A 54,611-nucleotide genomic window follows, 5' to 3' on the forward strand; every position below is an offset into this window, starting at 1 on the left:
CCGTCTCGGTCGCGCGCGCCGCCTCGGCGACCGCCACCGAGGCGATCTGGGCGGACTCGCTGGTGTTGCGGGAGATCTCGCGGATCGCCAGGCCCATCTGCTCCGAGCCGGCGGCCACCGACTGCACGTTGCGCGAGATCTCCTCGGCCTCGGCGGAGGCCGCCGCGGACTGCCGGTCGGTGTTCGCGGCCGCCTCGGCGATGCGCTGCGCGACGACGGAGAGCTGCCCCGCGGCCGCGGCGAGCGCGTCGGCGTCGCGGCCGATCTTCTCCATCGACGTCCGCATCGAGTCGAGCGCGCCGTCCAGCCCGGCGGCCATGCGGCCGAGCTCGTCGCGGCTGGTGATGCCGCTGCGGCCGGTGAGGTCGCCGCGGGCGAGCGCCTCGATCACCGTGCCGAGCGTGCGCACCGGCACCAGGATCGAGCGGGCCAGCGGGATCGCGAGCGCCACCAGCAGGACCAGCCCGGCGATCGCGACCACGATCGAGAGGGTGCGGATCCGGTTGACGGTCGCGCTCATGTCCGCCTGCTCGGCGTCGACAGCGGCGGTCACCCGGTCGACCAGCGCGCCGAGCTCGTCGTCGGTCTTGTTGTTGCGCTCGGCGATCTCGTCGAGCCGTGACCGCACCGAGGCGGGGTCGGCCGTGGCCGCGGTCACGAAGTCGGAGATGAAGGCGCTGAAGTCGACGAAGTCCGGCCGGTTCTCGGCGAAGGTGGCCGCCATGTCGGTGGGCAGCCCGGCCGCCACCACGGCGTCGGCCGCCTCGGTGGACGACTGCACGTCGTCGACGACGTCCTGCGTGACGTCCTGGCCCAGGGCGGAGCGGTACGCGTCCACCTTGAGCTCGCTCTGCCGGGTGTCGAGGTGGTTGAGCGCCGCCTGCCCGGCCTGGAGGCGCGACACGAGCGCCGCCTGATCGGCGAGCTTGTTCTGGCCGATCAACGAGATCGAGGCCAGGGCGGCCAGCATCACGGCGCCGACCACGACGATCAGCGCCAGCCGCTTGGCGATACCCAGCTGGGCGAGTCGCGACATCGCATCCCCCTCGGCAACTTCTTCGCAACCGCCCGGATGCGCCGTTGGCAACTCGCGCACCGCACACTGTTCTCATCAGCGCACGGTGAACGCCCCGTCGCCGGCGCGACGGGGCGTACGCCACGCTCAGGCCGGTGTGTCCGGCGACTGCAGCAGTTTCGAGACCGCCTGGACCTCGTCCTCGGTGGGCGAGGCGGCCGCCTGGTTGGCAGCCCGCAGCTCCCGGTACACCTCTTCGCGATGCACCTGCACGTCACGCGGAGCCTGGATGCCCAGCCGGATCACGTCGCCGCGCGCCTCGAGAACCGTGATGATGACGTCGTCGCCGATCATCACGCTCTCCCCGGCGCGCCGGGTCAGTACGAGCATCGTCGGTGCCCTCCTCCATCCGTGGACGGACAGCATCGCGAGTCGGCGCGGCCGCGGGCACCGCGGCCGCGCCGCTGACGGTTCAGTAGGCCCGGTTCATGATCGCGCGGACCGGGAGACCGGAGCCGCTGAGCACGACCTGCATGGCACGCATGCTGTCGCGGTCGACCACGATCGGCGCCAGCAGGTTGGCCGTGGTCTCGTTCTGGCCGGCCGTGATGACGACCAGCAGCAGGAGGCGGTCCGGGTCCTTCGTGTTCAGGGCCGCGAAGACCTCCTTCTCGATCTCCGGCGCGTAGTCCGGGAAGAAGGGCTCCGGCGGCGCGACGAGGAAGCGCAGCTCCGGGTCCTCGATGGACGTGAACGCGTAGAGCAGTCCATCGTCGTTCAGCCGCACCAGGACGAACTCCCGGTGGGCCGGGAAGCCCGGCATGGGCACCGCCATGGTGATGGTCGGCAGGCCCATGGACGCGTCGGTCATGGAGGCCTCAATCGGTCGGTACGCGGTGCGAGTACTCATGGTCACCTCAGGAAATCGATGAGCGAGGGCTGGATCACCTTGGCCGAGGCGGCCAGGGCTGCCTGATAAGAGGTCTGCTGGATCTGCAATTCCATGATCGCCTTGGGCAGGTCGACATCCTCGATGTCGGACAGCTGCGACGTCACGGAGAGCAGGTGGTCGTCAGCGGACTGCTTCATCTGCGTAATCCGATTATATCGGGCGCCAACGTCCGAAAGGGTGGACTTTAGTAAATCGTGGGCCGAATCGAGTCGACCCAACGCATCGTCCAGATCCTTGTGGTTGTTGGCGTCCAACGCCTCGGAAATGTCAGTCAGGACCTTGAAGAGCTGGGTGTCGCTCTCGTTGGCGCCGAACGCGTCAACGCCGTTGGCCTCGATGCGGACCTTGGCGTTCGGGCCGACCGTGCGGGTCGTCTCGGCGGTGTTGCCGATGAACTCGCCGTCGGCGTTGAAGGCCGTGTCGCCCGCCGTGGTGCCGCCGAAGACCGGCCGGCCCATGTATTTCGTGTTGGCCTCGCTGATCAGCGACTGCCGGATGTTGTCGATCTCGGACTTCAGCGCGGCCCGGCTCCCCTCGTCGCCGGACGCCGCGTTGAGGCCCTGCACCGCCAGGTCACGCACCCGGATGATCTGGGAGGATGCGGCGCCCAGCTTGTCCTGGATGGTGCCCAGCCAGCCCAGCCCGTCGTCGGCGTTGCGCGAGTACTGCTGGGTGGCCCGCACCTCACCGCGCAGCTGGAGCGAGGTGACCGTGCCGGTCGGCGAGTCGGACGGCTTGCTGAGCAGCTTGCCGCTGGAGATCTGCGTCTGCAGCTTCTGCCCGCGGGCCATGTTGCGCTGGAGGTCACCGAGCATCCGGTGGGTCATGCTGGTGTCGGTGACCCTGCTGGGAATCGTCATGCTGCCCTCCTCTCGGACATCGGATGCGCCTGCGGCTCACCGTCAGCGGCCGACCAGGCCGGTGCGGTTGATCAGCTGGTCGAGCATCGAGTCGATGGTGGTGAGCACCCGGGAGGCGGCCTCGTAACCCCGCTGGAAGGTCAGCAGGTTGGTCATCTCCTCGTCGAGGTTGACGCCCGACTCGGCCTGGCGCGCGGTGTCGACCTGGTCGGTGACCGCGTCCTGGATGTCGCTGCGCCGCGCGGACGCCTGCGAGGCCACACCCAGCTGGCCGATCATGGTCTGGTAGAGCGCGTCGGGACCGTCCGACGAGACACCCGTCTCCGAGAGCTGGTCGGCGATTCCCTGGTCCACGGCGGCCAGCAGGGGATCGGGATTCTTGCGGCTCTCCACCGAGAACGGCACCTTGTCCGCCTCGGTGATCGCCACCGAGATGCTGCCGGCCGTGATGACGCCGTTCTCGTCGCCCTCGAAGAAGGGCGTGCCCTCATCGCCGTTGAAGTCGTAGCCGGCGGTGACCGCCGAATTGACCTTGTTCGCGAGCGTCCGCGCCACCTCGTCCAGCTGGCTCGAGATGCCCGGGATGATGGTGTTCATCGTGTCGAGCATCGCGCCCATCTGGCCGCCGGTCGTCACGGGCATGTCGGTGTCGGTCCACTTGAGAGCGATCGGGGTGTCCTCGGTCCACGCCGCGAGCGTCGGCGGCCCGGTCAGCTCGACCTCGCGGGTGACGAAGTCGCTCACCAGCGGGGCGGTGCCGAGGTAGACGTTGACCGAGCCGTTCGTCTTGCTCTGAGTGGTCGCGCCGGTCAGCTCGGACAGCTGCATGACCGCCACGTCGCGCTGGTCCAGCAGCTCGTTGGCCTCGAGGCCGGACGCGTTCGCCACGACGATCTGCTGGTTCATGTCGGCGATCCGGCCGGCGAGGTTGTTCACCTGGCTGACGAACGCCTCGGCCTGCGTGCGGTTGGCGGAGAACTGACTGGCCAGCGACTCGTGGGTGTCGTTCAGGGTGACCGCCACGGTCTGGCTGCGCTCGATCAGGGCCGAGCGGGTGGAGGGGTCCTGCCAGTTGTTCGAGACGTCGTTCCAGGCGTCCCACATGTCGTGCAGGCGAGCCTGGAGCGCGGTGTCGCTCGGCTCGGCCATGACGCTTTCGATCTGCTCGTACGACGCCTTCTGGGTCGCGAGGTACGAGGAGTTGGCGTGCTCGGTGCGCCCGCGCTCCTCCAGGTACTCGTTGCGGCCGCGCTCCACCGACGAGACCGTGACACCGCTGCCGACCTGGGTGGTCGTCGCGTAGACGCCCGGGTTCAGGCTGCCGGTCTGTGACTGCATGCGGACCTTCTGCCGCGTGTAGCCCTCGGTGTTCGCGTTCGCGATGTTCTGGCCCGTGATGTCCAGGCCGCGGCGCTGCGCGTAGAGCGACGTGAGCGCCGTGTTCAAACCGCCGAAGGAACTAGCCATCAGATCGCCTCATCCACCAGGCTGGAGCGTCGCACGCTGCCGGATACGGTCTGGCCCTGCGGTCCGTACGTTTCCACAGTTTCGGCGAACGCGAGCATGGTTTCGCGCGCCGCGCGCTGGCCGGCGGTGAGCAGGTCACGGTTGACGTCGGCGAGCGCGCTGATCTCGGAGGTCAGCAGCAGGAACGCCTTGCGGTGCTGGTGCAGCAGGTCGCCCCAGGGCTCCGGGGCGGCGTCGGCGAGCTCGCCGAGCGACGCCTCGGCCGGCAGCCCCAGCTCGACGGCGCAGTCCTGCGCGTAGGCGGCGCGGATGACCTCGGTCTGCCGGATCTGGTCCAGCACCACCTCGACCTCGCGGGTGGCGTGGCTCAGCCAGCGCGAGCGATTGGTGGCGAGGAGCAGCTGCTCCTCCTCCAGCTTGAACAACAGCATCTCGAGCAGCTCACGTGACCGCCACAGGACGCTGGCCAGGTCGGTAAGACTCACCCCTGGTCCTCCGTCTCGCCTCGGGTCGGGCACGCCCCCGGCGACGAGCCCGCTCATTCGGACAGGTCGGCACGTCCGCCACGCCGCTGAGGGATTTCCCCCGATCGGGCCATTTCCGGGGCGACTACGAGTTCGCCCGGCTTTCTCCGGGTTCGCCGGAAAAGAGCGAGGAAATCTCGCAGACTGCCTATGAACCGTCGGCGCAGCGCCGAACGGACTGGCGTACGCCACGGCTCCAAGGACGGGCCGGCATAGAGACCCCTCAGGGAGGAACTACCAATGGGTCTTCGCATCAACCAGAACATCGCCGCGCAGAACGCCTACCGGAACCTGTCGGTCACCGACAGCCAGATGTCGAAGTCGCTGGAGAAGCTGTCCAGCGGTTTCCGGATCAACCGGGCGGCCGACGACGCGGCCGGTCTCTCGATCTCCGAGGGCCTGCGCTCGCAGATCGGCGGTCTCAAGGTCGCCGTCCGCAACACCCAGGACGGCGTGAGCGTCGCGCAGACCGCTGAGGGCGCGCTGAACGAGGTCACCTCGATCCTCCAGCGCATGCGTGACCTCGCCGTGCAGACGTCGAACTCGGGTGCCACCGACTCCGAGGCCGCCAAGGCGTCGAACAAGGAGCTCCAGCAGCTGAACGCCGAGCTCGACCGGATCGGCGACACCACCGCGTTCGGCAAGTCGAAGCTGCTCGGCGGCGCCTTCGGCGCCACCAAGCAGACCGACATCGCGGGCGCGACCGCACAGAGCGCCGACGACATCACGACCGCGATCGCCGCCGTCACCAGCGGTACCGACATCACCTTCGAGATCAGCGAGGTCGCCGGCAAGACGCTCGACGGCACCGGCACCAACCCGGCTCCGATCTCGGTGACCGTCACGGCGGACGACCTCAAGAACGCCACGACCGGCCAGGACGTCGCGTCCGCGTTCAACGAGAAGATCGCGAGCGCGCTGAAGTCGGCCGGCTTCCAGGGCACCGAGGTCTCGATGTCGGCGCGGACCAAGATGGCCGACGACGGCAGCGGTACCGGCACCACCGCGCCGATGACGACCTTCCAGCTGAGCGGTTCCGGCGAGTTCGCGACGGACCTGACCGCCTTCGGCATCTCCGCCGACTACGAGGACGTCGAGGGCGGCAACAGCGGCAAGTTCCAGGTCGGCGCCAACCGCACCGAGAACATCAGCATCAACATCGGCGCCGTCGACTCGGAGACGCTGGGCACCGCCACGCTCGACCTCACCACGGACCCCGAGGTGGCGATCGACGTGCTGGACAAGGCGATCCAGTCGGTCTCCGACAGCCGCGCCTCGCTCGGTGCGTTCCAGAACCGCTTCGAGCACACCATCAACAACCTCAACGTGGCCGTCGAGAACCTGTCCGCGTCGGAGTCGCGCATCCGTGACACCGACATGGCGCAGGAGATGGTGTCCTTCACCCGGGCCCAGATCCTCACCCAGGCCGGCACCTCGATGCTGTCGCAGGCGAACCAGTCGGCGCAGAACGTTCTCTCGCTGCTGCGCTAACCGAATTGCCACCCGCGGGAGCTGAATCTCTCGCTCGCACGACCGAATAGGTGGGGGAAGCCGGCGAACAGGCCGGCTCCCCCACTCTCGTTTTGCAGCAGCTCTTCCGCACCGAAAGGCAGGCGCCCGTGTCCACTTCGGTTGACGGTCTCGTCAGTGGCCTCAGCACGTCGTCCCTCATCACCCAGCTCATGCAGGTCGAGGCGGCGCCGCAGACCCGGCTCAAGACCAAGGTCTCCACCGCCGAGACCGCGGTCTCCTCCTACCAATCGGTCAACTCCAAGCTCAAGGCCATCAAGACCGCGGCCGAGGACATCGGCAAGCTCGCCACCTGGCGCGCGGTCTCGCCCAAGTCCAGCTCGGCCACGGTGACGGCCACCTCGACGGGCGGCACGAACACGGCGTCCGGCACCACGATCTTCAACGTGGGCAGCCTCGCCAGCAACCAGATCAGCACGGCCAAGGTCGCCAAGGACGGCGACATCACCAGCGCGAGCACCGTCGAGCTCACCGTCGGCGGCGTGGCGAAGACGGTCACCCTCGGCGAGGACAAGACGGCCCAGGGCGTCGCCGACTCGATAAACGCGGCCGGCATCGGCGTCAAGGCCGTGCTCGTCACCACCGGCGGCAACGAGAACATCCTCCAGCTCAGCGGCACCAAGACCGGTGCCGAGGCGAGCTTCAGCGTGGACAGCGGACTGGAGAGCCTCAACCTCGTCGAGGTGGCGCAGGCCAAGGACGCCCGGCTGGACATCGGCGGCGGCGACGGCGTCGACGGCGGGTACAGCGTCCGGAGCAGCACCAACACGTTCACCACGCTGATGCCCGGCGTCTCGATCACCGTCTCGAAGATGGAGAACGACGTCACCGTCACCGCCGACTCCGACGTCAGCGGCATGGCGGCGAAGATGCAGGCGCTGGTCGACGCGGTCAACGGCACCCTCACCGAGGTCGCCTCCCAGACCAAGTACGACGCCACGACCAAGAAGGGCTCGCCGCTGACCGGCGACTTCATGGTCCGCAACATGTCGCAGGCGTTCCTCAGCAAGATCAGCCTCGGCCTGACCTACGACAACCCGGTCTACGACGAGACCACCAACCCCGGCGTCGACAAGACGCTCAGCACCACGCTGGCGAAGCTCGGCGTCGAGCTGGACCGCAGCGGCCAGCTCACCTTCAACTCCAACACCTTCAAGGCCAAGTACAACGAGGACCCCACGCAGTTCCAGGCGGCGGCGATCGCCTTCGGCGACCAGATGCGCGCGCTCGCCGACGACCAGTCCCGCAACGTCACCTCGGTGATCACGGGACGCAACAACGAGATCGACAGTCTCAACCTCCAGATCGAGAACTGGGACATCCGCCTCGCCGCACGCAAGAGCTCGCTGCAGAAGCAGTACTCCGACCTCGAGGTCTCCCTGGGCAAGCTGAAGGAGCAGTCGAACTGGCTGGCCGGACAGCTCGCCGGCCTCGGCTGACCCGCCAGCCCCGTCCAGCCCGTCCCGCACTGACCGAGGAGAACCATGCCCGCACCGAACCTGCGTGACCGCTACCTCCAGGACTCGATCAACACCGCCTCTCCCGCCAAGCTGCTGCTCATGCTCTACGACCGGCTGATCCTCGACCTGATGCAGGGCGAGGAGGCCGTCCGCGCCGGCGAGCGCGAGGTCGCGCACGAGAAGCTGACCCACGCCCAGGAGATCGTCATCGAGCTGCAGGCGAGCCTCGACGTCGAGGCCTGGTCGGGCGCGCCGGGGCTGGCCAACCTGTACGGCTACGTGCTGACCGAGCTGATCGGCGCGAACATCGCCAAGGACGCCGACCGGGTCGCGGCCTGCCGCGGCTTCCTCGAGCCGCTGCGCGACGCGTGGCGAGAGGCGGCAGCCTCCGCGGTCGCCGGGTGACCCTGATGACCGGCGGGAAAGCGGGCGAGGACTGGCGGGGCGCCTGGAGCGCGGCCCTCGACGAGTTGGAGCTCGACGTGGCCACGATCGAGGCGATGCTCGCCGACGAGCACCGTCACGCCGAGACCCCGCCGGCCAGCCTGTGGAAGCCGCCGACCGAGCTCGGCGCGCTGCCGCTGGAGCTCAAGCCGCGGGCCGACGAGATCCTGACCCGGCAGCTGAAGGCCGCGCAGGAGATCGCCCGGCGGCTGACCGCCAACCGGCAGCAGATCGCCGTGACGGCCCGGATCGAGACCGGCGAGGCGGTCAAACGGCCCGTCTACGTCGACCGGGCCATGTAACCGAAGAACGCGCGAACAGAGAACGTCCCGGGACCCCCTATGCGGGGTCTCCGGGACGTTTTTGCGTGCAACCAGTCAGCAACCGTTTGACGCTCAGCGGATCGGCGGTCGCGCCGAACTGCATGGTACGAGCACGGATTGCTCACCGGAACGCCACGGATCGGCACCTTGACGCAGACACGCAAGGAGCTGCTGTGTTCGACGACATCTCCTCGAACTCCTTGAAGGTCGCGGTCGCCGGCCTCGCCGCGCGCCAGAGCGCCATCGCCAACAACATCGCGAACATCGAGACCCCCGGCTACCGGGCCCGTAAGGTCGAATTCGAAGAGGCGCTGCGCAGCGCCGTCGCCAAGGGCATGTCTCCGCTGGGTGTCGCGCCGAGCACGCAGAGCTCGCTCGAGCCGACCCGGCTCAACGGCAGCAACGTCAACCTCGATCAGGAGACCCTCTCCCACATCGACACGACGATGCGCTACCAGCTGACCATGCGGGCGCTGGACCACAAGTACTCGATGCTGCGCGAAGCCATCAAGGGAGCCTGACGATGAGCACCTTCAACGCCCTCGGTGTCGCCGGCACCGGTGTCACCGTCTACCGCAAGTGGCTGGACGCGGTCTCCGACAACATCGCCAACATGAACAACGTCAGCCGGACCTCGGAGTCGGCGTTCCAGGCCCGCTACGTCGTCGCCCAGGAGGCGCAGGACGGCAACGGCGCCGAGGTCGGCGGCGTCGCGTTCGGCAGTGCCGAGGGCATCCTCGTGCACGAGCCGGACCACCCGCTCGCCGACGCGCAGGGCTACGTCCGCAAGCCGGACATCGACCTGGGCTCGCAGATGGCCCAGATGATGATGGCCCAGCGCGCCTACCAGGCCAACCTCGCGGTGGTGGACCGCGCTCGCGACTCCTACACCGCGGCGATCAACCTCGGGAAGTGAGGTAGGACATGACCTCTCCGATCAGCCCGATCGGCGGATTTTCCAGTGTGGCCGGCCTCGACGCGGTCAACGGCATCAGCGGCGCCGAGACGACGGCCATCGGCGGCACCCGAGCCGAAGAGGCGCAGGGACCCAACGAGAGCTTCGCCAGCATGCTGTCCCGCGGACTGGAGAGCGTGCAGGCGAGCCAGGCCAACGCCGAGGACCTGGCGACCAAGGTCGCCACCGGCGAGCTCCAGGACCCCGCGCAGTACACCATGGCCGCCAACGAGGCGGCCCTCGGAATGCAGCTCACGCTCGCGGTCCGCAACAAGGCCGTGGAAGCGTTCCAGGAAATCATGAGGATGCAGGCCTGACATGACCGACCGCCTTCCCGCTCCGGTTCGCCGCGTCACGGACACGTTCCGGTCCTTCACTCCGGGACAGAAGGCCGTCACGATCGCGGCAGTAGTCGCCCTCATCGTCGGTGCCTACTTCTTCGCCACGTGGGCGTCGAAGCCGACGTACTCGATCCTCTTCAACAACCTGTCGAACAAGGACGCCAGCGCGATCGTCGAGTCGCTGCAGAAGTCCGGCACCAGCTACGAGCTGGCCAACGACGGGCAGACCGTGCTGGTGCCGCAGGACCAGGTGAACGAGCTGCGCCTCTCGCTGAGCAGCGAAGGGCTGCCCGGCGACGAGGGCACCGGCTATTCGCTGCTGGACCAGCAGGGCATCACCACCAGCGACTTCATGCAGAAGACCAACTATCAGCGGGCGCTGGAGGGCGAGCTCGCCAACACCATCAAGTCGATCGAGGGCGTCGAGGCGGCGACCGTGCACCTCGTCATCCCCCAGAAGGACGTCTTCGCCGACAACCAGGACACGCCGACCGCCTCCGTGCTGGTCGCGTCGAGCTCGACCCGGCCGCTGAGCAGCGACCAGGTGCAGTCGATCGTGCACCTCGTCGCGTCCAGCGTCGAGGGTCTCGACCCGACCCAGGTCACCGTGGCCGGCTCGGACGGCAAGATCCTCTCGACCGGTGGTGGTGCGGCCATCGGCACGGGTGGGGACAGCGGCGCCGAGGCGCAGACCGTCGCCTTCCAGAACCGCATGAACAGCTCGCTCCAGAAGCTCGTGGAGAGCCTGGTCGGCCCCGGCCACGCCGTCGTGACGACCAACGCCGTGCTCGACTTCGACCAGACGTCGACGCAGACCAAGACCTACAACGCCGACCCGTCGGTGCCGGCGCTCTCGGAGAGCAACAGCCGCGAGGCGTACAACGGCGCCCAGAACTGCGCCGGCGGGGTGCTCGGCCCGGACAACATCGCCGGCCCCGGCTGCACCACCGGCAGCACCGGGGAGCAGGGGCAGTACGAGAACAGCACGAGCGTCAAGAACAACGCCATAAACGAGACCCAGGAGACCCGCAAGAGCGCTCCCGGCAAGATCAGCAAGCTCACCGTCGCGGTCCTGCTGGACAGCAGCGTCGCCGGCACCGTCGACCCCGCCCAGGTGCAGCAGCTGGTCAGCGCGGCGGCCGGCATCGACGCCACCCGTGGCGACACCATCGCGGTCAGCGCCATGCCGTTCGACACCAGCGCCGCCCAGGCGGCCCAGAGCGCGCTGAGCGCCTCGACGGCGGCCGCGCAGCAGGCCAAGCAGATGTCCTTGATCAAGACGGGCGCGCTCGGCGCGATCGTGCTGGCGCTGCTCTTCCTCGCCTGGCGGTTCAGCCGCCGCGGCAAGAAGCGCCGCGGGCTCACCCCCGAGGAGCGCAAGCACCTCGAGGACATGCAGGCGGCGCTCGAGGCCCAGCGCCTCGCCGAGCTCAACCAGGCGATCCCCGCCCAGATGCTGGAGGCGGGAACCGCCATGGACGACACGAACGTGCAGGCTCGCGAGGAACGCCAGCGCGAGATCGAGCAGATGGTCAAGGATCAACCTGACGAGATGGCGGTGCTCCTGCGCGGCTGGCTGTCCGCGGACGCGACGCGCTGACGCACCAACGGCGGCCGGTCATCGCCGGCCGCCGTCACCGCCTTTCTGCTGACGGGTCCGAGGGAGTACGCGTTGACCACACCCACACCGGCGCTCACCACCATGTCGATGACGGGCGTGCGCAAGGCCGCCATAATGCTGGTCCAGTTCGGCAAGGAACAGTCCGCCCAGGTCCTGGCCCAGATGTCCGAGAAAGAGGTCGAGATGATCTCGGCCGAGATCGCTCGGCTGGGCAAGCTCGACCCCACCCAGGTCGACGACGTCATGGACGAGTTCTACGCCATGGCGACCACCCGGTACGCCGGCTCCGGCGGCATGGACTACGCCCGCGAGCTGCTCGAGGCCTCGCTCGGCAAGGAACGCGCGGCGTTGATACTGGACCGCCTCGAAGCCTCGATGAACGACATCCCCTTCAACTTCCTCAGCCACGCCGACCCCCGGCAGCTGCTCTCGTATGTGCAGTACGAGCACCCGCAGACGATCGCGCTGGTGCTCGCGCACATCCCCTCGGCGCTCGCCTCCTCGATCCTCGCCGGCCTCTCGCTCGAGGTGCAGACCGAGGTCGCGCACCGGATCGCGGTGATGGACCGCACCTCCCCGGACGTCATCCGCCAGGTCGAGCAGGCGTTGCAGCGCAAGCTCTCGACGGTGCTCCAGCCCGACGAGCTCTCCACGGTCGGCGGCCTCCAGCCGCTGGTCGACATCATCAACCGCGCCGACCGTACGACCGAGCGCCTGATCCTCGAAGCCCTGGACGCCCGCAGCCCCGAGCTGGCCGAGGAGATCCGGCGCCGGATGTTCATGTTCGAGGACATCGTCAACCTCGAGGACCGCGCCGTGCAGCTCGTGCTGCGCCAGGTGGAGCCGGCCGACCTCGCCACCGCCCTCAAGGGCGTGCCCGAGACGGTCCGCGACAAGGTCACCAAGAACCTCTCCGAGCGCGGCCGCGAGAACCTCCTGGAGGAGATCGACCTGCTCGGCCCGGTCAAGGTCAAGATGGTCGAGGAGGCCCAGGCCAAGATCGTGTCCGTCATCCGGTCGCTCGAGGACTCCGGCCAGATCGAGGTGCAGCGCGGCGGCGAGGCCGATGAGCTCATCGCCTGAGAACAGCCCCGTCCTGCGGGGCTCGGTGGCCGACTCGGCCTCGGCCGCGCGCTTCTCGGTCGACCTGCGGACCGGCATGCCGGCCGACGGCGAGGCGATCGAGCGCGCCAAACAGCAGGCCCGCACCGCGGGCTACGCCGAGGGCTGGGCCCAGGGCCAGCGCGAGGCGGCCGTCGAGGCGGAGGCCCTGGCGGCGCGTGCCCAGGCCAGCGCCCAGGCGTTCGAGCAGCGGCGCGCGGCCGCCCTGGCGCAGGCCGTCAACGCGCTCGGCCGGGCCGTCACCGAGCTCGAGAACCAGCTCATGCCGACGTTCGCGGAGCTCCAGGAGGTGCTGCTCGCGCACGCCTTCGAGCTGGCCGAGGCGATCGTCGGGCGGGTCGTGGACGATCCGCAGGGCCGCGGCATGGACGCGCTGCGCCGGGCGATGGCCGCCGCGCCCGAGTCCGGCCGCCTGGTGGTCAGCCTGCACCCGGACGACTTCCACACCCTGGTCGGCGAGGACGGCACCGCCGACTTCGAATACGAGGGGCGCGGCGTGAGCCTGCGCCCCGACAGCGCGCTGCGCCCCGGGGACGCGGTGGCCGAGACCGGCATGGGAACGGTCGACGCCACGATCGCGGCCGCGGTGGCCCGCGCGCGGGAGGCCCTGCGGCTCTAGGAGGCACCATGACCGACGTCTTCCGGCACCGCATGAGCGCGGCGCTAGAGGCGGCCCGGCCGCTCACCCGCGGCAAGGTGGTCGGCGCGGTCGGCCTGCGGGTCACGGTGGCCGGCGTCGACGCGCGGGTCGGCGACCTGCTCCAGATGGGCGAGGGGCCGGAGGCCGTCTACGCCGAGGTCGCCGCGCTCGACGGCGAGAAGCTGTCCTGCCTGCCGCTCGGGCCGATCGCCGGGCTCGGCGCCGGCACCCCGGTGCTCAGCACGGGCGGGCCGCTGCGGGTGGCGGTCGGCCCCGACCTCCAGGGCCGCATCCTCGACGGGCTCGGCCGCCCGATGGACGGCGGCCCGCCGCTGCGCGGGCAGCTCGTGAGCATCGACGCGGCGCCGCCCTCGGCCATGGAGCGCCAGCTCGTGGACGCGCCCATGCCGCTGGGCGTGCGGGTGCTGGACACGCTGGTGCCGTGCGGCAGGGGCCAGCGCATCGGCATCTTCGCCGGCTCCGGCGTCGGCAAGTCCACCCTCATGAGCATGATCACCCGAGGCACGTCCGCCCAGCTCAACGTGGTCGCGCTGGTCGGTGAGCGGGGCCGCGAGGTGCGCGAGTTCATCGAGCACGACCTGGGCGAGGAGGGCCTGGCCCGCTCCGTGGTGGTGATCGCGACGTCGGACACCCCGCCCCTGGTGCGCCTGCGGGCGGGCGCCGTGGCGACCCGCATCGCCGAGTACTACCGCGACGAGGGCGCCGACGTGCTGCTGATGATGGACAGCGTGACCCGTGCGGCCATGGCGCAGCGCGAGGTCGGCCTGTCGGTGGGCGAGCCCCCGGCGACCAGGGGCTATCCCCCGTCCGTCTTCGCCATGCTCGCCTCCCTGCTCGAACGGGCCGGCCCCGGCGCGCGGGGCAGCATCACCGGCCTCTACACCGTGCTGGTCGAGGGCGACGACCACAACGAGCCGATCGCCGACGCCGCCCGCTCGATCCTCGACGGCCACATCGTGCTCGACCGCAAGCTCGCCACGGCCGGCCACTTCCCGAGCATCCAGGCGCTCGACTCGATCTCCCGGGTGGCCAACAAGATCACCACGCCTCAGCAGAAGGCCGACGCGACCGAGCTGCGCCGCCTGATGGCCGCCCACCGGGACATCCGCGAGCTGGTGGAGATCGGCGCCTACGTGCCCGGGACCAACCCGGACGCCGACCGCGCCACCGCCATCTGGCCGCAGATCAACGCCTTCCTCCGGCAGGGCCTCGACGAGCGGGTGACCGCCGAGCAGGCGTGGGCACAGCTGCACGCCCTGATCCAGGCCGCGGGCACCTGAGCCCGGGAAACGTCCGGGCTTTCGCCGGTGAACGGTTGCGAGTCGGGTGCAGGGGCTCAGCGAAATCGTTGACGGGCCGACCGGTTCAGGTGAGGGCGTAGGGCGCCCGCGTCAGGAGGCGATCTTGAACCGATTCTTCCGGCTCTCGCCGGTGCTGCGTGCCCGCAAGGCTCAGGAGGACGCGGCGCGCGGCGCGGTGAACCAGTCGCGTGCCGAGATCCGGGATGCTCAGGCCCTGGTGCGGCGGCGGCATCTCGATCTGGTCGGTGCCGAGGCGCCCACCGAGGGCACCGCCCGCGCCATGGTCGCCTCGATCGTCGCCCGGCAGTCGCTCGCCGCCTCGCTCATGGGGGCTCAGCGCATGGTCGCCGAGGCCGAGGAGCTGGAGCGCGAGCGCATGGCCGTGCTCGCGGACGCGGCCAAGCGCCGCCGTGCCGTCGAGCTGATGGCCGAGCGGCACGCCGAGATGGTGCGGGCGCACGACCTGCGCAAGGACCAGGCCGCCCTGGACGAGGTGGCGATGACGAGCAAGGCGCGCGAGGCCGCCCGGGGCGGAGGGAGCGAGGCGTGAGGGGCGTCACCGGGGTGCTCAACCGCATCCAGGAGCTTCAGGGCCAGCTCGGCCTGACACCCGTCAACCAGGCGCCCGGCACCACGGGCACCGCCGCGAACGGCACAGTGACCTCGCCCGGCGGCACCACCTTCGCCTCGGCGCTCGCGAACGCCACCGGTGCGCCCAGCATGCGCCTCAACAGCGCGGCGACCGGGCAGTCGGTGGTCGACGCCGCCAAGAAGTACCTCGGCACGCCGTACGTCTTCGGCAGCACCGACCCGGACAAGGGCCTGGACTGCTCGGCCCTCGTCCAGCGGGCCTTCGCCGACCTCGGCATCAAGGTGCCCCGGCTCTCCCACCAGCAGGCCAAGGTCGGTGAGGCGGTGCCCACCCTGGCGCAGGCCAAGCCCGGCGACATCCTCGCGTTCGACTCGCCCGTCGACCACGTCGCGATCTACGTCGGCGACAACAAGATGATCGCGGCGCCCAAGCCGGGGGACCAAGTCAAGATCCAGACTGTGTACGAGAAGCCGACGCACATCCGCCGCGTCGTCTCGGACGCCGACACCGGGTCGGTAGCCGCGCAGAACGCCGCCGCCGCGATCCGCCCCGCCAGCCTCCAGGGCGGCGGCGCGCTCTCCGGTGTGCCGTACGCGGACCTGTTCGTGCAGGCCGGGAACCGGTACGGCGTCTCGCCGAAGCTGCTCGCCGCGGTTGCCAAGGTCGAGTCCGGGTACAACCCGAATGCGGTGAGCAAGGCCGGGGCGCAGGGCCTGATGCAGATCATGCCGTCGACCGCGCGCGGCCTCGGCGTGAAGAACTCGTTCGACCCGGAGCAGGCCATCAACGGCGCGGCCAAGCTGCTCGCCCGCAACCTGCGGGAGTTCAAGTCCCTGCCGCTGGCCCTGGCCGCCTACAACGCGGGCGGCGGAGCGGTGCACAAGTACGGCGGCATCCCGCCGTTCTCGGAGACCCAGGCGTACGTCCCGAAGGTCCAGAAGGCCCTGAAGGCCCTGGGCGGCTGAAACGCTAGGAGAGCCGGATGAAGAGCCCGAATTCCGTGACCGGCGCCGACCGTGCCTCCGTGGCCGACATCGGCCGCCGGCCGGGTGGCAAGCGCGGCGAGGGCGGGGAGGAGTTCGGTGACGCGCTGTCGGCCGAGCTGACCCGGCCGGGCCAGGACGGTGACCGCAAGGCCGGCGAGGGCCGGGCCGACGAGCAGCGCGCAGGCGACAGAGCTGCGGATCGGGCCGCGGACCGGGCGGCCGACCAGCGTGCGCTCGACAGGCGGGCGATCGATCAGCGGGCCGCCGACCGGGCCGCCGCCGAGCGGCAGACGCTGCGGCGCGAGGCCGCCGACCGGGCCCGCTTCACCCGGCCCGGCGCCGACCGCGCCACGGCGGACCGGCGCGATGCCGACCGGACCGTGACCGACCGGACCGTGACCGACCGGACCGTGACCGACCGGGCCGCGACCGACCGGCGTGATGCCGACCGGACCGTGACCGACCGGCGCGACGACGACCGGCCGGCGGCGGACGACCGCGGGCCCTCCCCGGAGCGGACCGACCGCGCCGGCGACCGTGGCCCGGCCGGCCACGACGACGCCGTCGGCCGCGAGACCGCCGACGGCCGCACGACCGCCGACCGCCGCACGACCGCCGACGGCGAGGACGCCGAGAGCACGCCCGTGGACGCGCAGGCCGAGGGCGGGGACTCCGCCGAGACGGCGCTCGGCGACGGTGTGCCCCAGCTCGGCACGCAGACCGGTGCGGCACCGGCCGAACCCGCTGCGATCACGCCCGACGCCGCCACCGCTCCCCCGGCGGCCGGTGCTGCCGCCGTCGCCGGCGTGCCGGTCGCCGCCACCCAGGTCACCACCCCGCAGCAGGCCCCGGCCGACCAGCCCGGGACCGCCGCCCGGCCGAGCGCCGCTCCGGCCGTCGGCGGCGTCGCGCTCGCCGCCGGCACCGCCGCCCCGGCCGGCACCGCCGTGGCCCAGCCCGGCGGCGGCCTGCCCGCGACGGGCGCGCATCTCAGCCTGGAGGCTCAGGCCGCGGCCGCGCAGGCCGCCACGGGCCGCTCCGCGCTCGGCCTCGGCACCGGCACCGGCACCGGCACGCCAGCCGGCGTCGCGGCCCAGCCCGGCGGCCCGATCCCGGCCGAGTTCGCCACCCAGCTCGCGCAGAGCGGCATCGCCGTGATGACGCCGGCCACCGCGCCCGGCGGCGCGGGACAGCTCGGCGTCCAGGACCCGGCCGCGGCCGTGGCCGGCGCGACCCTCACCGCCCCGGCCGAGGCCGGCGCGACCCCCACCGCCCCGGCCGAGGCCGGCGCAACCCCCGCTGGCGTGGGCCAGGCTCCCGCCGCCGTGCCGGAGGGGACGGCACCGGCCGCGGCACCCACCGCGGAGACCCCGGCGCAGCCGGCGCAGGCGGAGACCGCCGCCGCCGGTCCCACCGCCAACCCGGTCAACCCGGCGGCCGCGCCCGGCGTGGCACCCGACGGCGCCGCCAACCCCGGTGCGCTCGGCCAGGCGGGCCTGGCGGGTGTCTCCGGACCGCAGCCCACCGCGCCCGCCGCACCGGCCGCGCCCGCCGCGCCGCCGGCACCGGCCGGCCAGCTGCCGAACCCGCCCGCCGCCCAGCTGGCCATGCGGATCGTGCCGCTCAAGCTGGACGCCGACGGCGTGCACCGGCTCACCGTCCACCTGCATCCGGCCGACCTCGGCCCGGTCCAGGTGGTGGCCGAGATCCGCAACGGCGACATCACCGTGCAGCTGTCCGGCAGCACCGACGCCGGCAACGAGGCGCTGCGCAACGCGATGGACGACCTGCGGCGCGAGCTGAACGACGCCGGCTTCCGCAACACCACTCTCGACCTGCGGCAGGGCAACCCGCAGCAGGAGCAGGCGCGCCAGCAGTTCGCCGCGAGCTTCCCCGGCGCGGCCCGGGGCGAGCGGGCGGAGACGCCGCTGCCGACCGAGCCGGCCCCGGCGATCCGGCGGGCCGTCCCCGGCGACAGCCGCCTCGACATCCACGCCTGACGCGAGCACGAAGGAAAAGGACCGGCGAGCGCCGGTCCTTTTCCTTCGTCGCGTGCCGTCAGGCCGGCTTCTCGGCCTCGTGGGCCTCCATCGGCGTCGGCGTCACCGGCGTGCCCGGCTCCTCCTCCTCGCGCCGGCCGTAGCCGGCGGTGACGAACCGCAGCGCGGCCAGGAGCAGGGCCGCGACCGGCACGGCGATGAGGAACCGGATCAGCACCTGGGTGATGTCGACCTGGTCGAGCACGTAGCGGTACAGCGCCGGCGCGCTCATCAGGAGCGCGAACAGCAGGACCGACGGGCGAATCACTGCTGGCGTACCGAACGGGTGACCCGGCGGGGCGCGGCCACGACCGGCGCCACGTCGGAGGCGATCCGCGCGCAGAGCATGGCGGCCCACGCGTGCGGGGTGGCCGGCTTGCCGTCGAGCGAGTGGATCGGCAGGTCGAGGCCGAGCACCGAGCCCGGGTCGGCGGTGAGCTCGACGCCGTGCACGACCAGGGACTCGACCTCACCGAGCGTGCGCAGGTGGCGGGCCGTGTCGGCGGTCTTGCGGGTGGCGTCGACGACCGCCCAGAGCGCGGTGGCGCCGATCGCGTCGCACATCTCGTTGACCCAGAGCGGGTCGGTGCCGCCGACCGGGGCGTCCAGCACGACGACCCAGGACTGCTCGGCCTGGTGCAGCTTCTCGGCGCGGGTCTCGGCCGCCTCCGGCGTGGAGATCAGGCGGGACGAGTGCAGCCCGGTGCCGGCCGTCGACGGCGCGGCGAGCAGCAGGTGGTTCTCCGGCACGTCGATCTGCTCGAGGAGCTGCCGGGCGATCGGCACGGCGATGTTGATGTCGCCGGCCACCACCAGGATCTCGCCGGGGCCGTCCGGGATGCACGGCGCCGCGGGACGGGCCGCCAGGACGCTCAGCACACCGGCGTACGTGTCGCTGCCGGTGATCTGGCGGGCCATCGGCTCGGGCATGCCGACCGAGACGAGGTTGCGGACCACCTGCTCGGAGGCGGAGACCGGCTCCGGGGCGGGCACGGCCGAGACCGGGGTGACCTGGCGGAAGCCGTACGTCTCCGGCTCCGGCTCGGGCACCGGCGTCTCGTCGACCTCGACCTCGCTGGCCGCGAGGCCGCCGATGTGCTCGGCCAGGGTCCGGGCATGCGCCGGCGAGGTCGGCGCCACGGCCGGCGGCTCCACGGGCGGCGGGGGCGGGGCCTCGGCGACCGGTGCCGCCGCGACCGGTGCCGCCGGGGCGTGCGCCGGCGAGGCGGGCGCCGCGGCCGGCGACTGCGGCTGGACGTTCTGCACCGGCTGCGGCTGGAAGGGCTTCGGCGTGTTCACCGCCGACTCGGTCGCCGCGGCGGGCCGGAACGGCCGTACGGTCGGGGTCTCCTCCCGCGGCGGCGGCGTGGGCCGCGAGCGCTCGGTGGCCGTGCCGCCGGCCGCGTCGAGCCCGGCCATCAGCTCGGCGAACGCCGCGCCGGTGTCGCCGATGGCGGCGTGCCGGCCCTCGTCGGCGCCGAAGTCGTTGCCGGCCGCCGGCGGCTTCGGGCGGGCCGTGGCGAAGCTCGCCGGGCTCACCGACCGGGGCGTGGCCGTGCCGAACGCGGGACGCGCCGGCTCGTCGATCCGATCCTGCGACTCGGCTCGCTCGAGGAGCCGCTCCAGGCTGTGCTGGCCGTTGTCGGCCGTCTTGGCGCGCTGTGGCATGTCGTTCCCGTCCTCGTTCGCGTCCGGCACTTCCACGGAAAGCTCGTAATGCTGCTTCGCGAAGAAGCCGCCGACACCGCCACTGCGGACCTTGTCGGCTGAGATGATCCGGACACGGGAGCCGTACTCATCGCGGACCTGAGCCAGCAGTGGCTCGATGGCCGGTCCCTCAAGCAGCACCCGCGTAGGCACCGTTCACCACCCCTATCGTCTCGATCTGTGCTGTGGAACCAGAGATTTCGCCGTACGACAGCACCTGCACCCGGCGCGATCCGGCGCGCAGAAGTCGCATCAGTGGCAGCCGCAGCTGTGGCGAGCAGGCCAGCACCGGGGCCAGGCCCTGCTGTTCCGCGGTCTCGGCGAGCCGGGCGGCCTCGGTGACGATCGCCTCGGCACGCATGCCGTCGATCGCCATGAAGGCGCCGGTCTCGCTGGGCCGCAGCGATTCGAGCAGTTGCTGCTCGAGCATGGGGTCGAGCGTGATCACCGTGAGCCGGCCGCCGGTCGCGTACTGGGCGGCGATCGCCGGGCCCAGCGCCGCACGGGCGGCCTCGACCAGGCTGTCGGGGTCGACGGTGACCTTCGCTCGCAGGGAGAGAGCTTCGAAGATGCGGACCAGGTCGCGGATCGGCACGCCCTCGTCGAGCAGCGCCTGGAGCACCTTCTGGATCTGGCCGAGGCTCAGGATCGCCGGGGTCAGTTCCTCCACCACGACCGGGTGGGTCCGCTTGACCATCTCGGTCAGCGCGCGCACGTCCTCGCGGCCGAGCAGGCGGCTCGCGTTGCTCCGGACCACCTCGGCGAGATGCGTGATGATCACGCTGGCCCGGTCGACGACAGTGGCGCCGGAGAGCTCGGCCTGGTAGTGCAGCTCGGACGGGACCCACTTGCCGGGCAGGCCGAAGACCGGCTCGACGCCGGCGCGCCCGGGCAGGCCCTGGAGGCCGTCGCCGATCGCCAGCACGGTGCCGGGCGGCGCCTCGCCGGTGCCGGCGTCGACGCCGGAGATGCGGATCGCGTAGGAGGAGAGCGGCAGGTCGAGGTCGTCGCGCGTGCGGACCGGCGGCATGATCACGCCGAGCTCCATGGCCATCTTGCGGCGCAGGGCGCGCACCCGGTCGAGCAGGTCCCCGCTGCTCGCGTCGACGAGGTCGACCAGGTCGGGCGAGAGGGCCAGCTCGAGCGGGTCGACCCGCATCTCGCCGAGCAGCTGCTCCGGCGAGTCGGCCGGTGGCATCTCGACCGCCTCGGCGGCGGCCACCTCGGCCTCCGGCACCGGGTCCTTGATCCGCTGGGCGATCACCAGGACCGCGACGCCGACCATCAGGAACGGCAGCTTGGGCAGGCCGGGGATGACGCAGAGGGCGAGCGCGGCGGCACCGCCGATGCGCAGCGCCAGCTTGTTCTGGCTGAGCTGGGCGGTGACGCTGGAGCCCATGTCGCCGGAGGTGGCCGAGCGGGTCACGATCAGACCGGTGGCCACCGAGAGCAGCAGCGCCGGGATCTGCGAGACCAGGCCGTCGCCGATGCTCAGCAGGCTGTAGTGGTTCATCGCGTCGCTCGCCGACATGCCCTGCTGGGCGACGCCGATCGCGAAGCCGCCGACCAGGTTGATGAGCGTGATGATGATGGCGGCGATGGCGTCGCCCTTGACGAACTTGGAGCCGCCGTCCATCGCGCCGTAGAACTCGGCTTCCTCGGCGACCTCGGCGCGGCGCTTCTTGGCCTGGTCCTCGTCGATGAGCCCGGCGTTGAGGTCGGCGTCGATCGCCATCTGCTTGCCGGGCATCGCGTCGAGGGTGAACCGGGCGCCGACCTCGGCGACCCGCTCGGCGCCCTTGGTGACCACGACCATCTGGACGATCACCAGGATCAGGAAGATCACGAGGCCGATGACGAGGTTGCCACCGACCACGAAGCTGCCGAACGCGTGGATGACCTTGCCGGCGTCGCCGTCGCGGAGCACCAGGCGGGTGGCGCTGATGTTGAGCGCGAGCCGGAACAGCGTGGCGACCAGCAACAACGCGGGGAAGACCGAGAAGTCCAGGGGCTTCTGCACGAACATGCTGGTCAGCAGGATCAGCAGGGCGGCGGTGATGTTGACCGCGAGCAGGGTGTCCAGCAGGAAGGTCGGCATGGGCACGACCATCATGAGGATGATGCCGATGACCCCGATGGGCACGGCAAGCCTGCTGAGGTTGCGGTTCTTCACGGCACCTTCCAGGAGTGGTCGCCGTCCTGGCGCATGTTCCGTTCGGCGTTCCGTCGCCTTCACTGAGCAGGGTGTGACTCACCCACGAGCCGATCTTCTCGCGTCCACGGGACCGATGTGAGGAAATCTCCGTATTTTTCGTTATGCGGCTGCTGTTGCGGAGTTGGGGCTGCGGTGCAGGCCTGCCGCCGACCCCTTCGACTTCAGGCTCATCACGAACGCCAGCACCTTGGCCACCGAGCCGTAGAACTCGGCGGAGATCTCGGCGCCCACCTCGGTGCTGCCGTAGAGGGCGCGCGCCAGCGGCACGTCCTCGACCATGGGCACCCGGTGCTCGGCCGCCAGCTCGCGGATCTTGAGGGCGAGCGGCCCCTGGCCCTTCGCCACCACCCGGGGCGCACCCTTCTGCGGCTCGTAGCGCAGCGCCACCGCCACGTGGGTCGGGTTGACCAGCACCACGTCGGCGGTCGGCACGTCGGCCATCTGCCGGTTGCGGGCCATCGCCATCTGCCGCGCGCGGATCTGCGCCTTGATGAGCGGATCGCCCTCGGTGTTCTTGTACTCCTGCTTGACCTCCTCCTTCGTCATCCGCAGCTGCTTGTTGGTGCGGCGGCGGACCACGAAGTAGTCGGCGGCGGCCATCACGATGCCGGCGACCGAGGCGGCCCGGATCAGGCCGAGGATGGCATCGGTGACCACGCCGAGCAGGGAGGTGAGCGGCAGCTGCCCGGCGGTCATCAGCACCGGGACGACGTCCTTGGTGGTGATGTAGAGGACGCCCGCGAGCACCAGGGTCTTGATCAGTGCCTTGGTGCCCTCCCACAGGGCCTGCGGGCCGAACATGCGCTTGATGCCGGGCAGCGGGTTGAGCCGGCTGAACTTCGGGATGAAGAGCTTGGTCGCGACCCGGATGCCGCCCTGCGCGCCGGCCGCCGCCACGCCGACCGCCATCATCGTCATGGCGAGCGGCAGCACGGCCCAGGCCGCGCCCATCATCGCCTCCTTGAGGATGGCGAGGGCCTGGGACGTCTCCGGATCCGCGATCACGTCCGGGAGCTGCACCATGATCTCCTCGGCGTGCTTCATCGCCGATTCCATCGTGCGGGGCAGCAGGATGCTCGCGGCCAACATGCCGAACCAGGCGCCGATGTCCTGGGTGCGGCCGATCTGGCCTTCCCGCTTCGCCTTCTTGAGTTTCTGCGGTGTCGGCTGTTCGGTCTTCTCACCGGCCATGGCTCACCCCCCTCAGCCGCCGGTGAGCTGGAGCACCGCGCTGACCGCGCGCTCCACCAGCTTGCCGACCACCCCCGGCAGGGCGGTGATCGCGAGACCGGACAGCAGCAGGACCAGGAAGATCTTGGCGGGGAAGCCGAGCTGGAACGCGTTCAGCGCGGGGGCGACCCGGTTGAGCAGGCCGAACGCCACGTCGGTGAGGAACAGGACGGCCACCAGCGGACCGGCGATCTGGATCGCGGCCACGAACATGTCGCCGATCCCCTTGAGCAACACCTCGCTGAACGTGTTGAGCGCGAAGGTGGCGTCCAGCGGCACTGTCTTGAACGACTCGAGGAAGCCGCGCAGCACCATCTGGTGCCCCTCGGTGACGAAGAGCAGCGTGACCGCGACCAGGTTGTAGAACTTGCCGAAGACCGAGCTCTGATTTTGCGACAGCGGGTCGTAGCCCATGGCCAGGGTGAAGCCGCCGAAGAGGTCGAGCAGGTCGCCCGCCGCCTGGAGGGCCGCGAAGAGCAGGGCGGTGATGAAGCCCAGGGAGGCGCCGACGAAGACCTGCAGGGCCGCGCTGAAGATGATGTCGGAGGTCTCCAGCGACGGGAGGGTCCCCCGCAGGTACGGCGCGAGCGGCAGCGTCAGCCCCACCGAGAGCAGGGCCTTGACCGTGCTGGGGATGAGCCGCGAGTTGAACGGCGGGCAGATCATCAGCCAGGCGCCGGTGCGTGCCGCGCCGAGCATGATGGCCAGCAGGTCGGCGATGGGGACGTCGAGATTCATCGGTACGGCGCATTCACCGGTACGACGACACGAGCGCGGTGAGGATCAGCCCCCACCCGTTGACCAGCACGAACAGCAAAAGCTTGAAGGGTAAAGAAATAGTGACCGGTGGCAGCATCATCATGCCCAGCGACATCAGGGACGCCGAGACGACCATGTCGATGAGCAGGAACGGGATGAAGATGACGAAGCCGATGATGAAGGCGGCCCGCAGCTCGGAGAGGATGAAGGCGGGGATCAGCGTGGTCAGCTCGACGTCGTCGCGGTTGCGCGGCCGGTCCTCGCCGGAGAGCTTGACCAGCAGCGCGACCTCCTCCTCGCGGGTGGTCCGCCACATGAAGTCCCGCAGCGGCTTCACGCCGTCGTCGAAGGCCTGCGACTGGGTCTTGTCGCCCTTGAGGTAGGGCTGCACGCCCTGCTCGTTCATCGCCGAGACGGTCGGGCCCATGATGAAGAGGCTGATGAACAGGGCCAGGCCGGCCAGCACCTGGTTGGGCGGCATCGAGGTGAGGCCCAGCGCGTTGCGGGTGATGCCGAGGACCATGAAGATCTTGGTGAAGCACGTGCAGAGCAGCAGCAGCGCCGGCGCGACCGACAGGACCGTCAGGCCCAGCATGATCACCAGCGAGGCCGCGGGCCGGCTGCCGTCGGGGTTGGTGCCGTTGACGTTGAGGTTGATGCTCGGCTGGTTCGGGCGGCCCGGCGGGGTGGGCGGCGCCGGCGCCCGGTCGGGCAGGGCGACCACCACCGCGGCGGCGCGCTCCGGCGCGCTCGGCCGGGCCCCGGCGCCCGGCTGAGCCGGCGCCGGTCCGGGCAGCAGGACCAGCGCGAGCCCGAGGCCCGCGAGGATCGTCAGCAGAGCGCGCCGCATCATCGGCGGGTCGTCCGATCGCGCAGGAAGCCCACGGTCTGCGACCAGGTCTTGGGTGACAGGAGCGAGCCGTCGAGCCGGCCGGGCGCGCCGGCGGGATGCCGTGCCGGCAGCTCCTCGGCGGTCAGGTCGGGCCCGAGCGCGAGGTGGTCGCGGTGCTCGTGCGGATGCTTCTCGAAGTCCTCGACGTCCGCCTCGCCGAGCAGGCTCACGTTCTGGTCGGTGACGCCGAGGATCATGGCCCGGTCGGCCACCCGGACCACGGCCACCGCCGCGCCCCGGCTCAGCTGCTGGCGGTTGAGGATCACGAGCGGACCGTGCCCACGACCGAGCGGCCGGCGGATCAGGCGCGCCAGCAGCCACATCATGCCCAGGATGACGAAGAGCGAGAATCCGATCCGCAGGGCCAGCTCGAACAAGGCCTTACCCCTCGGCGCCCGGTGCGACGATCTCGGTGATCCGGATGCCGAAGTTCTCGTCCACGACGACCACCTCGCCGCGCGCGATCAGGCGACCGTTGACCAGCAGGTCGGCGGGGCTGCCGGCGGCCCGGTCGAGCTCGACGATCGCGCCGGGGGTGAGCGAGAGCAGCTCGCGCACGCTCATCCGGGTGCGGCCCAGCTCGGCGGAGACCTCCATCTCCACGTCGTGGAGCATGTCCAGCCCGCCGCGCATCGGCATCGGCGCCGATTCGGCCCGGCGGGCCACCCCACCGGCCGCGGCGGCGGGATCCTCCACCGGCCAGGGGCTCAGCGCGAGGGCCAGGACGGCGCGGATCTCCTCGCCCTCGACCAGCGGCACCGCGACCGCGTCGTCCTTGGCAGCGAGCGCACTGAGCGCCACGCCCGGCTCCATCACCGTGCCGGGGTCGAGGACCACCGGGCCGAAGACGCGGGCCGCGGCCTCGAGCGCCGGGCGCACCGCGGCGGTCAGGTCGAGCTCGCCGATCGGGCTCTCCTTGAGCGCGTCCGCCAGGTCCTGCCCGACCACCACGACCACCTCGCCGGTGGCCGCGCCGCTGAACCTCGCGGTCACCGCCTGTCCCTCGGCCAGGACGTCCGCGGTCGCGGTGATCGGGTCGGCGACGGCCAGCGGGCGGCTGGTGGGCAGGACGGCGAGCGCGGCGTCGGCGGCCGTCCGGGCGAGCGCCAGCTGCGGCGCGGTGATGGTGGGCGCGGTCATGAGCGGCCAGACTCCTTGGGCGAGGACTCCTTGGGGGACGGCACCACGAGGCATGCGAGCCGGGCCCCCTGATTACCGGGAACTGCATGGGCGAAAACGGTCTCGTTGACTGTCACCTCGAGCGGCCGGCTGGTCGGGTGGCCCAGCGGTACGACGTCGCCGGGCCGTAGGTCCACGATGTCATCGGTACGCATGCGAATGGGCTGGAATCGGATCGCAACATCGAGCGGAGCCGCGGAAAGCCCGGCGGTGATGTTGCGCAGCGCCGTGTCCTTGGTGGCTCGCTCGGCGTCGCTGAGCACGATCGCCTCGGTGCGCGACAGCACCGGAAGGATCGTGTTGAACGGCAGGCAGATGCTGGCCAGGCACTCCTCGGCACCGATCTTCATGTCGAAGGTGGCGACCACGCAGGCGTCGCCCGGCTGGTGCGCGCGCAGGAACTGCGCGTTGTACTCGATGTCCTTGAGCTTGGGGTGGATGTCGACCAGGCTCTCGAACCCGTACCGCAGCTCGCCGAGCATCCGCTCCAGCAGGCCGCGCAGCAGCGGCATCTCGACCTCGGTCAGCGGCCGTTCCGGCTGGGGACCGCCGGGACCGCCGAGCATGTGATCAATCGCGGTCATCGCCGAGCCGGTCGACATCTCCATGAGCACCGAGCCGGGCAGCGGGTCGAGCACCACCACGGCGATCACCGTGGGGTTGTTCAGGGAGGCGACGTACTCGTCGTAGTTCAGCTGCTCGATCGAGACCAGGCTGACGCTGCTCACGGCGCGCAGCCGGGTGGTCAGCAGGGTGCCGCAGCTCCGGGCGTACGTCTCGAAGGACATCTGCAGCGTGCGGACGTGCTCACGGGAGAGCTTGATCGGTTTTCGGAAGTCGTACGGGGCCGGCCCTTGACCCTGCCCACGACGCGACATCCTGCCCGGGGAACGTGCGGCTGTGGTCACGTCGTCCCCATCGGCTCGTTTCCGGATCGGCTGAGCCGGAGCGCCGTTTTCGCCCTGGAAAGGCGATTCGGGCGGGTCCACCGAGGTGAACCCGCCCGAAGGGTGAGTGTCTTACTGGGTCACGAACTGCGTGTAGTAGATGCCCATGACCTCCTGGACACCGTCCTTCGTCGTGTAGGCCTTCTCGATCTTCGCCAGCAGGTCCTCCTTGATGGCGGTCCGGCCCTTCTCGGTCTCGAGCTCGGCCACCTTGCGGCCGGTGTACTCGTCGATCGCCAGCTCGATCGCCTCGCTGGTGTCGACGGCCTCGGCGGCGTCGGCGGTCTGCTGGAGCGAGAACGCCAGCTTCAGGTAGTGGCCGTCGGCCAGGTTGATCGTCAGCGCCTCGTCGATCGCGGTCACCACGCCCTTCTCGGGCTCGGCGGCCTCGGCGCTGTCGCCCTTGAGCATGAAGAACGCTCCGGCGCCACCACCCAGCAGCACGACTGCGGCGATCACGATGATCATCAGCATCTTCTTGGACTTCTTCGGCGCCTCTGCCTGGGCGTCAGTGCTCATATCGGTGCTCCCCCTCAGTTGTGCGAGCTGGTCGTGGTGGTGGACTCAGTGGTGCTTTCGGTCGTGCTGGTGGATTGCTGAGCGGCCTTCTCGGCCGCCGCGGCCTGCGCCGAGGTCTGGCCGGTGTGCAGCTTGCTGTCCGAGCCGGCGGCGGCCGGCAGCAGCGCGGCCTGGTCGGCGGTGAGCGTGGTCAGGACGACGATGTCCACGCGGCGGTTCATGGTGATCGACCGCGGGTCGGACGGGTCGATCAGCGGCTTGGTGTCGGAGAAGCCGACGGCCGTCATGCGGTTCTTGGCGAGGCCCTTGCCGATCAGGTAGCGCACCGTGGTCGACGCGCGGGCCGCCGAGAGCTCCCAGCCGCTCGGGTAGTAGGACGTCTGCACCTTGAGCTGGTTGGTGTTGCCGTCGACCTCGATGTTGTTCGGCAGCTTCTTCAGCGTCGGCGCGATCGCGTCGAGGATCTTGCGGCCGCCCTGCTTGAGCTCCGCCCGGTTGCCGGCGAACACCACGTCGTTGGTGATGACCGTGACCACCAGGCCGCGCTTGTCGATGGTGAACTTGACCGAGCCGAGCAGCTTCTGCGCGGCGAGGACGTCGGAGATCTGGTTCTCGATCTTCTTGAGGTTCTCGGCCTCCTTGGTCGCCGCCTGGGCGTCCTGCGAAGCCGCCTTGCGGTCCTCCGCGGCCATCGCCGCCTTGACCGCCTCCTGCTGCTTGGCAGTCAGGTTGGACGAGCCTTCCTTGCCGTCACCCGGGTTGGCGCCCGGGTCGATCTGGACGATCTCGGCGCTGTTGCCGGAGCCGTCCAGGGTTGAGGTCTGACCGGAGAACGCGACACTCTGCGCGCCGAAGCCGGCGGACAGACCCGCCGCCAGCTCGGCGAACTTCTTGCTGTCGACGCTGCTCATCGAGTAGAGCACGACGAACAGAACGAACAGGAGGGTGAGCATGTCGGCGTACGACACGAGCCAGCGCTCGTGGTTGACGTGCTCCTCGTGCTCCTCGTGCTGCTTCTTGCGCTTGGCGCCCCCGCCGCCTGAGCTCATGTGCTACGCCGCCTTCTTGGTGTTCGCGGCCGCCTCGGCCTTCTTGGCCTCGTCCGGCGGGAGGAGGCTGCGGAGCTTCTGCGCCACGAGGCGCGGGTTGGAGCCGGCCTGAATGGCCAGGACACCGTCGACGACCAGCTCCATCTCCTCGGCCTCGATGCCGCTGAGGCGGTCGAGACGAGCGGCGAGCGGGAGCCAGATCACGTTGGCGCTGAGCACACCCCAGAGGGTCGCGACGAACGCGGCGGCGATCGAGTGGCCGAGCGTCTCGGGCTGGTCGAGGTTCTCGAGCACGTGCACGAGGCCCATGACCGTACCGATGATGCCGATCGTGGGGGCGTAACCGCCCATGTTCTCGAAGAGCTTCTTGCCGGCCTTGTCGGCCTTCTTCTTGGCCGCGATCTCGGCGTGCAGGACGTCGTGCAGCTCCTCCGGGTCGGTGCCGTCGATGGCAAGCTGCAGACCGCGCTTGAGGAACGGGTGCTCGACCGTCTTGACCGCGTCCTCGAGGGCCAGCAGGCCCTCGCGGCGGGCGCGCTCGGCCAGCTTGACGATGTTGTCGACCAGCTGGGTCGGCGGCGTGACCTTGGCGAGGAACGCCTTCTTGAGGTTCGCGCCGATGCCCGTCGTGTCCTTGAGGACACCGCCGGCCATACCGGCCATGAGCGCTCCACCGAACACCAGGAGCATCGACGGGATCAGGATGATGGAGGCCGGCGAGCCGCCCTCCAGGATCTGCACCGTGAAAACGATGATGAGTGCAACAACTACACCGACGATCGTTGAGATGTCCATGTTCAGCGGTCCTTCCGGTGCAGCGTGAGCACCTGGGCGTCGTGGTCGTCGTCAGACGGGATGGCGGCGGCCGCGGGCTGGGCCTCGAGGCGGGAAGCTTGGGAGATCAGCGAGGCGCGGTAGAGGCGCACTGAATCGATGAACTCGGGCACGGACTCGGCAATGACGTACTTGGTGCCGTCGACCAGCGTGATGACCGTGTCGGGCGTGCACTCGGCGCGCTCGATCAGGTCGGGGTTCAGGGCGAACACGGCACCGTTGATGCGGGTTACGAGGATCACTTACATCCGTCCTTGGGTGGTGGTGTGGTCCTGGGCTGGTGGGCCGTCCGTGGCCCTTCACCGTGTAGTTCGGCGACCTGACGGTTGCTGATGAGATCCGTCCGGTCGCGCTTCGGGTGCAGCCGATCGGCCAAAAGACAACGGCCGGGACGGGCACGGATGTGCCTGTCCCGGCCGCCGGCCGGTCGGAGAGAGCTACTGCTAGCGCTTCATGCTGACGAGCTCCTGGAGCAGCTCGTCGGAGGTGGTGATGACCCGGGAGTTGGCCTGGAAGCCGCGCTGGGCGATGACCAGGTTGGTGAACTCCTGGGCGAGGTCGACGTTCGACATCTCGACGGCGCCACTGATCACCTGGCCGAGGCCGGAGCTGGTGGGCGTGCCGACCTGGGCCAGGCCGGAGTTGACCGTCGAGCGGTACATGGAGTCACCGGTCTTCTCGAGACCGTTCACGTTCTTGAAGGTGGCCAGGGCGACCTGGCCGAGGATCTTCTTCTGGCCGTTGCTGAACGCACCGATGATCTGGCCCGTGTCCGACACGGTGTACGACAGCGACGCCAGCGTGCCGGCCGCGTTGCCGTTCGAGTCGGAGACCCGTGCCTCGGTGAGGCCGTGATACATGGTCAGGTCGGCGCCGTCGATGTCGAGGGTGTCGCTGAGGTTGGCGTCGATTCCCGTGAGGCCCGTGAACGAGAGCTTGGTCGCCGAGGGCTTGCCGTCGACGAAGGTCAGCTCGCCGGCCGGGTCCGTCATGTCCACGGCGTTGTCGATGTCACCGGACTTGCCCACCTTGACGGTCCAGACCCCCTCGGCGTCGTCCGCCGTCGAGGTGCGCTGGAAGAACGCCGACAGGCTCACCGGGCTGCCGTACTTGTCGAACGCCTTGAACGGGATCTCGACCGGAGCCAGATCGGCGGGGTCGGTGACGCCCTCGGGGAAGTCGTTGGTCAGGTTGCCCTTCATCTCGATCGTGCTGGTCGCCACGGGCGGGATGCTCTGGCCGAGCGGCATCTTGATGTCACCCGGCTTGCCGGCCGTGTTGACCACGCCGTCCTCGGCCGTCCAGCCCTGCACCGGCTCACCGGTCGCGGTGGCGAGCACACCGTTGGCGTCGAAGAAGAACGAGCCGGCCCGGGTGTAGAGCTCCTCCTGACCGCGGCGGGTGATGAAGAAGCCGTCGCCCTGGATCATCATGTCGCCGGCCTTGCCGGTCGTCTGCGCCGATCCCTGGCTGAAGTTCGAGCTGATGCCGGCGTTGCGGACGCCGAGGCCGACCTGGGCCGGGTTGGTGCCGGCCATGCCGTCCTGCGGCGATCCGGCCGCGCCCACCATCTGGCTGAGCGTGTCCTGGAACTGCACGGTGCTGGCCTTGTAGCCGACGGTGTTGACGTTGGCGATGTTGTTACCCGTCACATCCATCATCATTTGATGGGCGTGCAGGCCACTGATGCCCGAGTAAAGAGAGCGCAGCATGACTGAGGTCCTTCGCGGTTGAGGAGGATTACGGCTTGGGTGTCTCGCCGGTCGCGTCCGTCGTCGTCTGGACTTCCATGACCTTGGACAGCTGCACATCCGTGTCACCGACCCGCAGGGTCGGTTCGCTGTCGCCGTTGAGCTTCGCCGCCGATATGACTCCCGTGAGCTTGGCCCCGGAGTCGTCGAGGTAGGTGACCGTCTTGCCGACCAGCGAGCTGGCACCGACCAGCTGCTGGGCCTTGAGCATGTCGGCGACCTCGCCCAGCTTCTCGACCTGGGTGAACTGCGCCGTCTGTGCCAGGAACTGCGTCGAGTCGGCGGGCTTGCTGGGGTCCTGGTACTTCAGCTGGGCCACCAGCAGCTTGAGGAACGTGTCCTTGTCGCCGAGCGACTTGGGTTTCTCCGGCGTGCCGGCCTTGGCCGCGGCGGCGGCCCCCGCGGCGAACGTTCCCGAGGGTCCCGTGGATCCGGAAGTCGGTGAGGTCATCACGCACTCCTGTCCTTTTGCAAGCTCGAACTAAGCTTCGACAGGTCTGCGGATTTGCTTAGCCACTAAAAAAGCACGGACCCGCAACCAGCGGGTCCGTGCTTTGCTGCGGCTCGGGCGTCAGGGCGCGAGCGAGAGGCTGAACTTGCCCTTGCCGTAGCGGTTGACCTCGACCATGAGGTCGACCCGGCGGCCGAGCGCCATGAGGTGCGCCCGGGCGTCCGCCGGCAGCGGATCGCCGGGGTAGACCACCTGGTAGAGCTTGATGTGCGGGGCGCCCTCCTTGTTGAGGAGGCTGGTCAGCACGTTGCAGAGCTCGCCGACGTTCTCGGCGAGGTTGGGGAACAGCTTCTTCTCGTCGATGCTGTCCTCCGCGGCGCCCGCCGGCAGCAGGCCGAGGGCGGCGCCGGCGTTCGCCGAGAGAGCGAGATCCATCCCGAGGACGCCGTAGATCTGCTGTGCGTTGTCGGTGAAGATGGCGATCGTCGAGGTGTTGACCTCGTCCGCCGAGAGCGGGTCGCCGGGGCTGACGGTCACTTCCCGGCCGAGCAGGTCCTCGAAGAGGTTGCGAACGGCCAGGGTGCCTGGAAGAACCGAGACGTCGGACATGTCGTAATCATCCCAAAATAGGAGCGAAGACCTCATCGAATCGCTCAGCCGAGAACGGCTTCACGATGAAAAAAAGGGCACCGGCCGCTTCCGCCTGCTCTTTCATCTCAGGCGTGCTCTCCGACGTCACGAATCCGAACTTGACGTCGTTGCCGGCGGCACGGAGCTGCCGCAGCACCTCGATGCCGGTCATCTCGGGCATGTTCCAGTCCGAGAGAACCAGATCCGGGTTCTCCGACTTGGCCATCTCGAACGCCTGCTTGCCGTCCGCGGCCTCGATCAGGTCGTGATCACCGAACCCTGCCTGGCGCAGAGTGCGAACCACGATCTGCCGCATCACCCGACTGTCATCGGCGATGAGAATCTTCATTCCGCGCCCTCCTTATCGGTACTGCGGCTCTGCCACATGGAAATGGACACCGGCTCGCCGTCCCAGACGCCGTAGACACCGCTGATCCGTTCGGTGTTGGGGAAACGAGCCGTCGCTTCGGGCGCCAGTACCACCTGCGGCAGTGACAGCAGCGCCCCCGGCGGCAACATGGCCTTCACGTTGCCCCCGACGATGTTGGCGAGCTCACCGAGCACATCCGACACGTCCTCCTCGCTGACCTCGTCCACTTCCATGGCGAGGAACGCGGCGGCGGCCCGGCGGGCCGCCTCCGTCGAGGAGGCGTAGACGATGTGCCCGGTCCAGGATCCGGTGATGGACACCGAGGAATGGACCTCGGAGGGCTGGTTCTCGTCGTACGTGGGGATCAGCGGGTTGATGCCCTCCGGATCCAAGTACGACTCCCACACCTGCTCCACCATCTCGGCGAGGTCGCTCTCATTGACCTCGACTTCGACGCTCATGAATTCGCTCCGGTCGGCACGAGGCCCAGCAGGGCCAGCTTCTCGATCATCGCGCCCTCGGTGAAGGGCTTGATCACGTACTCGTGGGCGCCCGCGGCGAGCGCTCGCACGATCTGGCTCTGTTCGCTCTCGGTGGTGACCATGACCAGCGTCATCTCACGCAGACGCGGATCGGCCCGGACGTTCGTGACGAACTCGAGCCCGTTCATGTTGGGCATGTTCCAGTCGATGAGGGCCAGCTCCGGCACCTCATCCAGGGTGGCCAGCAGGTCCAGGGCCTCCTTGCCGTCCCCTGCCTCCAGCGCCTCGAAGTTGAGCTTCGAGACGATGCGCTTGAGGATCATGCGCATCGCGCGGGAGTCGTCGATCACCATGGCGCGCATCGCGGCTTCATCCCCTTCTCGCGGCGCCCGCGGGCGCCCCGGTACGTGCTCGGTAGGCGGACGTGCGGCCGGCGGCCACCCGCTCGTAGTTGTCGTCGATCCCGATCGTGGTCTCGGCCGCGCCCAGGAAGAGCCAGCCGTCCGGTCGCAGCACCTTGGCCATGTTCTGGAGCACGCTGCGCTTGGTGGCGACGTCGAAATAGATCAGGACGTTGCGCAGGAAGATCACGTCGAACGGCTGCATGGCCGGGAACGGCGCGGTCAGGTTCATCAGCTTGAACGACACGTTCCGGCGCAGCTGCTGGCTGATCCGCCAGTGCGCGCCGGCCCGCTCGAAGTACTGCACGAGCTGTTGTGCCGGCAGGCCACGGTTCACCTCGACCTGGCTGTACTCGCCGGTCTCCGCACGCTTGACCATCTCCGTCGAGATGTCCGTTCCCATGATCTCGTACGACCAGCCCGGCGGCAGGTTCTCCTGCAGAGTGATGGCCAGGCTGTACGCCTCCTGACCGCTGGAGCTCGCCGCCGACCAGATGCGGATCTTGCGGGTCGCGGACCGCGACTTGACCAGCTCGGGCAGGACCACGTCGGTGAGCGCCGAGAACGGCTCCCGGTCCCGGAACCACGAGGTCTCGTTCGTGGTCAGCGCGTCGATGATCTTGCGCTGGTTCTGTGGGTTGGGCCGCCGCTGGAGGTCGGCGAGGAACTCGCTGACGTTGGGCGCGCCGACCGACCGGGCGACCGGAATGAGCCGCGCCTCGACCAGGTACTCCTTGCCGGGAGCCAGCACGATCGAGGCCTCCCGCCGCACGAGCTGCGAGACGAAGGCGAATTCGGCTTGCGAGAGAGTCATCGGGCCACCGCCGCGGACCGGCCGCTCTTGATGCGGTTGACCAGGTGGGCCGCGATCCTGTCCAGGGGAAGGATCTCGTCCGCCAGGCCCGCCTGCACCACCGCGCCGGGCATGCCCCAGACCACCGAGGTGGCCTCGTCCTGCGCCAGCACCTCGGCGCCCGCGTCTCTCAGCACTTTCGCACCACCTCGTCCATCATGTCCCATTCCTGTCAGTACGGTCGCGTACGCCGAAGCGCCATAGAGGGCCGCCACCGACCGGAACATCACGTCCACGGCCGGACGGCAGGAGTTCTCCGGCGGCGCGCCGCTGAGCTGCGTCAGCGTGGCGGTGCCCCGGCGGTGGAACACCAGGTGGTTGTCACCCGGCGCGATATAGGCCCATCCGGCCGTCAGTTCCATCCCGTCACCCGCCTCGACCACCCGCAGCGGGGTGCTGCGGTCCAGCCGCTCGGCGAACATCTTGGTGAAGACGGGCGGCATGTGCTGCGTGACCACGATCGGCACGGGGAAGTCCGACGGCAGCCCCTGGAGCACCTTGGTGAGCGCGTCCGGCCCGCCGGTGGAGGAGCCGATGCAGAGGATGTCGATCCGCCCGCCCGCCGTGGCCCGCTTGGCGGGGCGTGCCCCCGGCGGGCCGGCCGGCGCCGCGGGACGGCCCGGGCCGGAGGGCGGCAGACCTGCCCTCTGGGGCGCCGCACCGGGCCGGGTGCCCGGCCGCAACGGAGCGGGCGCGGCGGGGCGGGCGGGCGCGCCGGGAGGCGCGGTGCCCGGTCGCTTCTTGCCGGCGAGCGCGTAGATCTTCGGCACGAGCTCGTTGCGCACCGCGGCGATCGACTCGTTCACGGATCCCACGTTGCTGGGCTTCGTGACGTAGTCGGTGGCGCCCGCGGACAACGCCTCGAGCGTCGCCGTCGCGCCCGAGGCGGACAGCGTGCTGAACATGATCACCGGGATGTGCTTGTGCCGCTTGCGCAGCTCGCGTACCGCCGCGATGCCGTCCATCTGCGGCATCTCGATGTCCATCGTGATCACGTCGGGCTTGAGCTGATCGATCTTGGCCTGGGCCAGTTGCCCGTTCGACGCCGTGCCGACGACCTCGATGTTCTCCGCACCGCCGAGCGCGTCGACGATCAATCGCCGGACCACCACGGAGTCGTCGACGACGAGGACCGAAATCACCAGACCACCTCCTTCACCCGAGCCACGCGGGACCGAGAGCGGCGACCACAGGTGCGAGGAGACGATGAGCGGTGGAGGTGTCGAGCAGATCCCGCACCACCAGCGCCTGCACCGCGCCGCTGAGCATGTTCCAGACGCCGCCGGCCCGGTCGGCCAGCGGGATCGCGGCGGTGTCGACCGCCTGTACCAACAGCATCTGCGCCGCGGCGGCGGTGCGGACCCGATCCGAGAGATACGCCGCCCACGAGGCGGAATGCACCGCCGGCGACCAGCCACCGGCGTTGCGGCGGGCGTCCTCCGCCGAGGCCACCAACCGGCTGAGATCCGTGGTGCGCAGCGAGCGCAACCGGTCGAGCAGCGCGGAGACCGTGTAGTGGTGCGGGCCGAGGTCGATCGGCGCCCCGGTCGGGAGCTTGCGCATCGCCGCCACCCAGCCCGCGCCGAGCCGCCGGCGCGTGTCCGCGTCCAGCACCTCGCGCAGGTAGCTCGCCACGGCCGCGTCGCAGATCAGCGCGGTCGCCGACGCGGCGGTCTCGGTCTGCGTCGCGTCCCGGCCGCTGCCGGTCCACGTCCAGGCCATCACGTCGTACCTGATGCAGGTGAGCAGCGCGTCCACCGAGCCGATCGGCGCGCGCTCGACCAGGGCCAGGCTGCCCGCCGGGTCGTCCTTCGACATCCCCTTGAGCGACGGCATCCGGTGCGCCGCGCTCTCCACCTCCACCCACAGCGGACCGCGCACCCCCTCGTCCGGCAGGCGCCCGGCGAGCACCTCCAGGTCGGGGGCGCTCAGCCGAAGTCCGCGCAGCAGCACCTCGGCCGTCGCCGACCCACCGGTGAGGCGGGTCAGGTCGAAGCCGAGCACCGGCGCGCTGACAAGGCTGTACATCAGGTGGTGGCGCGGTGGGTGTCGACGGCCTGGTTGACGTCGAGGGCCAGCATCAGCCGGCCGTCCAGCTTGAACGTGCCGACCACCAGCTCGCGGGTGGGACCGCTGAGCGTGTCCGGCGGCGGCTCGAACGTCGCCTCGTCGAGGTCGACCACCTCTCCGATCTTGTCTACCACCAGGCTGACCGGCTCGCCGTCACCTCGCAGGATGACGTTCATGACCGGGCCCTGAAGCGCCTTGCGCGCCATGCCGAGCTGCACCCGCAAGTCCACCGCGGCGATCACCTGACCGCGGAGGTTGAACAACCCGCCCACGGCCGCCGGGGCGAGCGGCACCGGCGTGTACTCGTTGTACGAGAGCACCTCCTGCACCGTGTGCACCTCGACACCGAAGAGCTGGTCCGCCACCTCGAACGTGGCGAACTGTCGGCTCGCCATCTCAGGCCTCCACCAGCATCTCGTCGTTCTCCAGGTCGGTGTAGAAGTTGGGGTCGGCGGCGAGGATCGCGCGGCGGACGTCGAGCAGCTCGGTCACCCGCTGCTGGATCACCGCGGTGCCGACGAGGCCGTCCTCCTCGGCGTCCCGGCGCGCCGTCGTGGAGTTCTCGGCGATGTCGACGATCCGGTCCACCACCAGGGCGACGCTGCGGCCGCCCTCGCTGTAGACCACCACCGACACGGTCTCGCCTTCCGGCTCTTCGCCGTACGCCCCGAGCAGGTGCGACAACCGCACCAGCGGCAGGATCTCGCCGCGGTACTGCACGACCTCACGGGAGCCGGCGTGCTCGATGCGCTCGCGGGGGAACTCCTCGAGCCGGGTGACCGTGTCCAGCGGGATGGCGACCCGCCGTTCGCCGACCGCGGTGACGAGCAGCCGCTCCCCGGAGCCGGCCGCCGCCGCGGCCCGAGCCGACGCCTCCATGTTGCTGCGCTCGGCGTCGGCGGCCAGGTGGCTGCGCCGGGCCAGCGACGAGACGTCGAGGATCAGGCCGACCTTGCCGTCGCCGAGGATGGTCGCCCCGGCGTACAGGCCGATGTCCTTGAGGCGGCTGTTGAGGGCCTTGACCACGACCTCTTCGGTGTTGAGCACCCGGTCCACGACCAAGCCGAACCGCCGGCCGTCGGCCTGCAGCACCATGATGTAGACGCCCTGGTCGCCGCCGACCTCGAAGCCGAGCGCCTTGTCCAGCCGGACCAGGGGCAGCAGCTTGCCGCGCAGCCGGTAGACGGGCGCGCCGGACGCGTACTCGATCTTGGTGGACTGCCCGTCGATGAAGACCAGCTCGAGGACCGCGACCTGCGGCACCACGTAACGCTGGTCGCCGCAGTCGACGGTGAGCGCCTGGATGATGGCGAGCGTCAGCGGGATGGTGAGCCGCCAGACCGTGCCCTCGCCGGGCGTCGAGTCGACGCTGACCGCGCCGCCGATGTTCTCGATGTTGGTCTTGACGACGTCCATGCCGACGCCGCGGCCGGAGACGTTGGTGACCTTGGCGGCGGTGGAGAAGCCGGGCTGGAACACCATCGCCATGATGTCCCGCTTGTCCATGTTGGGGATCTGTTCGGCGCGCAGCAGGCCGTTCTCCACGGCCTTCTGGGCGATTCGCTCCACGTTGAGGCCGGCGCCGTCGTCGGCGACCTCGACCGCGACGTGCCCACCCTCGTGGTACGCGCGAAGCGTGAGCGTGCCCTCCGGGGTCTTGCCCGCCGCGGTCCGGCGCTCCGGGTCCTCGATGCCGTGGTCGACGGCGTTGCGCACGAGGTGGGTCAGCGGGTCCTTGACCGCCTCGAGCAGGCTCCGGTCGAGCTCGGTCTCCTTGCCCTCCATGACCAGCTCGACCTTCTTGCCGAGCGAGTTGCTCAGGTCCCGGACGACTCGGGGCAGCTTCGACCAGATGTGCTCGATGGGCTGCATGCGGGTCTTCATGATGCCCTCTTGCAGCTCACTGGTGATCATGCCGAGCCGCTGGGCGCTGCGCACGAGCGTGGCGTCGCCGATCTCCATGACGCCGCGGACCAGCTGGTTACGGGCGAGCACCAGCTCGCCGACCATGTTCATCAGGGTGTCGAGCAGGTCGACGTCGACGCGGATGGCGCTGTCGGCGATGCTGCGCTTGGGCGCCTGCTGCTGAAGCGCCTCGTTGACCGCGGCCGGCTGCGCCTTGCCCTCGTCGAGCAGGATCGTGCCGAGCTTGCGCTCGTCGCCCTCGATCTGCTGCTGGAGCGCGGAGCTGACGTCGGCCGGCTGGGCCGCGCCGGCCTCGACCAGGATCTCGCCGACCGGCTTGCGCTGGTTCTCGACCGGCTCCGGTGCGGGCCGGGTGGGTTTCTCGGCGATCGGCTCGGGCGCCTCGGCCTCGGCCTCGGCCTCGGCCGCCGGCTCGGCGGCCGCCTCCGCGCCTTCCGAGGCTTCCGCGGCCGGGGCTGCCGGGGCTGCCGGAGCCACCGCGGCGGGCGCGTCGCCGGCATTCATCTGCGCGTGGACCTGCGCGATGATGCTCTCGATGTCGACGTCGCCCTCGTTGCTGTTCTCCTCGATCGAGGCGAGGATCGAGCGCACACCGTCGATCGTGGCCAGCAGGGTGGTGATCGTCGACGGGGTGACCGGCATGACGCCGTCGCGCAGCTTGGACAGCAGCGACTCGCCGGCGTGCGCCAGGGTCTCCAGGCGGGTGAAGGCCAGGAAGCCGCTGGTGCCCTTGATGGTGTGGATCGCCCGGAAGATTCGGGAGATCAGGTCGCGCGAGTTCGGCTCCTGTTCCAGGTCCACCAGGTCACGGTCGATCTGGTCCAGGTTCTCGTGGCTCTCCATGAGGAATTCGCCGACGATTTCACCAAGGTCTTCCACGCTCACTACCTCCTGCTCGCCTTCCCACAGCCCTCATCGACGGTTCAATGCCTCACCTGAGGACACCCGGAGGTCGACCGAATGGGAAATTTCAGCCCTCTCCGCCAGGACGGCGGTATCGATAGCCGAATCCGCGGACGGATTCGATGGGTGAGTCGTCGGGATCGGACCAGCCGAGCTTGCGGCGCAACCGCAGCACGGCGAACTTCACCCGCTCCTGGCCGATCCCGGTGGGATCGTCCCAGGCCTGCGTCAGCAGCTGGTTCGGGCTCAGCACCGCGCCGGCGTGCCGCACCAGCGCGTTCAGCAACCGGAACTCGGTCGGCGTCAGGCGCTTCTCGTCGCCCTTGACGTAGACCCGGCGCTTGGTCGGGTCGAGGTGCACCAGGCCGTCGTCGTAGACCTGGCTGGCCCAGCTGTTCTGCCCGCTGGAGGAGCGGCGCAGCAGGGCCTCGACCCGGGCCAGCAACTCGTTGTTGGCGAACGGCTTGGTGAGGTAGTCGTCGGCGCCGCCGCGCAGGCCACGCACTTTCTCGGCCTCCTGGCCGTGCGCGGTCAGCACCAGCACCGGGACGTCCGAGACGTCGCGCAGCCGCTCGAGCACCTGCCAGCCGTCCATCTCGGGCAGGCCGACGTCGAGCACCACCAGATCGGGATGCTCCGCGTACGCCTCCTTGAGACCGGTGCGGCCGTCGCCGGCGTGCGCGACCTCGTATCCCGCCCGGCTGAACAGCAGCCGCAGAGCGAGCGCGATGTCCGGATCGTCCTCGACCACGAGTAGGCGACTCATGCTGTGCTCACCCTGCCCCCACCCCTCGCTCGCGCTCTCGTCCGGGCACGACCCTCCGCCGGGTGCGCCGGGACGGCGTCCGGTGAAAAGATCGTTTTCTCGCTCGGCGTCGCTCGCGCGACCGCGAGCTTCGGAATCAACCGTGCAAACCCACGATAGCGTGATGTCACGGCCTATTTACGGACAGTGACAGTTTAGCGGTCTAATCGCCCGGCGGGGCGGGTTCCGCGCTCCGCCTCCAGGACCGGGCCGGCACCTCACCGCGCACCGAATCCCCTCAGCGTGACACGGAATCCGACGCCGTTTCCCGTTTCGGGCAAATAAGGGACGTACGCCCGATTAGCGGCTGCCATAGACGGAGTGGGCGACTCCGCCCGCCCTTTCGGGGATTGGGGGCAACCGTGCTGCGACGTCTCATCCTGCTCGCCGTCACTCCGGCTCTGCTGCTCGCTGCGGCCACGCCGGCGCACGCGGTGGTACCGGTGCCCCCCATGCCACCGGGAGCCGCACCGGGCACTGTGGCACCGGCGGTCCTGATGTCGCAGGTGGTCACGATGACCAACCAGCAGCGCTCCGCGAACGGGTGCGGCCAGCTCGCCGTCGACCAGGAGCTGACCGTCGCCTCGGTGCGGCAGAGCAACTACATGGCCCGGACCGGCCGGTTCAGCCATGTCTGGAACGACGGCACCACCTTCGTCGGCCGCTCGCACCAGGCCGGATACGCGCAGCCGTCCGGCGAGAACATCGCCTGGGGCTACCGGACGGCGAGCGAGGTCATCCGGGCCTGGATGGCCAGCCCGCGGCACCGCGCGAACATGCTCAACTGCGGCGCCCACTCGATCGGCACCGGAGTCGCCTACGCGGCGAACGGCGTCCCGTACTACACCCAGGTCTTCGGCTGGGAATAAAGGTCCCCTGAGGAGCGGGCCGGCCCTACAGCTCGCAGTTGATCAGCACCGGTTCCGGGTGCAGCTCGACGCCGAAGCGGTCGCGCACGCCGTCGCGGACGGTGCGCGCCAAGTCGAGCAGCGCCGTCGTGGTGCCGCCGCCCCGGTTGGTCAGCGCCAGCGTGTGCTTGCTCGAGATCGCCACGCGGTCGCCGGCGAAGCCCTTCGGAAAGCCGGCCTGCTCGATCAGCCACGCCGCCGGGATCTTCACGGTGCCGTCCGCGCCGGGCCAGTGCGGCGCCTCCAGGCCGAGCGCGGCCCACTCCGCGGCGCTCACCACCGGGTTGGTGAAGAAGGAGCCGACCGACCACGTGTCGCGGTCCTCGGCGTCGAGCACCATGCCCTTGCCGGCGCGCAGCTTGAGGACCGTGTCGCGGGCCTGCCGCAGCGGCACCCGGTCGCCCGCCTCGGCGCCCAGGTTGCGGGCCAGCTCGGCATAGCGGATCGGCGCCGACTCGGCCGAGCGCTCCAGGCGGAAGTCGACCTCCAGCACCACGTACCGGTCGTTGTGCTTGAAGACGCTGGCACGGTAGGCGAAGCCGCACTCCTCCGGCGTCATCGCGCGGATCGTGTCCCGCTCCCGGTCGTACGCGTGGACGGCCACGATGGTGTGCGCGACCTCCTGCCCGTACGCCCCGACGTTCTGGATCGGCGTGGCGCCGGCCGACCCGGGGATGCCGGAGAGGCACTCGACACCGGAATAGCCGTTCTCCACCGCGTACGCCACGAAGTCGTCCCACGGCTCACCGGCGGCGACCCGCAGGGTCGAGGGCGCCACCTCCTGAACGCCGCGCGTGCGCACCAGCACGACCGTGCCGGGGAAGCCCGCATCGCCGATCACCACGTTGCTGCCGCCCGCCAAAAGGAGGATCTGCCGGCCCTCCGCCGTGGCTTTACGCACCGTAGCGACCAATTGGTCCTTTTCAGTGGCCGCCGCGAGGATGCCGGGCGGCCCGCCGAGGCGTAGCGTCGTGTACGCCGACAGGACAGTTTGCGATGCGGCGCTAAGGTCATGCACGGCACCAACCCTAGGCTCAACGGTTCGGGGCAACTCATCGGCGGTCCGGTGGAGCGGAGAGAATCGCGATGAACAGGCTGCACGCGACGAAGGACTTCTGGCTCGCGGCGTTGCGCGCCGACAGCCCCGCGCTGCAGGACGCGGTCGCCCAGGCCGGGCCCGACGCCCCGCTGCCGTCCGGCACGGGCACGGTCGCCGATCTCGTCGAGCGGGTCACCGCCTTCCTCCGGTTCGTCCGCGACTACACGCCGCGCGGCGTCACCACCCGGCCCGAGGAGCTTCCGCCCGGCCCCCGCCCCGACTGGGAGACCCAGCTCGACGGGCTGCGCCGCGAGCTGACCGGCACCATCGAGACGCTGGACGCGCTCGAGGCCGACATCCCGGCGTGGAACTGGGCCCCGCAGGCCAAGACCGCGGGCTTCTGGCACCGCCGCACGGCTCACGAGATCTCGTTGCGCCGCTGGGACGCCGAGTCCGCCGCGGGCCGGCCCACCCCGATCGAGACCAAGCTGGCCGCCGACGGCATCGGCGAGGTGCTCGACACCTGGCTGCCCGCCGGCCGCCGCACCGGCCCCACCGACCTGCACGGCGTGGTCCACCTGGTCGCGGGCGACGCCGGGCACGAGTGGTTCGTCCGGTTGCGCGGCATGGGCGTGGCGCTGCTCGACACCAGCACGATCCTCGACGACGACGATCACCACGCCCGCGCCCAGGCCACCGGCACAGCCAGCGACCTGCTGCTGGTGCTGATGGGACGGCAGCGTACGGACCGTCTCGTGGTCACCGGCGATCCTCGCCTGATCGCCGCTCTCCAGGCGGGCTGACCCCGCCCGCGCACCCTGCCAACCACCCCGCGCCGGACTTAAGCCTGGCTTACATTCGACTTACCGGGGGATCGCGGAACCGTTTCCGTCCCTATGATGAACCGGTTAAGTTCGGATTACGCAGACCCAGGAAGCGGGGAACGCATGACGGCAACCGTCACCTCCACGTCGGCGCAGCCGGCCCTCGCCGGGATCACCTTCCCCGACGGCTTCATCTGGGGCGCCGCCACGGCGTCCTACCAGATCGAGGGCGCGGCACGGGAGGACGGTCGCGGCCCGTCCATCTGGGACACCTTCAGCCGTACGCCGGGCCGCGTCTACCGCGGGCACACCGGCGACGTCGCGTGCGACCACTACCACCGCTACCCGGACGACGTGGCGCTGATGGCCGACCTCGGCCTCAAGTCGTACCGGTTCTCCGTCGCCTGGCCGCGCATCCAGCCGGACGGCTCCGGCCCGGTCAACGTCCGCGGCCTCGACTTCTACGACCGGCTCACCGACGAGCTGCTCGGCAAGGGCATCGACCCGGTGGTGACGCTCTACCACTGGGACCTGCCGCAGACCCTGGAGGACCGGGGCGGCTGGCCCAACCGCGAGACCGCGGAGGCCTTCGCCGACTACGCCGAGATCGTGTACGCCCGCCTCGGCGACCGGGTCGGCACGTGGACCACGCTGAACGAGCCGTGGTGCTCGGCCTACCTGGGCTACGGCAGCGGCGTGCACGCGCCCGGCCGCCAGGAGCCGGCCGCCGCCCTCACCGCGGTGCACCACCTGTTGCTCGGCCACGGCCTCGCCGCCCGCGCGCTGCGCTCGGCCGGCGCCCGCAACGTCAGCATCACGCTCAACCCGGCGGTCGTCTTCCCGGTCGACCCGGACAGCGCGGCCGACCGCGACGCCGCCCGGATCATCGACGGGCTCTCCAACCGGATCTTCTTCGACCCGCTGCTCAAGGGCGAGTACCCGGCGGACGTCCTCGAGCACATCGCCCGGTTCACCGACCTGTCGTACATCAAGGACGGCGACCTCGAGACGATCAACGCACCGATCGACGTGCTGGGGATCAACTTCTACCAGCCCGCGTACGTGTCGGCGAAGCCCGGCACGCCCGCGTCGCTCGACCAGCCGGGCAGCGAGGGCATCGCCTACCGCGCCCCGGACGGCCCGGTCACCGACATGAACTGGCTCATCGAGCCGGCCAGCCTCACCAGCTTGCTCAAGCGCATCCACGAGGACTACCCCGGCACCCCCGTGATGATCACGGAGAACGGCGCCGCGTACCCCGAGGGCCCCGGCGCCGACGGCGAGGTCCACGACACCCGCCGCGTCGAGTACCTCGACGGTCACCTGCGGGCCTGCCATGATGCCCTGGCGGCCGGTGTCGATCTGCGTGGCTACTTCGTCTGGTCGCTCATGGACAATTTCGAGTGGGCCGAGGGTTACCGCAAGCGGTTCGGTGTCGTGCACGTCGACTACGCCACCCAGCAGCGGACGCTCAAGGACAGCGCGAAGTGGTACCGGGAGGTGATCCGGCGCAACGGCATCGCGGCGCCGGGTTCTGACGAGGGGTGACCTTTTGTGGTGACGCGGGAGCGGCCGACCCTGGAAGCAGTGGCGCGCCGCGCCGGGGTGTCCCGGGCGACCGTCTCCCGCGTCGTCAACGGATCCACCTCGGTGGCCGCCTCGATCCGTGAGGCGGTCAACCGGGCCGTCGACGAGCTCGGCTACGTGCCCAACCAGGCCGCCCGCAGCCTCGTCACCCAGCGCACCGAGTCGATAGCGCTGATCGTGCCGGAGACGGCGAACCGCGTCTTCTCCGACGACCTGTTCTTCCCCGCGATCATCCGCGGTGTCGGCGCCGAGCTGGAGGCGGCCGACAAGCAGCTGGTGCTGATGATGGCCGGCTCGGCCAAGAGCCACGACCGCGTCGAGCGGTACGCGGTGGCGGGTCACGTCGACGGCGTCATGTTCGCCTCGATGCACGGCGCCGACCCGCTGCCCGGCACCCTGGTGCGCCTCGGCATCCCGGTGATCTGCAGCGGCCGCCCCATCGGCGGCGCCACGGTGCCCTATGTGGACGTCGACCACTTCGGCGGCGTCGCCGCGGCCGTGCGCCACCTGGTCGCCGCCGGCCGCCGCCGGATAGCCACCATCGCCGGCCCGCAGGACATGGTCGCCGGCATCGACCGCCTGGCCGGCTACCGGGCCACCCTCGACGAGGCCGGGCTGCCCCAGCGCGCCGCCCTCGGCGACTTCACCCGCGAGTCCGGCATGGCCGCCATGCGCTCCCTGCTGGACGACGACCCCACCCTCGACGCGGTCTTCGCCGCCTCGGACATGATGGCCCACGGCGCCCTGTCCGCCCTCAAGGCCGCCGGCCGCCGCGTCCCCGACGACGTCGCGGTGATCGGCTTCGACGACTTCGAGATCAGCCGCTACAGCGACCCGCCCCTCACCACCGTCCGCCAGCCCATCGCCGACATGGGCCGCACCATGGCCCGCCAGCTCCTCGGCCTGATCAACGGCGACACCGCCCTCCCCGACGCCGTCGTCCTCCCCACCGAGCTGGTGGTCCGCGAGTCCGCCTGACGCCTGGCCGCACGTGCGAGGCTGGGGTCGTGTTCGCTGATCAGGGAGGTGTTGCGGTGGAGTTCAGGCGACTGGGACGGACCGGGCTTCGGGTGAGCCGCATCGGGCTGGGCTGCATGAGCTACGGCCGGGCCTCGGCCGGCATGCACCGGTGGACCCTGGACGAGGACGCCGCGGCGCCGTTCTTCCGGCAGGCCGTCGAGCTCGGTGTGACCTTCTGGGACACCGCGAACGTCTATCAGGGCGGCACCTCGGAGGAGTTCGTCGGGCGGGCGATCACCCGGTTCTCCCGCCGGGAGGAGATCGTGCTGGCCACCAAGGTCAGCGGCAAGGTGCACGACGGGCCGGGCGGCAGCGGCCTGTCCCGCAAGGCGATCCTGGAGCAGGCCGACGCTTCACTGCGGCGGCTGGGCACGGACTACATCGACGTCTACTACATCCACCGGTTCGACCCCGAGACGCCGGTCGAGGAGACCATGCAGGCGCTCGACGACCTGGTCCGGGCCGGCAAGGTGCGCTATCTCGGCGCGTCGTCGATGTGGGCGTGGCAGTTCGCCAAGGCGCAGCACGCCGCCGTGCTGAACGGATGGACCACGTTCTCGGCGATGCAGGACCAGTACAACGTGCTCAAGCGCGAGGAGGAACGAGACATGATCCCGATGTGTCTCGATCAGGGTGTCGGCCTGACTCCCTACTCGCCGCTGGCCAAGGGCCGGGCCACCCGCCCGTGGGGTCACCAGACCGGCCGGTCCTCCTCGGACGACGTGGCCAAGGTGTTCGACCGCGGCGTCGACGAGCCGGTCGTGAACGCGATCCAGAAGGTCGCCGAGGACCGCGGCGTCGCGATGGCCCAGGTGGCGCTGGCCTGGGTCCTGTCCAAGCCGGTCGTCTCGTGCCCGATCGTCGGCGCCACCCGGCCGCACCACCTCCGGGACGCCGTCGCCGCCCTCGACCTGCGCCTCACCGACGCCGAGATCGCCGAGCTGGAGGCGCCCTACCAGCCTCAGGACAACTACTGGTGGTGATCAGACCGCGCTGGTGATCCGCGGGGGAACGGTCGTGGGGTGGCCCAGGACCTCGCGGGAGAGCAGGGTCGCGCCGGCGATCGCGGCCGGCATGAGCAGGATGGCGCCGAGCGGGATCAGGAAGCAGCAGAAGACGGCGACGCCGAAGCCGAGGGCCATCGCCTTGTTCTGCTTCAGCACCTCGCGGCGGTGGCGCAGGCGCCGGCCGCGCCGCTGGAACGGGACGCCGGTGAGCTCGACCGCCAGGAGCCAGCCGCCCACCGCGCCGCCCAGCACCGGGATCACGGTCTGGCCGACGACCGGCAGGAAGCCGAGGAGAAACAGCGGGATGCCGACCAGGATCGACAGGCCGATCAGCCGCAGCGAGTCGGTCAGGCTGCGGCCCAGCGACTGCCAGAAGCCGGTCTCGACCTCGTCGGGCACGCCGCCGTACTGCTCCTCGACCAGCTCGGAGATGCGCTCGTAGAACGGGTCGCCGATGAGCAGCGTGACCGCGGTGAACGACAGCACCCCGATGACCACGGCGACCCCGAGCAGCCCGGCGCCGGCGAGCACCTGCACCAGGTCGCCCCAGGTCTCGCCCCAGTCGTCGGCGAACCACGTGACCGCGTCCGACAGCTCGGGCAGGAAGTCGATGAGGAAGAACAGGGCGGTGGCGTAGAGCGCGCCCGCGATGACCGCGGGCACCCACCCGAGCAGCAGCAGCTTGGGGCGGCGCAGCAGGATCCCGAGCCCGCGCCCGAGCAGCCCGGCACCGAGCAGGAAGCGCTTGGCCGCCCCGAGCGGCTTACCGGCGTCGACGTTCACGACACCGGAGCCTAATTCACATGGGCGAGGGGCCCGATGCCGACGGCGCCGGGCTCGGGTCGCCGGGTGTGCTCGGCGTCGGGGTGGTCGCGATCTCGGTCGGGGTGGGTACGGGCGGCAGCGTCAGCGGCGGCAGCACCGGCTCCGACGTCACCGTGACCGGCGGCGCAGCGGTGGTGGACGACGGCGTGACGGCCGCCGTCGCGGCGGGCGGGGTCGCGGAGACCGTGGGAGCGGCCGCGGCGGCCGACGGCGTGGGGGCCGCGCCCGGGCGGCCGGGTCTCGGCGTGTAGCGGACCGTGGTCATCGGCGTGGTCCTCGCCGGCTTCGGGGCCGCGCCGAGGGCTCCCTCGCCGCCCGGGGCGCCGATGGCCGCGGGGCGCTTCGCGGGGGCGGCCAGGGACCAGCCGATCGACACGGCGATCGGGAGGCCGAGCGCCACTAGCCCGAAAAAGACTGTTTTAGGGGAGAACCGCACGCTGTGAACAACAGCCGGAGAGGCGAGAAAGGTTACGGGCGGTTGAGGAAGTCGGAGATTCGCTCCCGCAGCTCGCGGCGGTTGTTCCAGAGCACCGCCGGGCGGTCGTACACCTGGAGCTCCGCGCCGGGCAGCAGCTCGGCGGCCCGCTCGGCCCAGGCCACCGGATGCACCTCGTCGCCGAGGCAGCCGATCACCAGCGCGCGGCCGGAGAAGGCGCGCAGCGCCGACGGCGACGCCACCGCGGGCTCGTGCCACAGCGTCGTCAGCTCGGCCGCCAGGCCGTCGCGCTGGAGCTGCTCGACCCGCTGCCGCAGGTAGGACCAGCCGGTCGGCGTGTTGCGCACCGCGGGCGGCAGCTCGAGCTCGACGGCCGCGGCGATCGACGCGGCCTCGCCCGACTCCACCGCCGCCAGCAGCCGCTCGACCCGCTCCTCGGCGGCCGCGGGGCGGGTGCCGTCGAGCGACGCCGGCAGGTAGAGGACCACCCGCTCGAACCGGTCGGGGGTTTCGCTCAGCACCCGGCAGAGCGCCGCCGACCCCATGCTGACGCCGACCGCCCGGGTCGCCCCCGACAGGTCGGCCACCGAGCGCAGGTCGCTCGCCAGGTCGCCGAAGCTCCACGGGCCGGCCGGCGCCTCGGAGCGCCCGTGGCCGCGGAAGTGGAAGAAGACGCGGCGGCCCGCGACCGCGCTGCCCAGCGGGCGGGTGCCGGAGATGTCACCGGCCAGCCCGTGCGCGAACACGGTCACCGGGTCGCCGACGCCGGTGACGAGCAGCTCCAGGCGCACCGCCGAAGGGGTGGAAACGATCTCGGTGGGCGGGCCCGGCAACGTGGGCCGCCCGGAGCGCGGGCCCGTGGGGTCGGCGCGCAGCAGGCGGGGCCCGCCGTCGGGCGGGGGCGGGCCGAACCGCCTCACCAGAAGCCTTTGCCGTCCGACAGGTCCTTGAGGCCGGGCCGGACGTCCAGCAGGTAGATCAGGGCCGCGGCGATGCCGATCAGGCTGAAGATGCCGACCGGGCCGCTGAGCAGCAGGGTCAGCACGATGCAGACGGCCAGGATCGCCGCCCACGCGCCCTTCGGCAGGGTGCCGATGGCCTGGAAACCGTCACCGCGCTGAGTCAGACAGTGGATCAGCGCAACCGCCTGGACGACCAGAGAGAGGATGAGGACGAGCAGGTTGATGTAGACGACGACGTCGTCGTAGAAGAGCGGCGCGGAATAGGCCATGAGGAGAAGTCTATGCCGCGGGGCACGGCGGTCGCCGAGCCCCGCGGATCATGTCGTGCTCGACGATTACTCCGCCGAGTCGGTCTTGGGAGCGCGCTTGCGCGGCTTGGGCGTGGCCGGGGCCGCGGCGACCTCCTTGGTGGCCTGCGCGGCCTCGACGGCCTTGGTCTCCTCGGTGGTCTCGATGTCGGCGTTGACCACGTCGGCGGCCTCGACGACGCCGGTGCCCACCACGCGCTCGCCGCGGGCGACCAGGGCCGTGTACGCCGCGAGGGCGCGGTCCTGGGCGAGCTGGGCGAAGGAGGTGGCCACGCTGGCCGCGTTGCCCCGCAGCGCCTCGAAGTCGGTGGCGGCGGCCTTTTCGCGCAGCTCGGCGGCCTTGGTGCCGGCCTGCTCGTTGTAGACGCGCAGCGAGGCGGCGGCGCGCTCGCTCAGCTCGTTGACCACGGCCGGCAGCTTGCGGAGCTGCTGGTAGGCGAGGTCACCGGCGCCGGCGGCGGCGTAGATGGGCGCGGGGAAGCGGGTCTTGGTCTGCTCGGTCATGTCGTCTCCTCGACAGTCGGAGGGGTCTCGTCGGCCGGCTGGTTGCGCAGATTCTCGTTGCGGAACGTCTCGTAGATCTGCGACAGCGACTGCTTCTGGGCGATCGTGAGCTCGGGGTCGGCGGCGATCGCGGCCAGCACCCCGGGCTGGCCGTCGCTGTCCAGCAGGCCGGCGCGCAGGTACATCGCGGGCGTCGACACCCGCAGCGCGCTGGCGATCTGCTGGAGCACCTCGGCACTGGGCTTGCGCAGGCCGCGCTCGATCTGGCTCAGGTACGGGTTGCTCACGCCCGCCTTGTCGGCGAGCTGGCGAAGCGAGATCTTGGCGGTCTGCCGCAGGTCACGGATGAATCCACCGATGTCCTGTGGCAGGTCCTTGGGCGCGGCCATGCGTTCGAAGGTAGCGCGGGGTGCTAACTCTTGCAAGCAAAGTGCTAACAAGAGCTAGCGTGTCCTGCCTCACCTGACCGCGCGGACCTCGCCGACCGGCTCCCCGCCGCCGAGGACGAGCTCCTCGATCATCGGGACCTCGACGCCGAGCCGGCGCAGCTCGTGCAGCAGAACCGGCGTCCGGGCCCGCATCCCGCCGTCGTCGATCTTGATAGCGATCGCGCCGACGCCCGGCATGGCGACCGCCACCACGCCCTCGGCGCCGCCCTTGGCCAGCAGGCCCGGCACGGCGCCCATCAGCACGGTGTCGTCCGCACCGGTGCCGGCCACCAGCTCGGGGTGGGCCCGCATCTCGTCGGCCACCCGCCGCTCGTGGCTGCCCGGCTCCGCCTCGACGAGACGACGGAACGCGCGGGCCAGTCCGGTCAGCGACACGGCCAAGACCGGCGCTCCGCAGCCGTCGACCCCGGCCGCGGCGATCGGCTCGCCGGCCAGGTCGGCCACCGCCTCGGCGATCGCCACCTGGAGCGGGTGCTTCGGGTCGAGGTAGCTCTCCAGCGGCCAGTCGTTCGCCGCGCAGGTCGCGAGCATGCCCGCGTGCTTGCCGGAGCAGTTCATCAGCACCCGCTCGGGGCCGCCGCCGGAGCGCACCCACGCGTCGCGCTCCCGGTCGTGCAGCGGCAGGGCGGTGGGGCAGCGCAGCGCGTCGACGGTCAGGCCGGCGCCCTCGAGAATCTCCCGGACCCGCCGGGCGTGGAACGGCTCGCCGTAATGGCTGCCGCTGATCAGGGCCAGGTCGGCGCCGTCGCGCGGGACCAGCCCGGCGCGCAGCATGCCGACGGTCTGCATCGGCTTGTTCGACGACCGCGGGAAGATCGGGCTGAGCACGTCGCCACGGCTCTCGCCGCCGAGCACGGCCACCGAGCCGTGGTGCACGCTCTCGACGAACCCGGAACGGACCACCTCGGCGACGATCATCGGGGAACCCCCAGCAGCTCCCGCGCCTCGGCCGGGGTCAGCGGCGGACGCTGCGCCAACTGGGCGAAACCCACCGCCCGCGCGACGAGCTGCATGTTGGACTCCACCGGACGGCCCTTCGCGTACGTGATCGTGTCTTCCATGCCGACCCGCAGGTGGCCACCGGCCGACAGCGACGCGAGCATGACCGGGATCGTGCTGCGGCCGATGCCGGTGGCCGAGAACGTCGTGCCCGACGGCAGGTCACGGATCGCCTGCTCGCAGGCGACCAGCGCGGCCGCGGTGCCGGGCATCCCACCGGGCACCCCCATCACCAGGTCGACGTGCACGTGACCGCCGAACGGCAGGCCGTGCTGCGAGAGCAGCCGCTGGAGCGAGGCGAGCTGGCCCAGGTCGAAGATCTCGTACTCCGGCACGATGCCCCGCTCCTGCATGCGGGTGTGCAGGTCGACGATGAACTCCCAGCGGTTGAGGAAGACGCCGTCGCCGAAGTTGACGGTGCCCATCGTGCAGGAGGCCATCTCGGGACCGGCGTCGAGCACGGCGAGCCGGTCGGACTCCGGATCGGTGACCGCCCCGCCCGAGGAGAGCTGGACGATCAGGTCGGTGGATTCGCGCAACGCCGCCACGGTCGCGCGCAGCCGGCCCTGATCGAGGGTCGGCTCGGCGCGGTCGTCACGGATGTGCACATGGATGATCGAGGCGCCCAGCGCCTCGCACTCCTTGGCGGTCGCCACGAGCTCGTCGAGGGTCACGGGCAGCGCGGGTACGGCTGCCTTGCTGCTCTCGGCGCCGGTCGGAGCGACGGTGATCACGGTACCGGTCATGGCACCGATCCTGCCTCAGGCGGCCTCGATCGCGGCGGCGGACTCCCCCACCCTCAGCTCGGCGTCGTCGGCGACGTTGCGCTTGAGCACGGCGAGGGCGACCAGGCCCAGCTCGTGGTGGCGGACCGCGGTGCCCACGAAGCCCACCTCGCGATCACCGAGCACCACCGGCGCGCCCTTGGCCGGCGGCTGGTCGGTGGCGACCCCGTCGAGGTGCAGCAGCACCAGGCGGCGCGGCGGGCGGCCCAGGTGGTGCACCCGGGCGACCGTCTCCTGCCCCCGGTAGCAGCCCTTGTCGAGGTGCACGGCGGTGGCGACGAAGTCGGCCTCGGCCGGGATGGTGCGGTGGTCGGTCTCCCAGCCCAGCCGCGGGATGCGGTGCTCCACCCGGATCGCCTCGTAGGCCCACAGGCCGGCGAGCGGCACGCCCAGCTTCTCGATCACCGAGGTCTTCGCCTCGCGGGGCACGAGCAGATCCACACCCAGCGGTACGCGGCGCGCGAGGCCGCCCTCGAACGGCGTCACGTCGTAGACGCTCGTGGCATGACCCGGCACCTCGCCGGCGGCGAACTTGGCACCGGGAACCGGGCTCACCCGCGGCGCCGCGAGACCGGGGAAGAGATCGGCCGCCCCCGGGCCGACCACGGACAGCGCGGCGATCTCTTTGCTCGCGTCACGCGGCTCCACCCGGGTGAAGAACCGCATCATCTCCAGATACTTCAGCAGACCGGCGCCGGCGCCCGGCTCGGTGTCGAGCCAGGCGGTGGTGCCGTCCTCCGTCACGTACGCGTGCTGCTCGACGTGACCGTGGGGCGAGAGGACCAGCAGCTCACTGCCCTGATTTGCGGACAAGTCCGACAAATGCTGAGTGGTCAGGGTGTGCAGCCAGGAGGCGCGCTCCTCGCCCGGCACCGCGATCACGTCCCGGTTCGACCGGTCGACCAGGCCCACGGCGGTCGCCAGGACGCGCTGCTCGCGCATCGGGTCGCCGTAGTGCACCGGCACACCGGCGTCGGCGGACGACGGGTCGAGATCCTCGGCCATCACCACGGTCATCTCACAGCTCCTTGCAGTCTCCGCAGACCCCGAAGAGCGAGACGTGGCCCACGTCGACCCGGAAATCCCGCTCGGCGAGCAGCCGGTCGGTGACCGGGCGCATCACTGAAGGGTCTACCTCGGAAATCGACCCGCATCCACGGCAGACCAGGTGAACGTGCTGATCCTCACCCGCGGTGTGATAGGTCGGCGACCCGTGCGACAGGTGGGTGTGGTTGACCAGCCCGAGCTCCTCGAGGAGCTCGAGCGTGCGGTAGACGGTGGTGATGTTGACCCCGGCCGCTCGCTCACGCACGTGGTTGTGCACCTGCTCGGGCGTGGCGTGACCGAGCTCGTGAACCGCTTCCAGGATCAGCTGGCGCTGCGGCGTGAGCCGCAGGCCACGCTCCCGGAGCATGGCGGCAAGCGAAGTGGCGGACACGTTACGAAGGTTACGCCGTTTCGGCCCTCAGCCACCGACCCGCAGCAGCCGCGCGGACATGTGCGGGCGCAGGCCGCTCTTGTCGACCGCCTGCTCGTGGGCGTAGAGCAGGGCACCCTCGACGATGCCGAAGAGCCGCTGCCCGCCGGTCACATGCAGACCCGAGGGCGTGTACGCGACGGCGTCGGCCTCCATCTCGAGCCGCGTGGTGCCGATCGTCTTGCCGACGTACAGCTCGGCGACCCCGTCCGCGGTGATCATCGTGGCTTCCATCTCGTCGGTCGGCCGCCCGTCGACGAGCACCGGCCGCCAGAACCCGGACTCGACGATCCACTCGCCGGCCGGCTGCGACTGGTCGTCGAGCAGCCACGACCGCGAGTCCCACCGCAGGAACGGACGGCCGTCGTGGCTGATCCGGATCTCCTGGGCGAAGTCGTAGTCCTTCTCCTCCGGGAAGCCGCCCTGGCCCCGGCCGCGCCACAGGCCGACGAACGGCAGCAGGCCCAGCAGGGCGGGGTGCAGGTCGGGACCGGAACGCAGATCGTGCGTGTCCTCGTACGGATAAGAATCCACCGGCGGCGCGTTCAGCCAGGGCGGCGGGCCCAACGGATTTTCGCTCACCAACGCCCCCTAGCAACACGCAGAGCCAAATAGCCGAAACCGCCGGCGAGGCCGCCCAGACCGGCGACCAACAAGCTCACGAACCCAATCTCCGTAACCATGACCGGAACATCTTATGCTGGCGCTCATGGCACGCTTGCTGGTCGTCAAGGCAACCGCGGGGGCGGACGCTCCCGAGCGCTGTTCGCAGGCTTTCACCGTGGCGAGCACGGCCGCCGCGTCCGGCGTGGACGTGTCGTTCTGGCTCACCGGCGAGTCCACCTGGTTCGCCCTGCCCGGCCGGGCGGCACAGTTCGAGCTGCCGCACGCGGCGCCCCTGCCCGACCTGATCGACCTGCTGCTGGCCAGCGGCCGGGTGACGGCCTGCACCCAGTGCGCCGCCCGCCGCGACATCAAGCCCGACGACGTCCTCCCCGGCATCCGCATCGCCGGCGCCGCCGTCTTCGTCGAGGAGATCATGGGCGAGGGCGCCCAAGCGGTCGTCTACTGACCACACCCGGTGGTGACGCTGACCCGCAGCAAGTCGCCGTCCGGAGTGATGACGAGCGAGGACCCACCGACCCGGTAGGCCCGGACCGAGCCATCCGCCCGGACCACCTCGGCCCCATCGGTGAGCGGAGCCAGGGCCGCCGGCAAATCCTTGGGCACAGGCACCCCAGAAGCGACATAGGTAGTCGTGACCGACTTGTCGCCCGCCCCACCCGGTCCCGCATTCGCCCCAGCGCCCGGCCCC

63 protein-coding genes and 2 pseudogenes are annotated in these 54,611 nt (G+C 70.6%); 21 read left to right on the top strand and 44 right to left on the bottom strand.

The genetic code is table 11. From position 1 onward, the window contains the following. The 6 genes from Ade02nite_RS32650 to Ade02nite_RS32675 all read right to left on the bottom strand — a co-directional run. Window positions 1-1,036, bottom strand: a 1,036-nt coding sequence (locus Ade02nite_RS32650) for a HAMP domain-containing protein (protein WP_203772275.1), incomplete at its 3' end; no start/stop codon positions are given. Between the two features lie 126 nt (window positions 1,037-1,162). Next, window positions 1,163-1,405 (bottom strand): carbon storage regulator CsrA, encoded by a 243-nt coding sequence (csrA, locus tag Ade02nite_RS32655; RefSeq protein WP_203772277.1) that lies wholly within the window; start codon window positions 1,403-1,405, stop codon window positions 1,163-1,165. Window positions 1,406-1,487: 82 nt separating this feature from the next. Further along, complete coding sequence (gene fliW, locus Ade02nite_RS32660) at window positions 1,488-1,886, bottom strand: flagellar assembly protein FliW (RefSeq protein WP_239169230.1); 399 nt, start codon at window positions 1,884-1,886, stop codon at window positions 1,488-1,490. A 41-nt stretch (window positions 1,887-1,927) separates the two neighbouring features. Further along, the gene (locus tag Ade02nite_RS32665; protein ID WP_203772281.1) at window positions 1,928-2,827 is read right to left on the bottom strand and encodes a flagellin N-terminal helical domain-containing protein; all 900 of its coding nucleotides are present in this window, start codon (window positions 2,825-2,827) and stop codon (window positions 1,928-1,930) included. A 42-nt stretch (window positions 2,828-2,869) separates the two neighbouring features. Next, entirely contained in the window at window positions 2,870-4,294 is a 1,425-nt protein-coding gene (flgK, locus tag Ade02nite_RS32670) for a flagellar hook-associated protein FlgK (protein ID WP_203772283.1), read from the bottom strand. Further along, window positions 4,294-4,779, bottom strand: a complete 486-nt coding sequence (locus Ade02nite_RS32675; protein ID WP_203772285.1) for a flagellar protein FlgN — start codon at window positions 4,777-4,779, stop codon at window positions 4,294-4,296. The genes flgK and Ade02nite_RS32675 overlap by 1 nt, the downstream gene beginning before the upstream one ends. Window positions 4,780-5,058: 279 nt before the next feature. Between Ade02nite_RS32675 and Ade02nite_RS50415 the strand changes: the two genes are divergently transcribed. The 14 genes from Ade02nite_RS50415 to Ade02nite_RS32745 all read left to right on the top strand — a co-directional run bounded on the left by Ade02nite_RS50415 (window position 5,059) and on the right by Ade02nite_RS32745 (window position 18,154). Continuing rightward, window positions 5,059-6,309, top strand: a complete 1,251-nt coding sequence (locus Ade02nite_RS50415; RefSeq protein ID WP_203772287.1) for a flagellin N-terminal helical domain-containing protein — start codon at window positions 5,059-5,061, stop codon at window positions 6,307-6,309. 128 nt (window positions 6,310-6,437) lie between these two features. Continuing rightward, window positions 6,438-7,787, top strand: coding sequence for a flagellar filament capping protein FliD (gene fliD / locus Ade02nite_RS32685; protein ID WP_203772289.1), 1,350 nt, complete (start codon window positions 6,438-6,440; stop codon window positions 7,785-7,787). Window positions 7,788-7,832: 45 nt separating this feature from the next. Continuing rightward, complete coding sequence (gene fliS / locus Ade02nite_RS32690; RefSeq protein WP_203772291.1) at window positions 7,833-8,213, top strand: flagellar export chaperone FliS; 381 nt, start codon at window positions 7,833-7,835, stop codon at window positions 8,211-8,213. A gap of 5 nt (window positions 8,214-8,218) precedes the next feature. Beyond that, the gene (locus Ade02nite_RS32695; protein WP_203772293.1) at window positions 8,219-8,554 is read left to right on the top strand and encodes a hypothetical protein; all 336 of its coding nucleotides are present in this window, start codon (window positions 8,219-8,221) and stop codon (window positions 8,552-8,554) included. Window positions 8,555-8,748: 194 nt separating this feature from the next. After that, complete coding sequence (locus tag Ade02nite_RS32700) at window positions 8,749-9,096, top strand: flagellar basal body rod protein FlgB (protein ID WP_203772295.1); 348 nt, start codon at window positions 8,749-8,751, stop codon at window positions 9,094-9,096. A gap of 2 nt (window positions 9,097-9,098) precedes the next feature. Further along, window positions 9,099-9,491, top strand: a complete 393-nt coding sequence (locus Ade02nite_RS32705) for a flagellar basal body rod protein FlgC (protein WP_203772297.1) — start codon at window positions 9,099-9,101, stop codon at window positions 9,489-9,491. Window positions 9,492-9,499: 8 nt separating this feature from the next. After that, complete coding sequence (fliE, locus tag Ade02nite_RS32710; protein WP_203772299.1) at window positions 9,500-9,847, top strand: flagellar hook-basal body complex protein FliE; 348 nt, start codon at window positions 9,500-9,502, stop codon at window positions 9,845-9,847. A 1-nt stretch (window position 9,848) separates the two neighbouring features. Continuing rightward, window positions 9,849-11,471 carry a flagellar basal-body MS-ring/collar protein FliF gene (gene fliF / locus Ade02nite_RS32715; protein WP_203772301.1) on the top strand — a complete coding sequence of 541 codons (1,623 nt, stop codon included), beginning with the start codon at window positions 9,849-9,851 and terminating at the stop codon, window positions 11,469-11,471. A 72-nt stretch (window positions 11,472-11,543) separates the two neighbouring features. Further along, window positions 11,544-12,575, top strand: coding sequence for a flagellar motor switch protein FliG (gene fliG, locus Ade02nite_RS32720; protein WP_239169231.1), 1,032 nt, complete (start codon window positions 11,544-11,546; stop codon window positions 12,573-12,575). Further along, complete coding sequence (locus Ade02nite_RS32725) at window positions 12,559-13,233, top strand: FliH/SctL family protein (RefSeq protein ID WP_203772303.1); 675 nt, start codon at window positions 12,559-12,561, stop codon at window positions 13,231-13,233. The genes fliG and Ade02nite_RS32725 overlap by 17 nt, the downstream gene beginning before the upstream one ends. A gap of 8 nt (window positions 13,234-13,241) precedes the next feature. Then, on the top strand, window positions 13,242-14,555 hold the full coding sequence (locus Ade02nite_RS32730; RefSeq protein ID WP_203772305.1) for a FliI/YscN family ATPase: 1,314 nt from the start codon (window positions 13,242-13,244) through the stop codon (window positions 14,553-14,555). Window positions 14,556-14,679: 124 nt separating this feature from the next. Next, window positions 14,680-15,126: a flagellar FliJ family protein gene (locus Ade02nite_RS32735; RefSeq protein ID WP_203772307.1), complete on the top strand. Its 447-nt coding sequence runs from the start codon at window positions 14,680-14,682 to the stop codon at window positions 15,124-15,126. Next, a complete protein-coding gene (locus Ade02nite_RS32740) occupies window positions 15,123-16,133 on the top strand; it encodes a transglycosylase SLT domain-containing protein (protein ID WP_203772309.1) in 1,011 nt (336 codons plus the stop codon). Before Ade02nite_RS32735 ends, Ade02nite_RS32740 begins: the two co-directional genes overlap by 4 nt. Window positions 16,134-16,150: 17 nt before the next feature. Further along, complete coding sequence (locus tag Ade02nite_RS32745) at window positions 16,151-18,154, top strand: flagellar hook-length control protein FliK (RefSeq protein ID WP_203772311.1); 2,004 nt, start codon at window positions 16,151-16,153, stop codon at window positions 18,152-18,154. Between the two features lie 58 nt (window positions 18,155-18,212). On the opposite strand, the gene Ade02nite_RS32750 is transcribed toward Ade02nite_RS32745, so the two are convergent. The 25 genes from Ade02nite_RS32750 to Ade02nite_RS32870 form a co-directional block, all read right to left on the bottom strand. After that, entirely contained in the window at window positions 18,213-18,461 is a 249-nt protein-coding gene (locus Ade02nite_RS32750) for a hypothetical protein (RefSeq protein ID WP_203772312.1), read from the bottom strand. Beyond that, on the bottom strand, window positions 18,458-20,041 hold the full coding sequence (locus tag Ade02nite_RS32755) for a flagellar biosynthesis protein FlhF (RefSeq protein WP_239169232.1): 1,584 nt from the start codon (window positions 20,039-20,041) through the stop codon (window positions 18,458-18,460). Before Ade02nite_RS32755 ends, Ade02nite_RS32750 begins: the two co-directional genes overlap by 4 nt. Next, window positions 20,031-22,073 (bottom strand): flagellar biosynthesis protein FlhA, encoded by a 2,043-nt coding sequence (gene flhA, locus Ade02nite_RS32760; protein ID WP_203772316.1) that lies wholly within the window; start codon window positions 22,071-22,073, stop codon window positions 20,031-20,033. The genes Ade02nite_RS32755 and flhA overlap by 11 nt, the downstream gene beginning before the upstream one ends. A 141-nt stretch (window positions 22,074-22,214) precedes the next feature. Beyond that, window positions 22,215-23,306 carry an EscU/YscU/HrcU family type III secretion system export apparatus switch protein gene (locus Ade02nite_RS32765; RefSeq protein ID WP_203772319.1) on the bottom strand — a complete coding sequence of 364 codons (1,092 nt, stop codon included), beginning with the start codon at window positions 23,304-23,306 and terminating at the stop codon, window positions 22,215-22,217. Between the two features lie 12 nt (window positions 23,307-23,318). Continuing rightward, on the bottom strand, window positions 23,319-24,083 hold the full coding sequence (locus Ade02nite_RS32770) for a flagellar biosynthetic protein FliR (protein ID WP_203772321.1): 765 nt from the start codon (window positions 24,081-24,083) through the stop codon (window positions 23,319-23,321). Window positions 24,084-24,096: 13 nt separating this feature from the next. Next, the gene (gene fliP, locus Ade02nite_RS32775) at window positions 24,097-24,957 is read right to left on the bottom strand and encodes a flagellar type III secretion system pore protein FliP (protein ID WP_203772323.1); all 861 of its coding nucleotides are present in this window, start codon (window positions 24,955-24,957) and stop codon (window positions 24,097-24,099) included. Next, window positions 24,954-25,373, bottom strand: a complete 420-nt coding sequence (locus Ade02nite_RS32780; protein WP_203772325.1) for a flagellar biosynthetic protein FliO — start codon at window positions 25,371-25,373, stop codon at window positions 24,954-24,956. The genes fliP and Ade02nite_RS32780 overlap by 4 nt, the downstream gene beginning before the upstream one ends. Window positions 25,374-25,377: 4 nt before the next feature. Next, a complete protein-coding gene (fliN, locus tag Ade02nite_RS32785; RefSeq protein ID WP_203772327.1) occupies window positions 25,378-26,136 on the bottom strand; it encodes a flagellar motor switch protein FliN in 759 nt (252 codons plus the stop codon). After that, a complete protein-coding gene (locus Ade02nite_RS32790) occupies window positions 26,133-27,053 on the bottom strand; it encodes a flagellar motor switch protein FliM (protein ID WP_203772329.1) in 921 nt (306 codons plus the stop codon). Before Ade02nite_RS32790 ends, fliN begins: the two co-directional genes overlap by 4 nt. Before the next feature lie 141 nt (window positions 27,054-27,194). Continuing rightward, window positions 27,195-27,641 carry a flagellar basal body-associated FliL family protein gene (locus Ade02nite_RS32795; protein WP_203772331.1) on the bottom strand — a complete coding sequence of 149 codons (447 nt, stop codon included), beginning with the start codon at window positions 27,639-27,641 and terminating at the stop codon, window positions 27,195-27,197. Window positions 27,642-27,655: 14 nt separating this feature from the next. Next, complete coding sequence (locus Ade02nite_RS32800; protein ID WP_203772333.1) at window positions 27,656-28,690, bottom strand: flagellar motor protein MotB; 1,035 nt, start codon at window positions 28,688-28,690, stop codon at window positions 27,656-27,658. Window positions 28,691-28,693: 3 nt separating this feature from the next. Beyond that, on the bottom strand, window positions 28,694-29,485 hold the full coding sequence (locus Ade02nite_RS32805) for a motility protein A (protein ID WP_203772336.1): 792 nt from the start codon (window positions 29,483-29,485) through the stop codon (window positions 28,694-28,696). Between the two features lie 2 nt (window positions 29,486-29,487). After that, window positions 29,488-29,766 carry a flagellar FlbD family protein gene (locus Ade02nite_RS32810; RefSeq protein WP_203772338.1) on the bottom strand — a complete coding sequence of 93 codons (279 nt, stop codon included), beginning with the start codon at window positions 29,764-29,766 and terminating at the stop codon, window positions 29,488-29,490. Window positions 29,767-29,967: 201 nt separating this feature from the next. Continuing rightward, window positions 29,968-31,236 carry a flagellar hook protein FlgE gene (locus Ade02nite_RS32815; protein ID WP_203772340.1) on the bottom strand — a complete coding sequence of 423 codons (1,269 nt, stop codon included), beginning with the start codon at window positions 31,234-31,236 and terminating at the stop codon, window positions 29,968-29,970. A 28-nt stretch (window positions 31,237-31,264) separates the two neighbouring features. Beyond that, entirely contained in the window at window positions 31,265-31,726 is a 462-nt protein-coding gene (locus Ade02nite_RS32820; RefSeq protein ID WP_203772342.1) for a flagellar hook assembly protein FlgD, read from the bottom strand. A 120-nt stretch (window positions 31,727-31,846) separates the two neighbouring features. Then, entirely contained in the window at window positions 31,847-32,335 is a 489-nt protein-coding gene (locus Ade02nite_RS32825; protein ID WP_203772344.1) for a hypothetical protein, read from the bottom strand. 7 nt (window positions 32,336-32,342) lie between these two features. Then, on the bottom strand, window positions 32,343-32,705 hold the full coding sequence (locus Ade02nite_RS32830; RefSeq protein ID WP_203772346.1) for a response regulator: 363 nt from the start codon (window positions 32,703-32,705) through the stop codon (window positions 32,343-32,345). After that, window positions 32,702-33,187, bottom strand: a complete 486-nt coding sequence (locus Ade02nite_RS32835; RefSeq protein ID WP_203772349.1) for a chemotaxis protein CheX — start codon at window positions 33,185-33,187, stop codon at window positions 32,702-32,704. Before Ade02nite_RS32835 ends, Ade02nite_RS32830 begins: the two co-directional genes overlap by 4 nt. After that, a complete protein-coding gene (locus Ade02nite_RS32840; RefSeq protein WP_203772351.1) occupies window positions 33,184-33,570 on the bottom strand; it encodes a response regulator in 387 nt (128 codons plus the stop codon). Before Ade02nite_RS32840 ends, Ade02nite_RS32835 begins: the two co-directional genes overlap by 4 nt. Before the next feature lie 7 nt (window positions 33,571-33,577). Then, window positions 33,578-34,423: a CheR family methyltransferase gene (locus Ade02nite_RS32845; RefSeq protein WP_203772353.1), complete on the bottom strand. Its 846-nt coding sequence runs from the start codon at window positions 34,421-34,423 to the stop codon at window positions 33,578-33,580. Further along, window positions 34,420-35,604: a protein-glutamate methylesterase/protein-glutamine glutaminase gene (locus Ade02nite_RS32850; protein ID WP_203772355.1), complete on the bottom strand. Its 1,185-nt coding sequence runs from the start codon at window positions 35,602-35,604 to the stop codon at window positions 34,420-34,422. The genes Ade02nite_RS32845 and Ade02nite_RS32850 overlap by 4 nt, the downstream gene beginning before the upstream one ends. A gap of 13 nt (window positions 35,605-35,617) precedes the next feature. Further along, window positions 35,618-36,490 (bottom strand): hypothetical protein, encoded by an 873-nt coding sequence (locus tag Ade02nite_RS32855; protein ID WP_203772357.1) that lies wholly within the window; start codon window positions 36,488-36,490, stop codon window positions 35,618-35,620. Then, entirely contained in the window at window positions 36,490-36,927 is a 438-nt protein-coding gene (locus Ade02nite_RS32860) for a chemotaxis protein CheW (RefSeq protein ID WP_203772359.1), read from the bottom strand. Before Ade02nite_RS32860 ends, Ade02nite_RS32855 begins: the two co-directional genes overlap by 1 nt. A gap of 1 nt (window position 36,928) precedes the next feature. Next, window positions 36,929-39,337: a chemotaxis protein CheW gene (locus Ade02nite_RS32865; protein ID WP_203772361.1), complete on the bottom strand. Its 2,409-nt coding sequence runs from the start codon at window positions 39,335-39,337 to the stop codon at window positions 36,929-36,931. Between the two features lie 91 nt (window positions 39,338-39,428). Continuing rightward, the gene (locus tag Ade02nite_RS32870) at window positions 39,429-40,127 is read right to left on the bottom strand and encodes a response regulator transcription factor (protein ID WP_097317690.1); all 699 of its coding nucleotides are present in this window, start codon (window positions 40,125-40,127) and stop codon (window positions 39,429-39,431) included. Window positions 40,128-40,528: 401 nt separating this feature from the next. Between Ade02nite_RS32870 and Ade02nite_RS32875 the strand changes: the two genes are divergently transcribed. Next, window positions 40,529-41,035: a CAP domain-containing protein gene (locus Ade02nite_RS32875; protein ID WP_203772363.1), complete on the top strand. Its 507-nt coding sequence runs from the start codon at window positions 40,529-40,531 to the stop codon at window positions 41,033-41,035. A gap of 25 nt (window positions 41,036-41,060) precedes the next feature. Here Ade02nite_RS32875 and Ade02nite_RS32880 read toward each other — a convergent pair whose 3' ends face one another. Continuing rightward, entirely contained in the window at window positions 41,061-42,092 is a 1,032-nt protein-coding gene (locus Ade02nite_RS32880; RefSeq protein WP_203772365.1) for a UDP-N-acetylmuramate dehydrogenase, read from the bottom strand. Window positions 42,093-42,160: 68 nt separating this feature from the next. On the opposite strand from Ade02nite_RS32880, the gene Ade02nite_RS32885 reads away from it, so the two are divergent. The 4 genes from Ade02nite_RS32885 to Ade02nite_RS32900 all read left to right on the top strand — a co-directional run bounded on the left by Ade02nite_RS32885 (window position 42,161) and on the right by Ade02nite_RS32900 (window position 46,527). Next, complete coding sequence (locus tag Ade02nite_RS32885) at window positions 42,161-42,916, top strand: maleylpyruvate isomerase N-terminal domain-containing protein (RefSeq protein WP_203772366.1); 756 nt, start codon at window positions 42,161-42,163, stop codon at window positions 42,914-42,916. Window positions 42,917-43,060: 144 nt separating this feature from the next. Beyond that, window positions 43,061-44,485 (top strand): GH1 family beta-glucosidase, encoded by a 1,425-nt coding sequence (locus Ade02nite_RS32890; RefSeq protein ID WP_203772368.1) that lies wholly within the window; start codon window positions 43,061-43,063, stop codon window positions 44,483-44,485. A 6-nt stretch (window positions 44,486-44,491) separates the two neighbouring features. After that, window positions 44,492-45,502, top strand: a complete 1,011-nt coding sequence (locus tag Ade02nite_RS32895) for a LacI family DNA-binding transcriptional regulator (protein WP_203772370.1) — start codon at window positions 44,492-44,494, stop codon at window positions 45,500-45,502. A 56-nt stretch (window positions 45,503-45,558) separates the two neighbouring features. After that, window positions 45,559-46,527, top strand: coding sequence for an aldo/keto reductase (locus Ade02nite_RS32900; RefSeq protein ID WP_203772372.1), 969 nt, complete (start codon window positions 45,559-45,561; stop codon window positions 46,525-46,527). Here the strand turns inward: Ade02nite_RS32900 and Ade02nite_RS32905 are convergent, their stop codons facing one another. Then, complete coding sequence (locus Ade02nite_RS32905) at window positions 46,528-47,334, bottom strand: EI24 domain-containing protein (RefSeq protein WP_203772374.1); 807 nt, start codon at window positions 47,332-47,334, stop codon at window positions 46,528-46,530. A 20-nt stretch (window positions 47,335-47,354) separates the two neighbouring features. Between Ade02nite_RS32905 and Ade02nite_RS32910 the strand changes: the two genes are divergently transcribed. Continuing rightward, entirely contained in the window at window positions 47,355-47,627 is a 273-nt protein-coding gene (locus Ade02nite_RS32910) for a hypothetical protein (RefSeq protein ID WP_203772376.1), read from the top strand. Between the two features lie 217 nt (window positions 47,628-47,844). Here the strand turns inward: Ade02nite_RS32910 and Ade02nite_RS32915 are convergent, their stop codons facing one another. From Ade02nite_RS32915 to mtfM, 10 genes and pseudogenes are all read right to left on the bottom strand, one after another. Further along, complete coding sequence (locus tag Ade02nite_RS32915) at window positions 47,845-48,732, bottom strand: alpha/beta fold hydrolase (RefSeq protein ID WP_203772378.1); 888 nt, start codon at window positions 48,730-48,732, stop codon at window positions 47,845-47,847. Further along, window positions 48,729-49,043 carry a DUF2516 family protein gene (locus Ade02nite_RS32920; RefSeq protein ID WP_203772380.1) on the bottom strand — a complete coding sequence of 105 codons (315 nt, stop codon included), beginning with the start codon at window positions 49,041-49,043 and terminating at the stop codon, window positions 48,729-48,731. Before Ade02nite_RS32920 ends, Ade02nite_RS32915 begins: the two co-directional genes overlap by 4 nt. 66 nt (window positions 49,044-49,109) lie before the next feature. Then, window positions 49,110-49,586, bottom strand: coding sequence for a hypothetical protein (locus Ade02nite_RS32925; protein ID WP_203772382.1), 477 nt, complete (start codon window positions 49,584-49,586; stop codon window positions 49,110-49,112). Further along, a pseudogene (locus tag Ade02nite_RS32930) lies at window positions 49,586-49,975 on the bottom strand (helix-turn-helix domain-containing protein); the annotation flags it as partial. The pseudogene Ade02nite_RS32930 and the gene Ade02nite_RS32925, both read right to left, overlap by 1 nt. 69 nt (window positions 49,976-50,044) lie before the next feature. Then, window positions 50,045-50,953: an asparaginase gene (locus Ade02nite_RS32935; protein ID WP_203772386.1), complete on the bottom strand. Its 909-nt coding sequence runs from the start codon at window positions 50,951-50,953 to the stop codon at window positions 50,045-50,047. Then, window positions 50,950-51,780: a beta-keto acid cleavage family enzyme gene (locus Ade02nite_RS32940; protein WP_203772388.1), complete on the bottom strand. Its 831-nt coding sequence runs from the start codon at window positions 51,778-51,780 to the stop codon at window positions 50,950-50,952. Before Ade02nite_RS32940 ends, Ade02nite_RS32935 begins: the two co-directional genes overlap by 4 nt. A gap of 15 nt (window positions 51,781-51,795) precedes the next feature. Further along, entirely contained in the window at window positions 51,796-52,836 is a 1,041-nt protein-coding gene (gene ygfZ / locus Ade02nite_RS32945) for a CAF17-like 4Fe-4S cluster assembly/insertion protein YgfZ (RefSeq protein WP_203772390.1), read from the bottom strand. A 1-nt stretch (window position 52,837) separates the two neighbouring features. After that, complete coding sequence (locus Ade02nite_RS32950) at window positions 52,838-53,233, bottom strand: Fur family transcriptional regulator (protein ID WP_097317675.1); 396 nt, start codon at window positions 53,231-53,233, stop codon at window positions 52,838-52,840. Window positions 53,234-53,284: 51 nt separating this feature from the next. Further along, window positions 53,285-53,881: a heme-binding beta-barrel domain-containing protein gene (locus Ade02nite_RS32955; protein ID WP_203772392.1), complete on the bottom strand. Its 597-nt coding sequence runs from the start codon at window positions 53,879-53,881 to the stop codon at window positions 53,285-53,287. Next, window positions 53,875-53,979 carry a small membrane protein MtfM gene (gene mtfM, locus Ade02nite_RS50420; RefSeq protein ID WP_275409962.1) on the bottom strand — a complete coding sequence of 35 codons (105 nt, stop codon included), beginning with the start codon at window positions 53,977-53,979 and terminating at the stop codon, window positions 53,875-53,877. Before mtfM ends, Ade02nite_RS32955 begins: the two co-directional genes overlap by 7 nt. 14 nt (window positions 53,980-53,993) lie before the next feature. Between mtfM and Ade02nite_RS32960 the strand changes: the two genes are divergently transcribed. Then, window positions 53,994-54,368, top strand: coding sequence for a DsrE family protein (locus Ade02nite_RS32960; RefSeq protein ID WP_203772394.1), 375 nt, complete (start codon window positions 53,994-53,996; stop codon window positions 54,366-54,368). Here Ade02nite_RS32960 and Ade02nite_RS32965 read toward each other — a convergent pair. Continuing rightward, window positions 54,362-54,611: pseudogene (locus Ade02nite_RS32965) on the bottom strand (hypothetical protein); the annotation flags it as partial. The gene Ade02nite_RS32960 and the pseudogene Ade02nite_RS32965 overlap by 7 nt on opposite strands.

It is taken from the genome of Paractinoplanes deccanensis, assembly GCF_016862115.1.
GTDB classification, from domain to species: Bacteria; Actinomycetota; Actinomycetes; order Mycobacteriales; family Micromonosporaceae; genus Actinoplanes; species Actinoplanes deccanensis.

Coding starts and splice junctions, on each gene's coding strand:
- Ade02nite_RS32855 (WP_203772357.1), bottom strand. CDS start 36,490: ATGTACAGCCTTGTCAGCGCGCCGGTGCTCGGCTTCGACCTGACCCGC.
- fliP (WP_203772323.1), bottom strand. CDS start 24,957: ATGATGCGGCGCGCTCTGCTGACGATCCTCGCGGGCCTCGGGCTCGCG.
- Ade02nite_RS32960 (WP_203772394.1), top strand. CDS start 53,994: ATGCTGGCGCTCATGGCACGCTTGCTGGTCGTCAAGGCAACCGCGGGG.
- flgK (WP_203772283.1), bottom strand. CDS start 4,294: ATGGCTAGTTCCTTCGGCGGTTTGAACACGGCGCTCACGTCGCTCTAC.
- Ade02nite_RS32705 (WP_203772297.1), top strand. CDS start 9,099: ATGAGCACCTTCAACGCCCTCGGTGTCGCCGGCACCGGTGTCACCGTC.
- Ade02nite_RS32885 (WP_203772366.1), top strand. CDS start 42,161: ATGAACAGGCTGCACGCGACGAAGGACTTCTGGCTCGCGGCGTTGCGC.
- fliW (WP_239169230.1), bottom strand. CDS start 1,886: ATGACCGACGCGTCCATGGGCCTGCCGACCATCACCATGGCGGTGCCC.
- Ade02nite_RS32835 (WP_203772349.1), bottom strand. CDS start 33,187: ATGAGCGTCGAAGTCGAGGTCAATGAGAGCGACCTCGCCGAGATGGTG.
- Ade02nite_RS32800 (WP_203772333.1), bottom strand. CDS start 28,690: ATGAGCTCAGGCGGCGGGGGCGCCAAGCGCAAGAAGCAGCACGAGGAG.
- Ade02nite_RS32825 (WP_203772344.1), bottom strand. CDS start 32,335: ATGTCCGACGTCTCGGTTCTTCCAGGCACCCTGGCCGTTCGCAACCTC.
- Ade02nite_RS32745 (WP_203772311.1), top strand. CDS start 16,151: ATGAAGAGCCCGAATTCCGTGACCGGCGCCGACCGTGCCTCCGTGGCC.
- Ade02nite_RS32840 (WP_203772351.1), bottom strand. CDS start 33,570: ATGCGCGCCATGGTGATCGACGACTCCCGCGCGATGCGCATGATCCTC.
- fliS (WP_203772291.1), top strand. CDS start 7,833: ATGCCCGCACCGAACCTGCGTGACCGCTACCTCCAGGACTCGATCAAC.
- Ade02nite_RS32860 (WP_203772359.1), bottom strand. CDS start 36,927: ATGGCGAGCCGACAGTTCGCCACGTTCGAGGTGGCGGACCAGCTCTTC.
- Ade02nite_RS32770 (WP_203772321.1), bottom strand. CDS start 24,083: ATGAATCTCGACGTCCCCATCGCCGACCTGCTGGCCATCATGCTCGGC.
- mtfM (WP_275409962.1), bottom strand. CDS start 53,979: ATGGTTACGGAGATTGGGTTCGTGAGCTTGTTGGTCGCCGGTCTGGGC.
- Ade02nite_RS32795 (WP_203772331.1), bottom strand. CDS start 27,641: ATGAGCACTGACGCCCAGGCAGAGGCGCCGAAGAAGTCCAAGAAGATG.
- Ade02nite_RS32845 (WP_203772353.1), bottom strand. CDS start 34,423: ATGACTCTCTCGCAAGCCGAATTCGCCTTCGTCTCGCAGCTCGTGCGG.
- fliF (WP_203772301.1), top strand. CDS start 9,849: ATGACCGACCGCCTTCCCGCTCCGGTTCGCCGCGTCACGGACACGTTC.
- Ade02nite_RS32695 (WP_203772293.1), top strand. CDS start 8,219: ATGACCGGCGGGAAAGCGGGCGAGGACTGGCGGGGCGCCTGGAGCGCG.
- Ade02nite_RS32925 (WP_203772382.1), bottom strand. CDS start 49,586: ATGACCGAGCAGACCAAGACCCGCTTCCCCGCGCCCATCTACGCCGCC.
- Ade02nite_RS32890 (WP_203772368.1), top strand. CDS start 43,061: ATGACGGCAACCGTCACCTCCACGTCGGCGCAGCCGGCCCTCGCCGGG.
- Ade02nite_RS32820 (WP_203772342.1), bottom strand. CDS start 31,726: ATGACCTCACCGACTTCCGGATCCACGGGACCCTCGGGAACGTTCGCC.
- ygfZ (WP_203772390.1), bottom strand. CDS start 52,836: ATGACCGTGGTGATGGCCGAGGATCTCGACCCGTCGTCCGCCGACGCC.
- fliE (WP_203772299.1), top strand. CDS start 9,500: ATGACCTCTCCGATCAGCCCGATCGGCGGATTTTCCAGTGTGGCCGGC.
- Ade02nite_RS32665 (WP_203772281.1), bottom strand. CDS start 2,827: ATGACGATTCCCAGCAGGGTCACCGACACCAGCATGACCCACCGGATG.
- Ade02nite_RS32950 (WP_097317675.1), bottom strand. CDS start 53,233: ATGCTCCGGGAGCGTGGCCTGCGGCTCACGCCGCAGCGCCAGCTGATC.
- Ade02nite_RS32920 (WP_203772380.1), bottom strand. CDS start 49,043: ATGGCCTATTCCGCGCCGCTCTTCTACGACGACGTCGTCGTCTACATC.
- Ade02nite_RS32805 (WP_203772336.1), bottom strand. CDS start 29,485: ATGGACATCTCAACGATCGTCGGTGTAGTTGTTGCACTCATCATCGTT.
- fliN (WP_203772327.1), bottom strand. CDS start 26,136: ATGACCGCGCCCACCATCACCGCGCCGCAGCTGGCGCTCGCCCGGACG.
- Ade02nite_RS32815 (WP_203772340.1), bottom strand. CDS start 31,236: ATGCTGCGCTCTCTTTACTCGGGCATCAGTGGCCTGCACGCCCATCAA.
- Ade02nite_RS32725 (WP_203772303.1), top strand. CDS start 12,559: ATGAGCTCATCGCCTGAGAACAGCCCCGTCCTGCGGGGCTCGGTGGCC.
- Ade02nite_RS32790 (WP_203772329.1), bottom strand. CDS start 27,053: ATGTCGCGTCGTGGGCAGGGTCAAGGGCCGGCCCCGTACGACTTCCGA.
- Ade02nite_RS32870 (WP_097317690.1), bottom strand. CDS start 40,127: ATGAGTCGCCTACTCGTGGTCGAGGACGATCCGGACATCGCGCTCGCT.
- Ade02nite_RS32765 (WP_203772319.1), bottom strand. CDS start 23,306: ATGGCCGGTGAGAAGACCGAACAGCCGACACCGCAGAAACTCAAGAAG.
- Ade02nite_RS32730 (WP_203772305.1), top strand. CDS start 13,242: ATGACCGACGTCTTCCGGCACCGCATGAGCGCGGCGCTAGAGGCGGCC.
- Ade02nite_RS50415 (WP_203772287.1), top strand. CDS start 5,059: ATGGGTCTTCGCATCAACCAGAACATCGCCGCGCAGAACGCCTACCGG.
- csrA (WP_203772277.1), bottom strand. CDS start 1,405: ATGCTCGTACTGACCCGGCGCGCCGGGGAGAGCGTGATGATCGGCGAC.
- Ade02nite_RS32940 (WP_203772388.1), bottom strand. CDS start 51,780: ATGACCGGTACCGTGATCACCGTCGCTCCGACCGGCGCCGAGAGCAGC.
- Ade02nite_RS32830 (WP_203772346.1), bottom strand. CDS start 32,705: ATGAAGATTCTCATCGCCGATGACAGTCGGGTGATGCGGCAGATCGTG.
- Ade02nite_RS32910 (WP_203772376.1), top strand. CDS start 47,355: ATGGGCGAGGGGCCCGATGCCGACGGCGCCGGGCTCGGGTCGCCGGGT.
- Ade02nite_RS32935 (WP_203772386.1), bottom strand. CDS start 50,953: ATGATCGTCGCCGAGGTGGTCCGTTCCGGGTTCGTCGAGAGCGTGCAC.